Origin of the sequence: Pseudomonas sp. NPDC087817 (assembly GCF_044742875.1) — a bacterium.
GTDB lineage: Bacteria > Pseudomonadota > Gammaproteobacteria > Pseudomonadales > Pseudomonadaceae > Aquipseudomonas.
On the sequence record NZ_JBIUVJ010000007.1, the window covers coordinates 1 to 57,671 of the forward strand.

Sequence of the window (57,671 nt, forward strand, 5' to 3'; positions counted from 1 at the left end):
GGCGCCATGTCCCAGGCACAACGTACTACCGACCGTTACTTCCACGACGCCTCGGCCGGTGCCGAGAAACTCGTTCCGGAAGGCATCGAAGGCCGTGTGCCTTACAAAGGCACCCTGAGCGCGATCATTCACCAGTTGATGGGCGGTCTGCGTTCCTCGATGGGTTACACCGGCAGCGCCAACATCGAAGAGATGCGCACCAAGCCTGAATTCGTGCGGATCACCGGCGCCGGCATGGCCGAATCCCACGTGCACGACGTGCAGATCACCAAAGAAGCGCCAAACTACCGCGTAGGTTGAGCCTTCAAGCAACAAGCTAAGCAACCGGGGCTGTTTTATTCAGCCCCGAGTTGTTTCTGAATCACGACTGTTTCTGAATGACTTAGACGAGACTGAATCATGGCCCTCGATATTCACGCTCACCGCATCCTGATCCTCGACTTCGGCTCGCAATACACCCAACTGATCGCCCGCCGCGTGCGCGAGATCGGTGTGTACTGCGAACTGCACCCGTTCGACATGGACGAAGATGCGATCCGCGAATTCGCTCCAAAAGGCGTCATCCTCGCCGGCGGCCCAGAGTCCGTACACGAAGCCAACAGCCCGCGCTGCCCGCAGGCCGTGTTTGACCTGGGCGTTCCGGTCTTCGGTATCTGCTACGGCATGCAGACCATGGCCGAGCAACTGGGCGGCAAGGTTGAAGGTTCCGAACTGCGTGAGTTCGGTTACGCCCGCGTTGACGTGGTCGGCAAGAGCCGCCTGCTCGACGGCATCGAAGACCACATCGACGCCGATGGCCTGTTCGGCCTCGACGTGTGGATGAGCCACGGTGACAAAGTCACCAGGATGCCGGAAGACTTCCACATCCTCGCCAGCACCCCGAGCTGCCCGATCGCCGGCATGTTCAACGACGAGCGTGCTTACTACGGCGTGCAGTTCCACCCGGAAGTGACCCACACCAAACAGGGCGGTCGCATCCTGTCGCGTTTCGTTCTCGACATCTGCGGCTGTGAAGCCCTGTGGACTCCATCGAAAATCGCTGAAGACGCCATCGCCAACATCCGCGCCCAGGTCGGCACCGACAACGTGCTGCTGGGTCTGTCCGGCGGCGTTGACTCCTCGGTGGTTGCGGCGCTGCTGCACAAAGCCATTGGCGACCAACTGACCTGCGTCTTCGTCGACAACGGCCTGCTGCGTCTGCACGAAGGCGAGCAAGTGATGGCCATGTTCGCCGAGAACATGGGCGTCAAAGTCATTCGCGCCAATGCTGAAGATCAGTTCCTCAACAACCTGGCCGGCGAAGCCGATCCAGAGAAGAAGCGCAAGATCATCGGTCGCACCTTCATCGACGTATTCGATGCCCAGTCCAACAAACTGGAAAACATCAAGTACCTCGCTCAGGGCACCATCTACCCGGACGTGATCGAGTCGGCTGGCGCGAAAAGCGGCAAGGCTCACGTAATCAAGTCGCACCACAACGTGGGCGGTCTGCCGGAAGAGATGAACCTGAAACTGGTCGAGCCACTGCGCGAGCTGTTCAAGGACGAAGTCCGCCGTTTGGGCCTCGAACTCGGCCTGCCGTACGACATGGTCTACCGTCACCCGTTCCCGGGTCCGGGCCTGGGCGTACGTATCCTCGGTGAAGTGAAAAAGGAATACGCCGACCTGCTGCGTCGTGCCGACCACATCTTCATCGAAGAACTGCGCAAAGCCGACTGGTACCACAAAGTCAGCCAGGCCTTCGTGGTGTTCCAGCCAGTGAAATCGGTTGGCGTGGTGGGCGATGGCCGTCGTTACGCCTGGGTCGTGGCCCTGCGTGCCGTGGAAACCATCGACTTCATGACCGCACGTTGGGCACACCTGCCTTACGAACTGCTGGAAACCGTATCCGGCCGCATCATCAATGAAATCGAAGGTATCTCCCGCGTCACTTATGACGTGTCGAGCAAGCCGCCGGCGACCATTGAGTGGGAATAATGTCACCGGCCTGAGGGCCGATTGACTGAAATAAAAAACCGTCTGGCGTTCGCGTCAGGCGGTTTTTTTTTGAGTTCACCGTGTGCAATCGAAGTGGGTACTAGCACACCTGTACTATAGCTACGCGTATTTCATCGCCCTAAGCTACAGGCAACTTCTGTTGTGGGTTGGACCGCCATCGTTCGTGGCAAAACCACTAAAAACCAGATATCTCAGATGTTTGGCCCGCCGATGCAGGAACAGGCCGACTCGGACACCATGACTAACTGGACGTACGTCAAAAGCGAAGAAGGGCTGGAGAAGTACGTGAATCTTGCCCACCGATTCGTCTCGCCGGAAACCAGCGGTGCTATTGGTACAGCAACGTCACACGTGGCCAATGCGCAGGGCACGATGAATGAAGTGACCAGCGTAACCACCGGCAAGACCACCGCCCAAGGGATCAATTTGAGGATTTTTTTCGAGAACGATATCGTCCAGAATTATTCTGTTTCGCGTTGATTACGCCTACGGATCTTCGCCAATGCCAGTCAGTTTTACTGACTGGCATTTTTGTTTCCGGGCGCAAAGCACCTTGGCAAGACTCGTCGCGCTCAATTGATCGCGAAGACTGGAGTCGTTACTAAAAAAACTGCGATCGAATCACGTCTGTATCGAACGGCGTTGTCCCTTGATCAGGCGCAAAAACCATCTGTGCCTGCTGCGGCGAAGCCACGCGTTCCCCTCGTGCTCGTACATGTAAATCGAACAGAGTCTCCAGATCCGGCCGTGGCGTATGCACCAAAGCCCGCAGCATCAACGATACCCCGCTGAGATTGTTGCCGACGTTGTTCCACCGTGGAGATGAAGTGAGCCCCAGATCGGCCCAGATCATGCGTCGTTCCTGAAGGTCCATCACGAATGGCAGACAGATCACTGTGTCGGACGCGATATCGATACGGTCGAACACGGTTCGCGGCTCGTACACTTCACCCGACGCAGTGTCAGTGCGGGCCATCCAGCCAGCGAAGCATTCCGGGAGATCGCAGTACGGCTGCTGGGTGTATGAGTTGATGGACGTGACGACATAACGGATGCCCTGCTCGACGAGCACGTCGATGTCGAGATCGATAAATTCCGAAGCCCCGTCGGGCGCATCGACGATGTCGCCGCTGTGGTAACCGCCGTAACCCTTCAGGTTGTAGTACGCGACCGTATCCTTGAACACGAAGTCGGCATCGAAAAATGCGGCGGACAAGTCGATGTCCGTGCGTTCGCGGCCATTCTTCCACCACAGAAACAGGCGAATGAATCGTGTGTCAGGCACAGGCAACCGACTGCCCCGCACCAGTGTACGTAGTGACTTCGATGAAGCGCGCTGCGCCAGCGGCACCTTGTATTCACGTAATGCTGGATCAATGAAACAGCGACCTAATGGCGGCAGGGAGGCAAAACGCTGTACGAGTGCGTTCTCGCAGATACGGGCAGCACGCGCCAACGTTTCAGGTGTGAGAGGTTCGCGTCGATCCTTGATGGCAAAGACTTTGGCGAATGAACCTTTCGGGGTGAACGCCCGCAGGGGCAGAGGGCGCGGTGCACGTAACTGGGCCAGCAACTGCAGCAGAACGGGTGAGGAAACGTGTGCCGCAACAGCCTCGAACGCGTCGAGTACCGATTCGGTTTCCGTCGCGCGGCGCAGGGTTACGTCAAGCCGTCGTGCGAACTCGCCAGGACGGCTTTGTAGTATTGGCACAAGCGTGGCGATGTCACGCTGGGCCAGCATTGTTTCGACACGTGAATTAAATGTGGCGGGCGGTTCGTTACGACGCGCTGCCGTGATGGCGGCCAGCGCTCGTGGGTACTTCTCGGCGTAGTCGCCCGGATGCAGTACTTCAGCCAGGCGTTTCCAGCGCTCAGCATGGCGCATCACGTCTTCTACAGCGTCGGGAATGTTATCGAGCAGGCGCAAAAACAGGCGACGCATCGAGCGCTTCATCGCTTTGAAACGTGTCGAAGCGGTCGTCAGCGACACGTCTCCGCCACTCAACGCGACCGCCAGTCGTAGCACGTCAGTTGCCGTTTCGACGTTTCGCTGCAGAAATGTGTCGACCCGAGCATCGCTGGCGACATGCAGGATCAATGCCCCGCCAACCAGTGCACGGATCTCCCGGAAGGGGATGGTCTCGGGCAGCAGACGGAATACATCGCTTTTGTACTCGCGGATAAACCAGACGACATCGGCCGTCTCCTCTTCGGAGAGCGAGGTGCGCGATGAAACCAGTGGCTCAAGCAGTGACTCGAACTCAGAGACGCTTCCGGATTCGATCACCCAAGGTATGAAGTTGCCTTCAAGCAGGGGAGGTCGAGAGTGTTCAGTCGCTGGTAAACGCCGAAGCGTGAGGTAGTGCATGACGGCGTTCAGGTACAGCTCTGCATCTGAGGCCTGCAGAACCTGCTCTGGAAAGTCAGGATAAAACGGCCGGTGGTGCACATGAGCGCCAGCCCGGCGCCGAAGCATTCCGATAATGTCGCGCAGCCAGTGCTTGAGTTCTGCGGGTGACAGCCCGCCGATTTGCTCAATCAGAGACTCCGAGAGTACGCATCGGAACGCCGCGATTTCCTGGATGGCCGACGCGACATGAGCACGCGTGGCACCGCCAGTGCCCATCGGGACGTGAACTTTGCTGCGGCGACGCAGGAACAGCTCCTGATTCATCCTTGATTTTCTCCTTTGGTCGCCGTCGTGAACGAGCAGCAGCATTGTGTCTACAGCAGATATGAAAACGCCTGCAAGCAGCAGGCGCAGTGTGGAGAGCGAAACCCCTAGGTCATAGGAGGTTTAGAAGGAAGGTGTTCCATAGCCACGGACGCATTCTACGGGAGGTTGTCCCCGTTTGTCAGGTTGCTCTGCGCCCCGACACGAACGGGGGCTGAGGGCCTGACAAGCCACCAGCGGACCATTGAACGGCAATGATCGCGCTGAACTTGCCTGCTTGCTTCAAGTGGCTGAAACCCCCGGCCCAGGCCGGATTTGGGCATTTCAATCGCTTGCGAAAACCCTTCAGTCGGGTAGGCGACTTTGTAGTTTCAGGCCTATTTCTATCAGGCGCTGCGATAACGCTGAGATATCAGGAAACAATACGCCACTGATGCGTGGCATTGATTGAAGCCAGAGGTAGGCTTGGCCGTCCAGCGTCCGATTCACGGGTGTTCGCACAATGCTGCCTGTGCTGTTGCGACGCACGAGTGTGTAATTGCCTTGCGACTTCTCGATCAAGTACATGCCATTGCGATGCAGCAGGCGGTCCAGTGTTTCGTCAGTCCATGTCACCGGCGGTGCGTCGATTTGCAGGCGCAAGTCAGCGTGCAGGTAATCGAACGAGTCGCGCGTCGATGCCCCGTTGTCAAAGGGGCCGCGAGCGACTTTGATTCCCGGGTCGGTGCTGACGCCCGGATCTTCTCCGGGAAAGGCTTCTTCAATCCGCAAACCGATGCCGCCTTTGAGCTCGCTGATGCCCGGCAGATTTCTGAAGTTATTGGTGTTCTGCGCATCGACCAGGGCGATCCATTTGTCTGGGCGATTGAGGATTTCGTCGCCCCACATGATTTTGGACGTCATGCGAGCGCGCATCATCTGCTCTTCAATCGAGGTGAGCGGCACCTTCATTTTGTAACTCGCCGCACAATCGAGACTTTGAACCCGGACGCCATTTGCCTGGGCAGACTTGACCAGTTCGAGCATGTTGAACGATTCGTTCGGATCGGTTCCGAGGCTGGTCAGATAAATCCGCAGATCCTCTGACATCTGACCGGACGTGTGGAAGCTGTTCAGGTCTGACTGGGCGAAATCACTCAGCAAATCACGCACGTAGAGCGTCGTGGCGTGGCGCGCCAGCGCAGGCATGTTTTCGATCATGAAGCGCATGCTGGTGATGCGATCCAGGGTTTCTCCCACCACCAGACCTTTGGTTTTTTCAAAAATGCGATCAATCAATGCATCGGTCGTCATTGAGTGACTGACCTCGGGCAGAATCGGGCGTGCGGGCAGATTGGACCAGTTCAGTGCTGAGTAATACTCTCTGGCTTCGTTCAGGAGCAGTGTGCGTTGGTGGTCGAAATGCAGGGTATACAGATCGTTCACAGACAAATTGCGTCTGGCCTCGCGAACCGCATCGGCGGAATCGTCAGGCAAGTTCATCGCCCACTTTCTCAGCCTGGCCATGTCCAGCCCCAAAACATCATAGAGGGTGGTCACAAGGCGTAGCGGACGGGCGGTTGCCGGGACGGGTTCGACCAATGGCAGCTCCGGCGAAGGGGTTGATGGGGTGGGCGGGTGTGATGAAGTGATAGACGAGCTCGGTTCAAAGTACGGGTAGCACGCCGTACCCAGACATTGACCGCCGCCATTGAGTCGCAGCGCCAGCATGCGCTCCCACCGGCCGGCGGCACTATAGCGGACCGGCAATGAGCCGACGAACTGATTGGCGCGCTCAGGGTCGACGATAGCCCAGTGGCCACTGTCCTCGGAGGTGTCGAAATAACGTACGTAGTAGGGCTTGCCATCGAGATCAATGGCATAGGGCGGTTCGCCATCGAGGCGGTAAATGCCCTGAAATTTCCCTGACTGCGTTTCTGCGCTGTAGCGATCAAGCAACTCATTGCATAGATACCGGGCCGGAACCTTCGGTACCGATGGGGTTTGCGGCGCAGTGGGAGCGAGGACTACGGGCGAAGTGGGGGGTGTTTCGCTGGCAATGTCGTTTGCCATCTCGACAACATCTTTATCCGCCACCACAACCTGCGCCTGATCCTGGGTTGGCAGGAAAGGTTCGTCAGCCGAGGTGAACTCGATCAACCCGGCCATCTCTTGCGCTTCGGCAAATTCAACCTGTGGCCCCACTTCCAGATGCGCCCCGGTGCCGATCAGAAACGGCACGTTGAACAGCGCTTCTATGCCATTGAGCACCGCGCCAAGGGTACCGGCCCTGCGCTCGGCGGGCGTCCTGCCGTTGACCGCTCTGTCGATGTTCAGTCCCATGTTGGCAATGCCGGCGCCAATAACCGGCAGCGCCAACGGCCAGCCCACGGTGGCCATCGGGCCGAACACCTTGAGTCCGGCACTCAAATAGCCGATCCAGAGCTTTTTGCGCAGCTCAGCATTGGACGTCAGTAACAGACTGACTTCCTCGGACATCGAGTGGCGGGCGCAAATGCGTAGCCAGGTGAACGCATCACGACCAATTTCAAGGTTGGTCTTGTTGATCAGGTAATGATCGGAATGACCCCAGGTGCTGACCAGACGATTCATCAGGTCGGTGAAGTTCTGGTTGATGGCGTGACGGTCTGCGAAAGAGAAATGGTTGAGAAAAATCTTGCAGCGCGTCTCATCATTCAATTGTTCAAGCACCCACCAGTGCAGCGCCGCTTCGTTCTCCAGCACTTTAAAGGCCTGGGCTTCGCCTGGCAGATAAAGCGTTTGCCGCCCGCTATCTTCAACAAAGCGCAGGATATTGACGGCGATGTGACCGTCGATATCCAGCGCGCGCACCTCACTGCCGACAGGGTAAGAGGACTGCAGCATTTGCAGGGTGACGGGCCAGGTGACGGGACCGCACACCGAGTTGATCACGCGTTGAAAATCAGTGCCGTCGAGGTGACCTTTTTGCAGCGCGTTCACCGCCAGGCTGAGAAAACTGCACTTGGCCAGCGTGCGGAAATTGTCCGCTGAGTTCTGCCAGAACGTGGTCAGTTGATGGGTGTAGTGCGTGCTGAAATCGATGTTCCAGAACGCCTTCAGAACATCGCTGCCCAGCAGCTTCACTTCATTGCTCTGATTGAAGGATTCGGCCTGCGGCCCGTCCGTGTAAAAGCCGCCGTACAGGCCCAGCAGGTCTGCATTGTCCTGATCGGTGACACGAAAGCGATGGATCACCAATTGTGTGAGGGTCAACGATTCGTATGGTTTTTCCAGTGTGTGTTCCCAACCGGTAAATGTCAGAGCGCTGCTTTGCGCCGTCCTGAATCGGTGGAAATAGACATGGTCCGGATCGTTGCCCGAAAGTCCTTTGTCCGTCAGTAGCTCACTGGCGACTTCGCGGGCCGCGTCCAGCAGACTGGGACAGGTTTGTACGACGGTGGTAGCGATGGCCTTGAGGCTGGCCTTGTCTGCTGCGTTCGGCAGCAGACGGCGTTCGGGTGCGTTCATGCAGTTCTTCATCCATGAGGAAACGAAGATCGAGCATGTCCCATCGGCTCACGGGCCATGCACTATCCCTGTATTTTTCCTTTGCGGTGCGGATTCAGTCCGGCAGCCGGCTCTGCAACGTCAGCCCCATCTCGGTCAGACGATGAGACATGTCCTCGATGCTGGCAAAGCTGACATCGTTCACCAGCGGCCAAGCCGGCCGGTGCAGGGAAACCCGTCCATCGGCCAGACGCGTCACAGGTGTATGCGCGAGCATTCCTGACTTGCTGCGGTGCAGCACGGTGAAGCTATCGCCGACTTTCCTGAACAGGTACATGCCACGTCGGTGCAGCAGGTTTTCCAGCGTCTGCTCATTCCAGTTCACCGGTTCGCTCGGCATGCGCAGGCGTAAATCGGCGCGAAGCACATCGTCATTGCTCCGCGCGGCAGCCCCATTGGCAAACGGCCCCCGGTTCACGTCGATACCCGGATCGATGTCGATTTCCATGGCGTCCGCTGCGCCGACTTCCTCGATGCGCAAACCGATGCCGCCCTTTATCTCACTGAGGCCGGTCAGCCCCCTGAGGGTGTTGGTGTTCTGCGCGCCGGTCAGTACGATCCATTTTTTCGGGCTGTTGAGGTAGGTATCGCCGGTCATGATGTCGCTTGCCAGATACGTGCCGATCATTTGCTCGTCAAAGGGCGACAGTGGAGTCTTCATCTTGTAGCTCGCTGCACAGTCGATGCCCTGGACCCGAACGCCGTTTTCCCTGGCCACTTTGACCAGTTCCAGTGCATTGAAGCGTCCCGTCGGATCGGTGCCCAGGCTGGTCAGGTAGGTTTGCAGATCGGCCGACAGGTTGCCGGTTGTGAAATAGCGGTTCAGTTCCACCTGCGCGAAATCACTGAGGATGCCGCGCATGTACAGGGTTTTTGCGTGCCGAGCCAGTGCCGGCATGTTTTCAATCAGGAAGCGCATGCTGGCAATGCGATCCAGGGTTTCCCCCACGACCAGCCCGACAGCGGATTCAAAGAGGCGGTCGATAAGCTCGGAAAGGCTGATCTGCGCATTGATCGCGGGAATGGGGGCGCGAAACGGTGGAGTGATCCACGGCAGTGAACTGAAAAATCTTTTCGCGGCGGTTTGCAGCGCAATGCGCTTGTTGACGGCGTACAGCTCAAAAGGGTCAGTCATGCCGAAGGCACCGTCGGCGTCGGGCACCAGTTGAGCGTGGGTTTCGTTCAGATTCAGTGCCCAGGCTCTTATCGAACGGCGTACCGTCGGCTCGATGTCGAAGGCAGACGTCACAATGCGCACCGGACGTGATACCGGGCTGGGCAATTCGACCTCCGTTTGCGCGGGCGCTTCGGGGGCTGGCGGTTCCTGAGGGGCGAGCGCAAGGTCGGGCGCGCACGGTTTGCCCGCGCATTGGCCGCCGCCCCGCAAGCGCAGGGCCTGCATCCGCTCCCACTGGCCCTCGGCGTTCAGGCGAACAGGCAATGAGTGGACAAATTGATTGGGCCTGTCCGGATCAACGATGGCCCAGTAGCCGCCCTCGTCGGTGTCGCCGAAATAGCGCACGTAGTATGGGTTGTCATCCAGATGGATGGCGTAGGGCGGATCGCTATCCAGGCGAAAGATCCCCTGAAATTGCCCGGGCTCGCGTTGCACATCGAGCCCGTCGAGCAGCTCGTTGCACAGGTATTTGTCAGGTATGGGCGGTGGTGCAGCGCTCTCGGTCGGCGGCAACCAAGATGTTTTCAGCGGCGGCGCAATCACGTCTGGCTCGACCGCAACCTCGCTTTCCTGCGGTTCGACCAGCGGATTCGGCACCTCCACTGCTGCAGCCGGCTCGTTCAGTCCGGCCATTTCTACGGCCTCCACTGCATCCACCTCGACACCCACCTCCAGCATCGGGCCGGTGCCTTTGAGAAATGGAATGTTGAACAGTGCATCAATGCCGCTCAACACGGCACCCAGCACGCCGGCCTTGCGTTCGCTGGAGGTTTTGCCGTTGACCGCCTGATCAATGTTCAGCCCCATGCTGGCGATGCTGGCGCCAATCACCGGCAGCGCGAGCGGCCAGCCGACGGCGGCCATCGGGCCAAATACCTTGAGGCCGGCGCTCAAGTAACCGATCCACAGTTTTTTGCGCAGATCGCCATTGGACGTCAGCGTCAGGCTGGCTTCGGCAAACATGGCGCTGCGGGTCGAGTCGCACAGCCAACTGAAGGCGTCGCCGCTGATTACGGCGTTGGTTTTATTGATCAGATGATGATCGGAGTGTCCCCACGTGCTGACCAACCGATTCATCAGATCGGTGATGTTCGTCGTCATGTGCTGACGGTCGGCGAGTGCAAAGTGACTGAAGAAAGCCTGGCGCCGGGGCTCCAGGTTCATCTGCTCAAGCACCCACCCATGCATGTCCGCCGCGGTTTCCTGTACGACGAACGCCACCGTTTCACCCGGCAGATAGACCATCTCCCGGCCTGTGGTACTGACGATGCGCAGAAGGTTGGTCGCCATATGCCCGTCGATATCGAAGGCGCGCACGCCACTGTCTGGTGTGTGGGTTGATTGCAGCGTGGCCAGCGTCACTGGCCAGGTAACAGGCCCCATAACGGCGCTGACGATCCACTGGAAATCCGTGCCGCTCAATTGCTCGAGTTCAAGTGCCTGCACGGCACGGCTGAGGAAGTTGCACCTGGCCAACGTGCGGAAATCATCCGTGTGAGTGTTCCAGAACGTAGTCAGTGTGTCGTTGTAGCGCGAGCTGAAATCGATGTCCCAGAAGGCGTTGAGCACTTCGTTGCCATGCAGGCGAACTTCATTGCTGTGGTCGAAATCTTCGGTCTCGGGCCCGTCCGAATAGAACCCAGCGTAAAGATCCAGCAGGTCGGCGTTGTCGACGTCGGTGGCGCGAAAGCGATGGATCACCAATTGTGTGAGGGTCATCGATTCGTAGGGTTTTTCGCGGATATGTTCCCAGCCGGTAAACGACTGGCTGCTGCTCTGGGCCGCTTTGAATCGGTGGAAGTAAACCCGGTCCGGATCGGTGTCTGGCAGGCCTTTGAGCTCAAGCAGCTCGCGGGCGACTTGATAGGCCGCGTCGTGCAGGCTGGGGCAGGTTTGCACGACCGTCGCGGCGATGAGCTTGAGGGCGGCGTTGTCCGCTGCGTTCGGCAGAGGATGTGTTTCGGGGGCGTTCATGCTTTCTCCATCCTTGAGAAACGAAAGCCGAGCATGGCTGATTCGCCCCGGTAGAGTGCACTACATGGATACCGCACATCGGCGGTCGAAACGTGCCGGGGTCAGCGCCGGGCTACGTCGGAGAAGTAGAACTTGTCGAGGGTGTGGCGCGATTCGGTGTACTCGAACTGCCGGCCGTCCTGCAGAAACGTCTGGTTGCTGACCACGATCACATGGCTCTGCCCGTCGAGGTCCAGGTGCAGCAGGTCATCCTTGCTGCGTGGCACGGCTTCGATGGTGCGTTGGGCATAGGCGATCTGCAGCAGCAGGGTTTGTTCGATGTAGGCGTAGATCGACTGCTCGGCGATGTCGCGAGACAGGTCGGGAATCACCTCGGTGACGAAGTGGTTGATGTCGAGAATCACCCGTTTGCCGTCGATTCGTCGCACGCGCTTGACGCGGGTAATCAGGCTACCGGGCTCGGCATTAATGTGTTCGAGCAGGGTGCCTTCGAGCGGTATCTGGGCCAACTCGACGACTTCGGTGCTGACGTCATTGCCCAGCCGTGGATAGGTTTCCTGAAAACTGACGATGCCGCCGAGCTGGAATTCGATCGGGTTGGTCGAAAGAACGAACGTGCCTTTGCCATGAATCTTCTGCGCAAAACCACGCTCCTGAAGTAGCTCGATCGCCTTGCGCACGGTGCCCCGGCTGGCTTGATAGCTGTCCATCAGTTCGGTTTCGGACGGCAGTCGCGCGCCGCGTTCGAGGCGTTCAGTGGTGATACTGGCCAGCAGATCGCTATAGATCTGGTTGTATTTGCTCATGGATAGGCTCTGTGCCGGCTGTGCTCAAAGCCTCGAACCTTAAGGGCAGGGTAGGGCTTTGTCCATGTGGTGGATGGAAATCGCCTTAGGTTCGGGTAGGAAAATTCGCTGACGGTCTGGCGGCAATAGGCAAAAACAAACTCGTACAGACGAGTTATTGCATTAACTCGTCTGTACGAGTATTTTTCGCTTCGGCGTGCTGCCAATAACAACAATCCACAGTGGAAGAACAAGCATGAGCCACGACTATCCGAAGATCGCCAGCGAGCTGCTGCAAAGCCTCGGCGGCAGTGAAAATCTCGAACAGGCCGCCCATTGCGTCACTCGCTTGCGCCTGGCCCTGAAGAATCCCGGCCTGGTCGACAGCGCCACGCTCAACCAGATCGATCTGGTCAAAGGCTCGTTCTTCACCGGCGGTCTGTATCAGGTGGTGATCGGTCCGGGCGAGGTGGAAAAGGTCTACGCCGAACTGCGTCGCCAGACCGGTCTCGCCGCGTCGACCATCGCCGACGTCAAACAGAAAAGCGCCGAAAAGATCAACGCCATGCAGCGCCTGGTGCGGGTTTTTTCCGATGTGTTCATGCCCATCCTGCCGGCGCTGATCATTGCCGGCCTGTTGATGGGCATCAACAATCTGCTCGGTGCCAAGGGCATGTTCATCGAGGGCCAGACCCTGCTGGACGCCTACCCGAAACTCGACGGGCTCTGGAGCCTGATCAATCTGATGGCCAACACCTCCTTTGTGTTTCTGCCGGCACTGGTGGGCTGGTCGGCGGCCAAGCGTTTTGGCGGCAGCGAAATCCTTGGCATCGTGCTCGGCCTGATGCTGGTTCACCCGGATCTGCTCAACGCCTGGAACTACGGCAAGGCCGTGGCCGGGCTGGACGGGCAACACATGCCGTACTTCGACATCCTCGGCCTGTTTCAGGTGGAGAAAGTCGGTTATCAGGGGCAGATCCTGCCGATATTGCTGGCCGCGTACGTGATGAGCGTCATCGAGAAATGGCTGCGGGCGCGTGTGCCCAATGCGGTGCAATTGCTGGTGGTGCCGATCACCACCATCGTTGTCACGGGTGTGCTGGCACTGGCGGTGATCGGCCCGGTGACCCGTCATGTCGGCATCCTGATCACCGAAGGCGTGGTCATGCTGTTTGATCTGGCGCCGATGGTCGGCGGGGCGATTTTCGGACTGCTCTATGCACCGCTGGTGATCACCGGCATGCATCACATGTTTCTCGCGGTCGACCTGCAGTTGATCTCGACCCAGGGCGGCACATTCATCTGGCCGATGATTGTCATGTCCAACCTCGCCCAGGGCAGTGCAGCGCTGGCAGTGTTCTACATGACGCGCAATGCGCGGGACAAAAGCATGGCGTCGACTTCGGCGATTTCCGCATATTTCGGTATCACCGAGCCTGCGATGTTCGGGGTCAACCTGCGCTACAAATTTCCGTTCTATGCCGCGCTGACCGGTTCGGCACTGGGCTGCATCTTCCTGTCGATGAACAAGATCCAGGCTTCGGCGATCGGCGTCGGCGGCCTGCCCGGTTTCATCTCGATCATTCCGCAGTTCATTCCGATGTTCGTTATCGGAATGCTGATTGCCATGGTTGTGCCGTTTGTTCTGACCTGTGCGCTGAGCATGAAGATTGTCCGTCCCGGCTACCGGGTTGCCTGATTCCAGACCTGCAAAGGGCTACATATTCAAGAGGGAGATGCGCCATGCAAGACTGGCAGCGTTCGGTGATCTACCAGATCTACCCGAAGAGTTTTCACAGCCATGCCGGCAACCCGACCGGTGATCTGCTCGGGGTCGTAGCCAAACTCGACTATCTGCAATGGCTGGGTGTCGATTGCCTGTGGATCACGCCGTTCCTGCGTTCGCCGCAACGTGACAACGGCTACGACATCAGCGATTACTACGCGATCGACCCGAGTTACGGCAGCATGGCCGACTGCGAATTGCTGATCGCCGAAGCCGGCAAGCGCGGGATCAAGCTGATGCTCGACATCGTGGTCAACCACACTTCGATCGAACACGTCTGGTTCCAGCAGGCGCGCAGCAGTCTCGACAATCCATATCGCGACTTCTATATCTGGCGCGATCAGCCGAACAACTGGGAATCCAAGTTCGGCGGCTCGGCCTGGGAGTATGAAGCCCAGACCGGGCAATATTACCTGCACTTGTTTGACCACACCCAGGCCGATCTGAATTGGGACAATCCCAAGGTGCGCGCCGAAGTGTTCAAGATGATGTGCTTCTGGCGTGACAAGGGTGTGGGCGGTTTCCGTCTCGATGTGATCAATCTGATCTCCAAGCCTGCAGACTTTCCCGAGGACAGCAGTGACGGTCGACGTTTTTACACCGATGGCCCGAACGTCCATGAGTACTTGCAGCAGATGCACCGCGAAGTCTTCGCCGGGCATGACCTGATCAACGTCGGCGAAATGTCATCCACCAGCCTCGAACACTGCATTCGCTACTCGAATCCGCAGTCGCAAGAGCTGTCGATGACTTTCAACTTTCATCACCTGAAAGTCGATTATCCGAACCTGCAAAAGTGGGTTCGCGCCGATTTCGATTTCCTCCAGCTCAAGCGGATTCTCTCCGACTGGCAGACCGGCATGCAGGCCGGTGGTGGCTGGAATGCGCTGTTCTGGTGTAACCACGATCAGCCGCGGGTGGTCTCGCGTTTTGGCCATGACGGCGAATATCGGGAACTCTCGGCGAAGATGCTCGGCACTGCCCTGCACTTTTTACAGGGCACACCGTTCGTGTATCAGGGCGAAGAGCTGGGGATGACCAATCCGGGGTTTGAACACATCGATCAGTACCGCGATGTCGAAACCCTGAACATCTTCCGTCTCAAGCGCGAAGCGGGTAACAGCGACGCCGATAACATGGCGGCGATCATGCAGAAGTCCCGCGACAACGGACGTACGCCAATGCAGTGGAACGCTGAAGCGAACGCCGGCTTCAGCAGCGTTGAACCGTGGATCGGGGTGCCGGCGAATGCCGCGCAGATCAACGTCGACAACCAGCTCGACGATCCCGCATCGGTACTGCATCACTACCGTCGGCTGATCGCTTTGCGGCGCACCGAGACGTTGATGTCAGACGGCGTCTATCGGCAACTGTTGCCGGAGCACAAGCAAGTATGGGCTTACCTGCGCGAAGGCACGGGCGAGCGCCTGCTGGTGGTGAACAATTTCTACGGCACACCGTGCGAAGTCGAACTGCCCATGGAGATCGACGAGTCATTGAACCAGCGTTTGCTGATCAGCAACTACCCGGACTGTCCGCGACGCAATCGACAGGTGAGTTTGCGACCTTATGAGTCGTTCGTGCTGCACCTGATCGATCCCTGATTCCTAACTGGAAAACCAGCGTTTCAAAAAACACGCAGAGCCCTGCGCGGGGGAGTTTTGCGCCGAATTCACGCAAACACACAATAAAAATAATGGGGTGGCTTATGAAAACAACAATAAATCGCAGCCTTGCAGTAGCAGGTATATGCCTCGCGTTACCACAGTCGTCGCACGGGCTGGAGTTCGGTGGCTACTTGCGCAGTGGTGTTAGCAATTCGCTCAAGGGCGGTGGCCAATCGTGTTTCCAGTTGCCAGGGGCGCAAACCAAATATCGCTTGGGCAACGAGTGCGAGCAGTACGGCGAGCTTGAATTGCGCCAGGATCTGTACACCCTCGACGACGGCTCGGTACTCAGCGTCGACGGCATGGCCTCGCTGTACAACCGCTATAACCGCCGCCCGACGTTCAACGAAGACAACGGTTCGATTCGCCTGCCGCAGGCCTACGCCCAGTGGTCGGCGATGCCCGCGCTCAATGGCGGCTCACTCTGGGCCGGCCGCCGTTACTACAAACGTAACGACATCCATATTTCCGATTTCTACTACTGGAACCAGAGCGCCACCGGTGGCGGGATCGAGGACGTGCTGATCGGTGATCTGAAATACAGCTACGCGTTCTCGCGCAAGGACAACCTCTACCAGAAGGATTACATCAACCGGCACGACTTCAACGTCGCCGGTTTCAATACCAACCCCGGTGGTGAACTTGAGTTCGGCCTCAGCTACATCGATAAGCCCGACAGCCGCGATGCTCACCGTGGCTGGGCGATCACCACGCAACATGTGCAAAGGGATTTTCTTGGCGGCAAGAACAAACTTGCCCTGCAATACGGCGAAGGGCCGGGCACCGGGCTGGGCTACACCGGTAACGTCAAACTCGACGACAGCAACAAGAGTTACCGGATCGTGGAGTTTTTCGACTGGCAGGTGACGCCGCGTTTCGGCGGGCAAGTCGAGGCGGTGTATCAGAAGGACATTCGCCCGGACGGGGCTGACCAGAACTGGATTTCCCTGGGTGTGCGCCCGACCTATGCGCTCACCGAGCAGTTCAAACTGGTCACCGAACTGGGCCACGATCAAGTCGAAGCCCCGGGAGGGACGCGCAAGCTGAGCAAGTTCACTTTCGCCCCGACCTGGTCACCCAAGGGTCCGGAATTCTGGGCGCGCCCCGAGGTGCGGCTGTATTACACCTATGCCACCTGGAACGAGGCGGCCAAGCGTGCGGCCAACGAACTGGCCAAAGGCTCGGCACTGTCTGATACCGGCGCCTTCGGCACTGCGCGCCACGGTGCGAACGTCGGATTGCAGGTCGAATACTGGTGGAAATAAGCGATGCTGGTGGGGCGTCGCGCTCCACGGGCACTTCAGAGAACAAAACCGCAGGTGACGTCATGGCCACATCCCAACAATTGCAACTGCTGGCGCCTCTGTCCGGCGTGCTGATACCGCTGGATCAAGTGCCTGATCCGGTGTTTTCCAGGCGCGTGATCGGCGACGGTCTGTGCATCGACCCGACTTCGTCAACGCTGTGCGCGCCGCTGGCCGGGGTGGTCAGCAACGTGCAGGCCAGTGGGCATGCGATCAGTATCACTGCCGACACGGGCGTTCAGGTATTGATGCACATCGGTCTTGATACGGTGAACCTGGGGGGGCAGGGATTCACCCGGCAGGTTGAGGAAGGCCAGCGGGTTGAGGTCGGGCAGGCGCTGATCGAGTTCGATGCCGATTACGTCGCCCTGCACGCTCGCAGCCTGATGACCCTGATGCTGGTGGTCAGCGGTGAGCCATTCAGTTGGTGCGTCTCGCCAAGCGGTCTGGTCGAAACCGGCCAGGCACTGCTGAGCCTCGCCAGCACCACGGCGAGCAGCGAGGAAGCTGTGGTTGCAGAGGGCCAAAGGCTGTTTTCGCAATCGCTGAAACTGCCTAACCCGAATGGCCTGCATGCGCGTCCGGCGGCGGTGTTCGCGCAAGCGGCCAAGGCTTTTTCAGCAAAGATTTATCTGCACAAACAGCAATCTGAAGCCAACGCCAAGTCATTGGTGTCGATCATGGCGTTGCAGACCGCTTTCGGTGACAGCGTGCAGGTCAGTGCGCTGGGCGACGATGCTGAAGACGCGGTCAATACGCTCACCAGATTATTGGCCGAAGGCTGCGGCGAAGCGGTGACGGCAGTGGTTGCTGTGGCGCCAGTCGAGCGCGCCGAGGCAGAGGCCCTGACGGTTTTGCGTGGAGTCTGTGCGTCACCCGGTTCGGCATTGGGGCAGGTGGTGCAGATCACCGAGCCGACGCTTGAAGTGAAAGAGTTCGGTGCGGGTTTGCACATCGAACGCGAAACGTTGGCTAACGCGTTGATCGAGGCCGATATGGCCTTGCAGCATCTGCGCGACATCGCCATCAGTGAAGCTCAGGCGGAAATTTTCAAGGCGCATCAGGAACTGCTCGAAGATCCGAGTCTGCTGGATCAGGCTCAGGCGTTGATCGTTGAGGGTAAAAGCGCGGCGTTTGCCTGGCGTGCGGCTACCGAGTCGACAGCGACACTGTTCCAGCAACTGGGCAGTGCGTTGCTGGCCGAGAGGGCGGCGGATCTGGCTGACGTGGGCGCGCGCGTGCTGAAACTGATCCTCGGGGTTCGCGAGCGGGCGCTGGAACTGCCCGCCGGGACGATTCTGATCGCCGATCAACTGACGCCGTCGCAGACCGCCGGCCTCGACACCGGCAAAGTGCTGGGTTTCGCCACGGTCGGTGGCGGGGCGACCAGTCACGTTGCGATTCTGGCCCGAGCCTGTGGTTTGCCGGCGATCTGCGGGATGCCTGGGCAAATGCTCGCGCTGGCCAATGGCGCCCAGGTATTGCTCGACGCCGACCGGGGCGAGTTGCACTTGCATCCGGATCCGGAGGCGATCAGCCAGTGGCAAGCCAGGCACGAGCAGCAACGCCAGCGCCATCAACACGAGCAGGCGCAGGCGACGCAAGCAGCCTGCACCCGAGACGGGCATCACATCGAAGTCACGGCCAACGTTGCCTCGCTGAGCGAAACCGAACGGGCGATGGCCGTGGGCAGCGCAGGCGTGGGGCTTTTGCGTTCGGAGTTTCTTTATCTGGATCGCAATCATGCGCCCACCCGTGATGAACAGGTGTCGACCTACAGCGCCATCGCCCGGGCGGTGGGGCCGTCGCACAATCTGGTGGTGCGTACGCTGGATGTCGGTGGCGACAAACCGCTGGCTTACGTGCCGATGGACAGCGAAACCAATCCGTTCCTCGGGCTGCGCGGAATTCGCCTGTGTCTGGCGCGCCCGGACCTGTTGCGTGAGCAGTTCCGCGCGATCCTCGGCAGTGTCGGCCTGACGCGTCTGCACATCATGTTGCCGATGGTCACTCAACTGGCGGAATTGCGTCTGGCCCGACAGATGCTGGAGGAGGAAGCGCTGGCGCTGAATCTGGGTCAACTGCCGAAACTGGGGATCATGATCGAAGTGCCGGCGGCGGCATTGATGGCCGACGTGTTTGCCCCGCACGTGGACTTCTTCTCGATCGGCACCAACGATCTGACCCAATACACCCTGGCCATGGATCGCGATCATCCGCGTCTGGCCAGTCAGGCGGACAGCTTTCATCCATCGGTACTGCGCCTGATTGCGCTGACCGTGAACGCCGCGCACGCCCATGGCAAATGGGTCGGTGTCTGTGGGGCGATGGCCTCCGAACGTCTGGCGGTGCCGCTGTTGCTGGGGCTGGGCGTGGACGAGTTGTCGGTGAGTGTGCCGCAGATTCCGGCGATCAAAGCGGCGGTACGCGAGGTGGATCTGCTCGACTGCAAGGCCATTGCCGAGCAGGTGCAGGGCCTGGAAAGCGCTGAAGAAGTGCGTGAGGCGCTGCGCCTGTATCAAGAAGCGACCGTCGATACCTTACCGGCTCTGGAGAACTGAACATGTTCGATAAATTGCAGCAGGCATTCTGGAAAGCCCTGACCCCGGATCTGGTGGTGGATGCACCGCCCGCGCAGGCCGAGCCTGCCGATGGATTGAGTGCCGAGATCGTCGCCGCGCTGGGTGGTGCGGATAACCTCAAATCGCAGCAACCGGTCGCGTTGACCCGCGTGCGCGTGGCGTTGGGCGATGTGTCGCTGATGGATCGCCAGGCGCTCAGCGAGGCCGGTGTCGCGGGCGTCATGCCCCTGGAGGGCGGGGTGGTGCACCTGATTACCGGCCTGCAAAGCTGAGCGCGGAGGGGATGTGCGGCCTCAGGTCACCCTTACTGTTTCTCAACCGCAGGTGTATCGTATTCGCCTTTTACGGGCCTTCAGGGTCTGTCGCTGATACGTGAGGTAGTTGAGTTCATGTCCTTTACCCGTCGCCAAATCCTCGGTGGCCTGGCCGGTCTTGTTGTCGTTGGCGTTGGAGCGGGGGGCGCGTCGCGTTACTGGCTGGGCAAGATGGCCGACGCCGAGGCGGGTCACGACTACGAGCTGATCGCCGCGCCACTGGACGTGGAACTGGTGCCCGGGCACAAGACCGAGGCGTGGGCGTTCGGCCCGTCGGCGCCGGGTACTGAATTGCGCGTGCGTCAGGGTGAATGGCTGCGGGTGCGGTTCATCAACCATCTGCCGGTCGCGACCACCATCCACTGGCACGGCATTCGCCTGCCGCTGGAAATGGACGGTGTGCCGTACGTCTCGCAACTGCCAGTGCTGCCGGGCGAATACTTCGACTACAAATTCCGCGTGCCGGACGCCGGCAGCTATTGGTACCACCCGCACGTCAGCAGCAGCGAAGAACTCGGTCGCGGGCTGGTCGGGCCGCTGATCATCGAAGAGCGCGAGCCGACCGGTTTCAAGTATGAAAAGACCCTGAGCCTGAAAAACTGGCACATCGATGACGAAGGCAACTTCGTCGAATTCAGCATTCCGCGTGAAGCTGCGCGTGGCGGCACGGCGGGGCGTCTGTCGACCATCAACGGCGTACCGTTGCCAGTGATCGAATTGCCGGCCGGGCAGATCACCCGCGTGCGCTTGCTCAATCTCGATAACACCCTGACGTATCGCATCAACATTCCTGGCGTTGAGGCGAAGATCTACGCGCTGGATGGCAACCCGGTCGAACCTCGCCCGCTGGGCAAGGAATATTGGCTTGGTCCGGGCATGCGCATTTGTCTGGCGATCAAGGCGCCGGCCGAGGGTGAAGAACTCTCGCTGCGCAACGGCCCGGTCCGACTGGGTACCTTGCGTTCGGTGGCCAACACCGATGCGCCGACGGACTGGCCGAAAGCGCTGCCCGCCAATCCGGTGGCCGAGCCGGACCTGGCCAATGCCGAGAAACTCAACTTCAATTTCGAATGGGTCGGTTCGGTGTCGGTCAACGTCGACAACGGCAAGCCGCCAAGTCTGTGGCAGATCAACGGCAAGGCCTGGGACATCACCGACAAGACTTGTGCCGACCGGCCGATCGCCAGCCTGAAACTGGGTCAGAGCTATATTTTCGAACTGAAGAACATGACCCAGTATCAGCACCCGATCCACCTGCATGGCATGAGTTTCAAGGTGATTGCGTCGAACCGGCACAAGATCATTCCGTACTTCACCGACACCTATCTGCTGGGCAAGAACGAGCGCGCACAAGTGGCGCTGGTGGCGGATAACCCGGGGGTGTGGATGTTCCACTGTCATGTGATTGATCACATGGAAACCGGCCTGATGGCCGCCATCGAGGTGAAGTGATGCGCCAGATTCGCCCCGCGGCGATCATCGACCGCAGCCGTGATCGCGATTTCATGCGCGAAGCCCTGGCCCTTGCGGCGCAAGGCGCAGCCCTCGGCGAAGTGCCGGTCGGCGCGGTGCTGGTGCAGGATGGCGAGATCATCGGTCGCGGCTTCAATTGCCCGATTAGCGCCAGCGACCCCAGCGCCCACGCGGAAATGGTCGCGATCCGCGCCGCCGCGCAAGCCGTGAACAACTATCGCCTGCCGGGCAGCACGCTGTATGTGACGCTGGAACCGTGCAGCATGTGCGCCGGTTTGATCGTGCATTCGCGGGTGGCGCGGGTGGTGTATGGCGCGCTGGAACCGAAGGCCGGGATCGTGCAGAGCCAGGGACAGTTTTTTACCCAGGGCTTTTTGAATCATCGGGTGTTGTATGAGGGCGGGGTGTTGGCGGAGGAGTGCGGGGCGGTGTTGACCGAGTTCTTCCGCGCTCGTCGCGCTAAACCAGCTATCTAAAAGACAACACAAAACCCTGTGGGAGCTGGCTTGCCAGCGATAGCATTGGTTCAGCCAACATCAATGTTTGATGTGCCGACGCCATCGCTGGCAAGCCAGCTCCCACAGGTTTGTTTGGTGGTTGTAAACATTACTTCTTCGCGACAATCACCGCCCGCATCGGCGCCGGCAGTCCTTCAATCGTCTTGCTGTGATCCTCGGGATCAAGGAAGTCGCTCAGCGACTGATACTTCATCCACTCGGTACCACGTTGTTCCTCGACCGTCGTGGTGCTGACATCGACACAACGAATATCGGTAAACCCGGCACGCCGCAACCACAATTCCAGCGCCGGTACCGACGGCAGGAACCACACGTTACGCATCTGCGCATAGCGATCTTCCGGCACCAGCACTTGATGCTTGTCGCCCTCGACCACCAGCGTTTCCAGCACCAGTTCGCCGCCCTTGACCAGGCAATCCTTCAGCGCCAATAAATGCTCGATCGGCGAGCGACGGTGATAGAACACGCCCATGGAAAACACCGTGTCGAAACCTTCGAGGTTCGGCGGCAGGTCTTCGAACGGGAACGGCAGATGCCAGGCGTTCGGCTCGGACAGATAACGCTGCACCGCCTGGAACTGGCAGAAGAACAGCCAGTTCGGATCGACACCGATCACGCTGTCCGCGCCGGCGCCGAGCATGCGCCACATGTAGTAGCCGTTGCCGCAACCGACATCGAGGATGCGCTTGCCCTGCAGATTCAGATGCGGTGCAACCCGCGACCATTTCCAGTCCGAACGCCATTCGGTGTCGACGTGCACGCCAAACAGATCGAACGGCCCCTTGCGCCATGGCGACAGGCCCATCAGCGCGGTGCGCATTTGCGCACGGGTTGCATCGTCGCAATCGGTGTCGAGCTTCAAGCCGTTGAGCAGATCGATTTCACTCGGCTGGATCTTCGGCAAGGCATCCAGCGCACTTTGCCAGCGCTCCAGGTCGCCGTGACCTTTCTCCATTTTCTTGTCGAGTTGCGCTTGCAGGGTGTTGGCCCAGTCGGCCAGCGGGGTGCCAGCCAGACGGCGGGCGAGGGGGGACAGATCAATCATGGCAAGGCAATCAACGAGGCAAAGTTAAGACACTGGAACCACGGCACGACTTTCGAGAACCCGGCGGCCAACAGGCGTTCGCGGTGTTCTTCGAGGCTGTCGGGCTTCATGACGTTTTCGATGGCACTGCGCTTCTGGGCGATTTCCAGTTCGCTGTAACCGTTGGCGCGTTTGAACGCGACATGCAGATCGGTGAGCAACTCATGTTCTTCGGCATCGTTGAAGCGCAGCTTCTCCGAGAGAATCAAGGCGCCGCCAGGCAGCAACGATTGGCGGATGCGCGAAAGCAACGCGGTGCGTTGATCCGGGGCGATGAATTGCAGAGTGAAGTTCAGTGCCACCACCGACGCGGGTTTGAAGTCCAGCGCGAGGATATCGCCCTCGATCACTTCAACCGGCAGCAACTCCTGGAACATCGAATCCTGACCGTTGAGGTACTCGCGGCAACGCTCGACCATCGCCGCCGAGTTGTCCACCGCGATCACCCGGCAGCCGTCAGTGCGCACATGGCGACGCAATGCCTGAGTCACCGCACCCAGCGACGAGCCGAGATCGTAGAGCACGCTGTTTGGCTGGGCGAACTGCGCCGCGAGCACGCCAAGGTTCTCGACGATGGTCGGGTAACCCGGCACCGAGCGCTTGATCATGTCCGGGAACACCCGCACCACGTCTTCGTTGAAGGCGAAGTCAGGCACCTTGTCCAGGGGCTGGGCGAAAATGCGATCGGGTTCTTTGCTCACGGCGGTGTCCGGCGGTGTCGGTGGAAAAGGCCGGCATTTTAGCCAAACTGGCGCGGGGATGCTTGGGTTGTCCGACGTGGCGAGGGGATTTATCCCCGATGGGCTGCGCAGCAGCCCCAAAACCTGTGCCTGCGGTCTGTCTGACACACCTGATTGACCGGTTTCGGGGCCGCTGCGCAGCCCATCGGGGATGAATCCCCTCACCACAGGGTTAGCGTTTAGTCTGGGAAAAGGCAGAGGCCGCAATGCCCCACTGTCCCAGCCAGTAGCTGAGGATGATGACGTACGGCGCAGCCTGGAATGGGGATGCGAAACGATCGATACCGATCACGCTGTCCGAGAACACAAACGCCAGCGCACCGCCAGCCGCCAGCAGCGCCGAGCGCTTGGGGACGTCGGTGCCGAGACGAGCGAGGGCGCGCCAGAGCATGGCGCTTATAGCTGTGCCGTAGACAATCACTGGTACCAGCAATGGCCCAAGCCCGTTGGAAATCAGAATGCCCAACAGCGCCGCGCCGACCACGACTGCGAGCACCAGCGGCAACAGCGCCAGACGTTTGCAGTCACTCAGATAGGCCTTCAGATACGCCAGATGCGCAACCAGAAACGCACCCAGGCCAAACACGAACAAATCCCCCGGCCACGCCAGCAGCACATCGCCGAGCAGAGAGAAAATCAGACCCAGGCTGATCCAGCGCCGATAGTCGCTGGGCGGCGCATCATGCAGCCAGCCGAGCAACGCCAGCACCGGCAGCGGTTTGACCAACAGGCAGAGCAGCGCTGCATGTGTGCTTACACCGTAGAGAAACGTCACCGCGCCCATCAGCGCCAGAATCAGCCAACCCACGATCAGTTCACCGAAATCGCGCAGTCAAAGGTTTCCACCGGCAACACCTCGGGTGCCCACGGTTGTTGCGAGGTCAGGCGCAGACGTCCGGTGCCGGGGGCGAAGGCCTGGAAGCGCCAGGTCGAAAGCCCGGCAGCGCCAACCACGCCGGCATCTTCCGGATTGCTGTAAACCTCAGGGCTGAGCGCGCGCAACACGCCACCGGCCGAGTCCTGAATGGCCCAGCGATAACCCGTGGTCGGGTTGCTCGGCAGCATGATGATGAGGTTCTGCCCCGTGGTGAGCCGCACCGGGCATTCGCTTTGTTTTTCCACGGTCACGTTGTGTTTCGGCTGCGTGGCGCAAGCGGCCAGCAAGGCAAGGGCGAGGGGGAGAAACAGGCGAGTGGGGGACATAAGGTCAGCGGCTCCGGCGTTGGCGACGAACGGCGAGCATAACTGAAGATGAGACAAAGTGTGACAGTCGGGGCTGGCGTCGTCAGTCCGGGCGCCATCGCTGGCAAGCCAGCTCCCACAGGTTTCTCGGTTGAACACAGGATTTGTGATCACCAACGAACATTGTGGGAGCTGGCTTGCCAGCGATAGCGGTATATCAGGCACTACATGATTGTCAGAAGAGCACCTTTGCCACATCGTAAACCGCTTGGCAAAGTGCAGGCCCACAAGGTTATGGAAATTAACTCACCTCAAGGTCGAAGCTGCCGAGAATGTCGACCTTTTCTATTTCGTATTGGGCGACAACATGGAATGACATTTTGTAGCTTCTTTTGGTCTCATCGAAATTGAAGGTGAATGTTCCGCCTTCGGCTTCGTAGAATTTTTCTTTTTCGCCCTGCTTGTCGAGGTAGCCAAATTGGGCGACTTTAAAACCGCTCACGTCTTTTTTTACAATTATGTAAATCCCTCGATAGTTTTTAAGCGGGTGGGGATCACCTTCTGTGCCGTAAAAATGGAAATAGTCACTCCCTTCGGAGACGGTAAATCGGGTGGCCGCGAAGTCAGGCTGCTTTTCAATCTTGGCTGTAAATGTACCGGTGATGGTATTTGTTACGACAGTTTTAGCGTTCATCGTGAATGATTCCATGAAGGGGTGGAGTTTTATGGTCAGCTAATTGTGTAAGCGACGAAACTGTAATAGTTGACAGGTTGTAAGAACGATTTGGAATTAAGGGCGAGTGATATAGAACGTGATCGTATTAAATATCCGAATACGCTGCAAAGCCCTTCCATTCTAGAAAATACCTACGCCACATCCGCAACCCGTTTGGCGAAATGCACGGTAATGCCGTCCTTAAAGAAGTTCGGTAGTTCTTCGAATCATTACCCAATCAAAAAACCGAAAGTGCCGCTAGCGCTGATCTCTTCACCTACCTTGTTATTGAACCTGGCACTGAATGAACCTGAGTAAACGGTCTTTTGAGTATTTACAAAAATGTTCAAATCACCCGAGTGAGCGAAGTAAGTGAAATATTGATGCGTTGAGTGTTGCTGCGGGACATATTCGGTAAAGGCTATTTCGAGACCGGCAGTCAGCGGGTAGATTCCAGTTTCTATCTTGACGGGAAAGTAAAAGTCAAACGATCGATCTTCCGGGGTGTATTTTTCACCGGCCTTGAAAATAGCCATGATTTCCCGGGTGCCAGCGCTGGCGAAAATTTCTGTCGCCTCAAACTCATCATCGTTGACGTGTGCATTCAGGTATTCAGTCGCGGAATTCTTGCGAAAGACCAAGCCTATTGCGGGCACAGAGTGAAACGGTTTTCTACCGTCATGAATACTCAAGATACGAACTCCTTTTGCGCGGTAATGGGTTAACGCCACAGCGGTTAACCTATCGGCAAGTTCATGGAGAGGGAACTGTAAGAGTTGACAGGTAGGCTAGATTTTTTGGTTATAAGATTTTGCGAAAACGAAACTAATTAAGCGAAAAATGGCCAGCGAAGGAGCGCTGGCCATTTTAACTACTCTCGTATTAGTTGCTCAGAACAACACCTTCGCCACATCCGCAAAACGCTTGGCGAAATGCACGGTAATGCCTTCCTTCAGATAATCCGGCAGTTCCTCGAAGTTACCCCGATTCGGCTCCGGCAAAATCAGCTCGAAAATCTTCTGTCTTCTTGCCGCAATCACCTTCTCGCGCACCCCGCCAATCGGCAGTACATGCCCGGTCAGCGTCAGTTCGCCGGTCATCGCCACACCTTTTTTCGGCGCCTGATTACGGGCGAGGGAGAGCAGGGCGCTGGCCATGGTCACGCCGGCGCTTGGGCCGTCTTTTGGTGTGGCACCTTCCGGCACGTGCAGGTGGACGAAGGCTTCGTCGAAGAACTTCGGATCGCCGCCAAACGACTTCAGGTGCGAGCTGACGTAGCTGTAAGCGATCTCCGCCGACTCCTTCATTACGTCACCCAGTTGCCCGGTAAGTTTGAAACCGCGATTGAGTGTGTGAATTCGCGTGGCTTCGATCGGCAGGGTCGCGCCGCCCATGCTGGTCCAGGCCAGGCCGGTAATCACGCCGGTACCGGACAACACTTGCTCGTTGCGGAACACCGGATGACCCAGTGAGGCCTCAAGATCTTTCGGCCCGAGTTTGATCACCGCTTTCGGATCGTCGATCAGCTTCATCACCGCTTTGCGCACCAGTTTGCCCATTTGCTTTTCGAGCTGACGCACGCCGGCTTCACGGGCGTAACCGTCGATCAAGGCTTTGAGCGCGCTGTCGCTGATGCTCAGGCTGCCTTTCGACACGCCAGCCTTCTCCAGCAGTTTTGGCCACAGGTGACGCTTGGCGATGGCGACTTTTTCTTCGGTGATGTAGCCCGACAGGCGAATCACTTCCATCCGGTCGAGCAACGGGCCGGGGATCGAATCGAGGGTGTTGGCCGTGCAGACGAACAGCACTTTCGACAGGTCCATGCGCAGGTCTAGGTAGTGATCGAGGAATTCGACGTTCTGCTCAGGATCGAGGGTTTCCAGAAGCGCCGAGGCCGGGTCGCCCTGGTAGCTCTGGCCCATTTTGTCGATCTCGTCGAGCATGATCACCGGGTTCATCACTTCGACGTCTTTCAACGCCTGCACCAGTTTGCCCGGCTGCGCGCCGATGTAGGTGCGGCGGTGGCCCTTGATCTCGGCTTCGTCGCGCATGCCGCCGAGGCTGAAGCGGTAGAACGGCCTGCCGAGAGACTCGGCGATGGATTTGCCGACGCTGGTTTTACCCACGCCCGGAGGGCCGACCAGCAACACGATGGAGCCGCTGATCTCACCTTTATAGGCACCGACGGCGAGGAATTCGAGGATGCGGTCCTTGATGTCGTCGAGGCCGGCGTGGTGTTTGTCGAGCACCTTGCGCGCGTGCTTGAGGTCGAGTTTGTCCTCGCCGTACACGCCCCATGGCACTGACGTTGCCCAGTCGAGGTAATTGCGGGTGACCGCGTACTCCGGCGAACCGGTTTCAAGGATCGACAGTTTGTGCATTTCTTCTTCGAGGCGCTTCTGCACCTGCGCCGGCAGGACTTTGCCTTCCAGGCGTTGTTCGAACTGTTCGAGGTCGGCGCTGCGGTCGTCCTTGGTCAGGCCAAGCTCCTGCTGGATGACTTTCAGCTGTTCCTTGAGGAAGAACTCGCGCTGATGCTCGCCGATCTTGCGGTTAACTTCCGCCGAGATCTCTTTTTGCAGGCGCGCGACTTCGACTTCCTTGCGCAGCATCGGCAGAACTTTTTCCATGCGCTTAAGCATCGGCACGCAGTCGAGCACTTCTTGCAGCTCGGGGCCGGTGGCGGAGGTCAGGGCGGCGGCGAAGTCAGTCAGCGGCGATGGGTCGTTGGGGCTGAAGCGGTTGAGGTAGTTCTTCAGCTCTTCGCTGTACAGCGGGTTGAGCGGCAGCAGTTCCTTGATCGCGTTGATCAGCGCCATGCCGTAGGCCTTGACCTCGTCGGTCGGCTCGGTGGGCTGATGCGGGTATTCGACTTCGACCAGATACGGTGGGCGGTGGTGTTTCAGCCAGGTCTTGATGCGCACGCGGCTGAGGCCTTGGGCGACGAACTGCAGTTTGCCGTTTTCGCGGCTGGCGTGGTGGACTTTGACCAGGGTGCCGTATTGCGGCAGGGCGTCGGTGTTGAAGTGGCGCGGGTCTTCCTGGGGGGTGTCCATGAAGAACAGGGCCAGGGAGTGGTGATCGGATTTGCTGACCAGTTCGAGGGTTTCGGCCCAGGGTTCTTCGTTGACGATGACCGGCAGGACCTGGGCCGGGAAGAACGGGCGATTGTGGATCGGGATGATGTAGACCTTGTCCGGCAGGTTCTGGCCGGGCAGGGCGAGGCCTTTGCCGGAGGAGGTGTGTTCGATGTGTTCGGCTTCGGTTTCGGTGTAGTCGTCTGGGTTTTCCGGGAATTCTTGCTGGTCGCTCATGGGGCACCTGCGCAATGGAGTATGGGTCTTAGATGGGGCAGGCTGGTGGTGGTTTCAATGGTGGGGGTGTGTTTCTGTTTGTGTGTTCAGGGTTTTGACAGGGTTCGCGCTTTGGGCTTGGCGGCCTTTGGGCCGACCATGTTGTGGTGGTTTGGTGTGTATATCCGTTTTTTTGTGATGGCGGCTTAGGGTTCCGCCCTTACGGCGGGTCACTTTTTCCAGACGCCGAAAAAGTAACCAAAAAGGCTTGCTCCTGCGTGCGGCCCGCTCGCTGAGGCTCGGGGTTCCTTCGCTGCGGGATTGATCCGGGGGGCATCGCCTCCGGTTTGCTTCGCTGCACCTCCTCTCGATGTGTTTGGCTGCGCCAAACGGTCGCTACGCTCCCCCCCCGGATCAACCCCTCCACTCAGCCTTCCGACGTCGCCCGTGGATCAAGATCAAAAGCAGGCGAGCTGACACTCGGCCTAGTGGTTGACTCGGTCGCTGTGGGGGCCAGTCTGCTGAAGCTGGCGGGCTGACAGCCGACCATTCTCTTGCTGGATGCACTAAATCCTACTGTGGGAGCGAGCCTGCTCGCGAAAGCGGTGGGTCAGGCACCATAACTGCTGGATGGGCTGACGCCTTCGCGAGCAGGCTCGCTCCCACTAGGGGTTAGATGTGTGCAGGGGGTTCGGGGATTTCGTGGTTATCCAGCACGCGGTTCACCGCCAGTTCGGCGAGCATGATGATCTGCTGGATCGCCATAATCGTGCGCCGCTGCGGCAGGTCGATGTAGGCGGCGACGTCGCTACTCATGAGGCTGGCTTGTGCCAGTGATTCGCAGGCGTGGACCAGCAGGCTTTCGCTGTCCTGATCGGGCGCGATCTGGAACATGGTGCTGGGTTTGTGGAAGCGCAGGGTGAGCGCGTTCGGTTTGAGGTAGTGGTCGAGGGCGCGTTCGGCGGCTTCGTGGAATTTCTTGGATTCGGGGGATTCGTAGGGCGAGGTGTCGTTGGTTTCTGGGGGATTGGGTGTTGGCTTTTTCATATATGACTCCTTGGGAAGTAGTGGAGCCATCCCTCTAGTTGCCGCGACGCAATTCGAGGGTGGCAGCTATACGCGGGTTCGCGGACCGACTCCCAAGGCAATTCGGCATACCCGAAGGTATCCCGCGCACAGCCGCCATAAAACAGACTGACAGACACTTATGTGCTGCAGTCAGCGGGCGATTATGCCTTAAGAGGTCGGGCCGCGACGCCCGTTCGCTGAATTTGCAGCGACCCCCCGAGCCTATCCACCCGATTTCCGACGCACAACCGACACAACTTGTCGGAAATCTCCGCGCAATCACCAGTATCTGTAGGACAAGCAAAATTCCTACAACATGGTATTGCTCGCGGTCGTGCTGGCACAGCAGGCCGAGTTGCAGCCAACACAAATCGTGACTGATACCGACGCCTACGGTGATGGGGTGTTCGGGGTGTTCCGTCTGCTTGTTTATCACTTCTATCCACGTCTGGCCGATGTTGGCGGTACCAGGTTCTGGCACACACATCCGGACGCGGTTTACGGCAAGCTCAACGGACTTGCCCGCCAGACGGTCAAGTTCGAACTGATCGCTGAGCGGCCAGTGATTAATTCAGACGATGGCTGTGAGGATTACCAGGACGCAGTTTTGAAAAAGCCTTTATGGGTATTGAATGGATGTGAGTTCACTTTCGTGAAAATAACCACTTGATTTTCCGCTTAACCGGTAGTGAAAGTGAATGAATGAATATGCAAGAAAACGCAATCCAGCCAATGAATGGGTGTTCTGCAATTATTTCTGGTCTATGCCCTAAAAGCAGAAAGTCATTGTTTTCAATGATGTCTATATAAGGAACAACAAAGAGGCCGTTAAATATCAAACAGAAAAAAAACTTAATGCTATTTAAGTTGTTTCCCGAGAGGCGCACTTTTAGAAGATAGGCGAAAAAAACACCACAAGCAGCCAAGATAGGGAAAGTCCACACAATCATTTTGTGCTCTCTTGGTAGATCTGTTTTCCTGTTTGGAAATCAGTATGTATTTCAAGCCCCCATGCGCTAACGCCCATCCCTTTATAAGATCGTACATAGTCTGTCCTGACATATCTAAACAAACGCCAGGCATCGGGCTTTAATATGTATCGACTCAGGCCATAGACGGACAGGCCTAAGTCAGCGGTACTGTAGGCTAAATTCCCCTCACGCGCTTCATGTCCCACCGCCTTTGCTATGGTTTGATAACCCTTCCTGACAGGACCTTCTGTATCAGTTCGATCCTCTAAAAGATTGCGTCCGTTTTCATAAATGTTATTTGCTCCATGGGCCATCATTGGCAAACCTGCCACGATACACAGCGTACCTGCTGAGGCATAGCATATCCCACCGCCCGTTATAACCTGCATTGCACCCGCAATAGCGCCGGCGCCTTTTTTGGCTATTTCCCATGACTGATTAAGCAAGCTGCTTTGTTCGTTCTTCAGTTCCTGCAAACCCTGCTCAGCAGTTTTTTTGCCCTGAGCAACGTCATCTACAATGCTTTTGGCGTAATAAGCGATTTCGCGGTTGAACTGCAAGCGCAGCATGCCGTCTTTGATGTGTCTAGCACCTAAGGTACAGGCTTGGCTTCCAAGTTTTCCAGCTGCGGCACTGACCATCCAGTAGTCACAACTACCAGGCGTGCAACTCTCGCTCAGTGGTTTCATTCGTTATTCCCCCATGTGCCATATCCGCTGGTGCCAGCAGCATGGTGGGTCCAGGTTATATCTCGATAACGGATAGCTATATGTTCTTGCGGTTCGGCATCGTTTTGCAAAATAGAATGAGGCATTTCAAGTGTTAGGTCAGCAATAATCCCGCCATTGATCGAAACTGAATAGAATCTTTCCTGTATGCCGGAAGGAGAAACTCGATAAAAGCTAATTATGCAGTTTATTTGTTCTCTAGTTGAAAGTGCTTGGGCGAGGAGTGGCGAGGATTTATCAACGTTTTTGGTGATGATGATTGGATTATGTGTTGGCTTATTGATGTTTCCGATGTTGACCATGTTATGGGAGTAAGACAACACCATAATTTCGTCGGTATGCCCGGACTGACACTTATTGCCAATAGAATCTTGGGTTGAACAACCCGCCGAAATCAATCCTTGAGCCTTACCGGTGATGGTCATGTAACCATGGTTAGCCATAAGTGACACTCCTTGTAGTCAGGGAACATCCTATTACAAGGTTTTCAGGTGCGCTGTAGGGCGTTTCTGAAAAGCCATACGAAATAAATCCGAGCTTAATCTGGTGTGCCATTGCCCACCGGTGACGATGAAATGGGCATGCATGGCTTCCTATTTGCTGTCTGACCCACCGTTATCGCTGGCAAGTCGAATCGTCGCACCGCAGCGCCCACAGGTTTCTCCGGCAGGCTCAGAATCGCATGCACAAAAAAGGCGATGTCCCTTTCGGGACATCGCCTTTGTTTTACCGCCGCTAAATCTTATTCCGGCAGTTTGTACGCAATCACATAGTCACCCATCTTGGTGCCCAGCGAGCCGTGACCGCCGACAACCAGCAGCACGTATTGCTTGCCGTCCTTGCCGGTGTAGGTCATCGGGGTCGCTTGGCCACCTGCTGGCAGACGCGATTTCCACAACTCTTTACCAGAGTTCACGTCGTACGCGCGCAGGTACTGGTCGAGGGTGCCGCTGAGGAAGCCGACGCCGCCTGCAGTCACCATCGAGCCGCCCATGCTTGGCACGCCCAGGGTGAAGCCGATCGGGATTGGCGAGCTGTCGCGGCTGGTGCCGTTTTTGCGTTTCCACACGACTTTGCTGGTAGTCAGGTCGATACCGGCGACGTAGCCCCAGGCCGGGGCCTGGCACGGTACACCGAAGGGCGACATGAATGGGTGCATGATCACCGCGTATGGCGCGCCGGTGTTCGGTTGCACGCCAGCGGTTTCGCTTTCGCGTTTGCTGCCGGCGGCGACTTGCTCGCGTGGCACCATTTTCGAAACGAAGGCCATGTAGTTCGGGCTGGTGAACAGTATCTGGCGAACCGGATCGACCGAGACGCCGCCCCAGTTGAACACGCCGACGTTACCCGGGTAGATCAGGCTGCCCTGTTCCGAAGGAGGGGTGTACTGGCCTTCGTAACGCAGTTCCTTGAACTGGATGCGGCACAGCATCTGGTCGAACGGGCTGGCGCCCCACATGGCTTTTTCGGTCAGTTCCGGGGCCAGCAGGTTGAGGTCCGAACGGGCCTGGGTCGGTGCGGTGTGGTCGCCTTTCACGGCGCCTTGCGGGACCGGGATTTCCTTGATCGGGATGATCGGCGTGCCGTCACGACGGTCGAGGACGTACAGGCTGCCCTGTTTGGTCGGGGCGATCAGCGCAGGTTTCACGCCGTCGGCGGTTTTCATGTCGAGCAGGGTTGGCTGGCTGCCAACGTCCATGTCCCACAGGTCGTGGTGGGTGAACTGGTAGTTCCAGCGCACTTTACCGGTGGCCAGGTCCAGGGCTACAACACCGGCGCTGAATTTCTCGGCGCCCGGGGTGCGATCAGCGCCCCACTGGTCTGGGGTCTGGTTGCCCAGTGGCAGGTAAACCATGCCGAGTTTTTCGTCGACGCTGGCCAGCGACCACATGTTCGCAGAGTTGCGGCTGTAGGTTTCGCCCGGTGCCAAAGGCTCGGTGGCGTCTGGCTTGTCGCTGTCCCAGTTCCATACGAGGTGGCCGTCGCGCACGTCGAAGGCGCGGATCACGCCCGATGGCTCGTTGGTCGATTCGTTGTCGGTAACGTGACCGCCCATGATCACCAGATCACGGGTAATCGCCGCTGGCGAGGTGGAGTAGTAACCACCGGCAGTGAACGGGCCGATGCCTTGGGTCAGGTCGACCACACCGTTTTTGCCAAAGCCTTCGCAGATTTTGCCAGTGTCGGCGTTCAGTGCGATCAGACGGGCATCAGCGGTTGGCAGGTACAGACGACGCGGGCAAGCCTGAGCAACGGCTTTGCCGGCTTCCGAAATCACTGCGGAAGCAGCGTTTTCAGTTTTGGCGTACGCAGCTTCGTCGTAGTACGACACGCCACGGCAGGTCATGTGCGCGAAGCCTTTGAAGCCGACCGGGCTCTTGATCTGCGGGTCGAAGCGCCACAGTTCTTTGCCGGTGTCCGGGTCCAGGGCCAGCACTTTGCTGTGCGCGGTGCAGGCGTAGATCATGCCGTTGGCTTTGAGCGGGGTGTTTTCGTTGGTCAGCTCAACCGGGTCATCAGCGGTCGGCAGGTCGCCGGTCTGGATGCGCCAGGCTTCTTGCAGCTTGCCGACGTTGGCCGGGGTGATCTGCTTCAGCGGCGAGTAGCGGTCACCGAACTCGGTGCGGCCATAGGCCTGCCAGTCGCCATCCGGCATGGCTGGCGCGGTGCTGGTGGTGTCCGCAGTGTCGCGGCCCAGCTCGCCGAAGGTTTCGCCCGGGTGGGTGAACAGGCTGGCAAGTGCGGTGAGGCCGGCCAGGATCACGGCCACGGTCAAACCACCGGTGCCCATTGGCGCAGGGCCTGCGAGCAGCAGCGGACGACGGAACAACGGCAGCAACATCACGAAGCCGAGGACGAACCACAGGGCCAGACGTGGCACCAGTTGCCACCAGTCCAGGCCGACTTCCCACAGCGCCCAAACGGTGCTGGCAAACAAGACGATGGCGTACAGGCCCAGCGCCGCGCGACGGCGCATCAGCATCAGAATGCCGCTCAGCGCGATGCCGATACCGGCCAGCAGGTAGTACAGCGAGCCGCCGAGCATGCTCAGCTTGACCCCACCGGCCAACATGGCCAGGCCCATCAGTAGAAGCAGAATGCCGAGCAGGCTCGGTAGCAGACGGCCCCGACTCGAAGCACTTTCGGTGCTCATAGTGTGATTCTCCGTGACGTTTATGTAGTCCCGCGCTGTAGTCACTTTAGATGACGATTTGGCACAGGCATGGTTCAGATAAAAACTTGTGTAGCTAACGAATTTTCTTCGATCCCTGTGGGAGCTGCGGTGCGACGATTCGACTTGCCAGCGATGGCGGCGTGTCAGCCGACGAAGATGTCGACTGTGAAATCGCATCGCTGGCAAGCCAGCTCCCACAGGTTTTTGTGGTGTCGGTTAGAACGAGGACTGGATTTTCAGTCCTGCGATCAGCGCGTCGTCGACCTTGTCCACGCCACCGGGGTGGCGGATGTATTGCAGGTTCGGGCGCACGGTCAGCCAGTTCGTCACGTGCACGCCGTAATACAGTTCGGCGCTGTATTCGGTGTCTTGTGGCGGCAGGAACGAGGGATCGTCGTAGTCGTAAACGGCGTTGGCGCGGTTGCTTGCTTCGGCGTTTTTGCGGAAGGCCGGGTTGACGTGCACGCGGGCCAGGGCGAAACCGATGTCATCCTTGGCGCGAGCGTCGAACGGGCCTTTGTAGGTGATGCCGGCCTGCACGTAGTTGTCGATGGCGTTGGTTTTCTTGTCGTGCATCGTGCCGTTGGCGAATACGCTCAGGCCGCGCGAGTGGTCGCTGGCGACGCTGGTGATTTGCTGCTGAATGCCCAGCCACACGCCGTGTTTGCTCGACGCGCTGCGATAGGCTTCACCGCTCAACGCTGCCGGTTGGCCATTGTTGTCTTTATAGACGTCGCTGGCCTTGGCGTTGCTGTAGTAATAGCCGGCGCGGTATTCGCCCGGCAGGCCGTTGAGCTTCGGCGTCCACACCAGTTCGATTGGCAGGATTGCGCCTTGGGTGCCGCTGCCGCTGAGTTTGAAACCGTTGCCGCGATCAAGGTTCGACGGGTTCTGCTCATACGCGCCGACCTGGGCGTATAACTCCGGCGTCAGATGGTATTTGACGCGCATCGCCCACTGGCTGACGGGCCAGTTGTACCAGATGCCGCCGACCCAGTTGCCGACCTGCGAGCCGCAGAACGCCAGGTTCTGGAAGTCGCACGGGAAGCTGTTGAAGTCTTCGCCTTCGCCGAAGCGGCCGACCTTGATGTCGAGTTTCTGATCGAAGAATTTCTGCTGGTACCACATCTGCGTCAAGCGCGTGGTCTGGCCACGGCCCCAGACTTCCTGGGCCGAGGTGAAACCGCCGACGCGAGGATCGTTGATGCGGTCGTTGCTGATGTTGTTGCCGCTGCGTTTGGTAATGGTCAGTTGAAACTCGGCGTCGTCCCAGCCGAGGATCTTTTGCAGGTCCAGGTGCGTACCGAGGCCGAACTGATCGCTGTAGCGCGCGGTGCGATCGTGGTCATAGCCACCGTGCAGGTTGCTGCCCATTTCGCCGGTGTAATCGAGTTTGAAGTCGTAGCCTTTTTCCGAGAGTTGGGTGCGCGTGCCGTTCCAGTCACCGAGCATGTACGGTGATTCACTGTCGAACGCGGGAGCCGCTTGAACGCAGGTGGCGAGACCCAGAGCGGTGCAGCCGCCAAGGGTGCGCAGGGTCGAGATAGCGCTGTCTCGGGAGAAGGAAAAATCGGGCATGGAGAAGTCTTTTTTGGGTGTTTTCGGGGTGCGGACCGAGCGCTTCAAAATGTCGCAGGCAGTGAAGCGTTTCAGCCGAAGGGCGGCAGGATAATGATCTGTAACAAAAAGACAAAGGGGTTTTGCTGACATGCAGCCTTTCGGATTCGGTAACAGTGCGGCAAACGGGCGCATTGTCGGGCCGCGCGCAGGCTGCGATCTTCTCGGGTTGGCCTACATTTGAAGGAAGGCCTTCCACCCGACCACCCCCTCGGCTAAGGTGCGCGGCTTCTGCATTTTCACTTCGCCCAAAGGCCAGGCATGAACGAACAATCCCCCGATCCGCTGCACGGCGTGACCCTCGAACAGATCCTCACCGCGCTGGTGGCCCACTACGAATGGTCGGGGCTGGCCGAACGCATCGACATCCGTTGCTTCAAGAGCGATCCGAGCATCAAGTCGAGCCTGACGTTTTTGCGTAAAACCCCGTGGGCGCGGGAGAAGGTCGAACGTCTGTACGTGAAATTGATGCGCACCAAGCGCCCGGTCTGAAATGGACGCCGTGTGGCGCCGACGCCTGATCACTTGCGCAGCCGTACTGGGCTGGGCGGGGTTGGGTATTCAGCTTTACCTGATCTTCTTTGCGCGCTTGAGTGTTGGCGCCAGCCTGTTGGTCGGGGTGGTGAGCTTCTTCAGTTACTTCACGATTCTGACGAATACGCTGGTGGCGACGGTGTTGACCTGTGCCGTGACGGAGCGTGAATCAGCCGCCCGGCGCTGGTTTTTACAGCCGTGGGTGAGCAGTGGCATTGCCGTGAGCATTGTGGTGGTCGGCCTCGCCTACAGCATTTTGTTGCGGCACTTGTGGCATCCCCAAGGTTGGCAATTTATCGCCGATGAACTGCTGCACGATGTGATGCCGTTGCTGTTTCTGGGCTATTGGTGGTTTTGCGTGCCGAAAGGCACTTTGCGCCTGGGCCATCTGCCGTTGTGGCTGACTTATCCGTTGGTGTATTTCATCTATGCCTTGCTGCGCGGGCATTTGCTCGGCGCGTATGCGTATCCGTTCATTGATGTGGCGGTGCTCGGTTATCCGCAGGTGTTGATCAATGCCGGGGGGATATTGGTGGGGTTTGTGCTGATTGCGCTGGCGCTGATCGGCCTCGACCGATTGCGCGGATCGCAGTCCTGAATGCATGCAAACCTGTGGCGAGGGGATTTATCCCCGATGGGGCGCGGAGCGGCCCTGAAACCTGCCTCCGCGGATTACCCGGCTCACCGTGGTGCAGGTTCTGGGGCCGCTGCGCAGCCCATCGGGGATAAATCCCCTCGCCACAATTGAGTTCACCCCTCAAGTGGAGGGTGAATAGCAAAAAGTCACTCCTCTTCGGAAGTGCCCTCGGCGCGCCAGTAGCCAACGGCTTTGACAAGCTTTTCGTCGAGCCCGTGCTCATCCAGCAGCACCCGGCGAATCTGCCGTGAAACCTTGGTCTCGGTCGCCACCCACGCATACAGATTGCCTTTCGGTACCTGCAACTGCTTCACGGTGGTCAGCAGGTTGTCCTTGCCGCCCTCACGCAAGACCCAGATCACATTTACCTGCGCCGCGCTCTCCAGCACTTGTTGCTCGCGCCCGTTTTCCACTTCGATCACCACCAGCGCCTTGCGATTGGCGGCCAGGCCTTCGAGGCGGCGGGCGATGGCGGGGAGGGCGGTTTCGTCACCGATCAGCAGGTAGCTGTCGAAGATGTCCGGCACGATCATCGAACCGCGCGGCCCGCCGATGTGCAGGAATTGCCCGGGTTTGGCCTGTTCCGCCCAAGTCGAGGCAGGGCCGTCGCCGTGGAGGACGAAGTCGATGTCCAGTTCAAGCTTTTCGAGGTCGTAGCGACGCGGGGTGTAGTCGCGCATCTCGGGCATCGGGCCGTCGTTCTTGCCGCCGAGTACCATGGTTTCCAGGGCGGCGGTTTGTTCAGCGTTCTGCGGGAACAGCAATTTCACATGATCATCGGTGCCGAGGCTGATGAACCCGGCCAGCTCCGGCCCACCGAGGGTGATGCGACGCATGCGCGGGGTCAGGTCGACCACGCGCAGCACTTCGAGGCGACGGCGTTTGATTTCGTGCATCACGCGGTGAATGGTTTGGCTATCGACTGCAGTCATTCGGCTTTCTCCGGGGCAGGTTGAACGGCGGGGCCGTCGACGATGGCTTTGGCGGTGTCGTTGAGCAGGTCACGCACGCGCAGGATTTCTTCCGGGCTCCAGCGCCCGTGGTGCAGTTGCAGGGCATGGCGCAAGTTGTGCACCGCCTCGTGGATTTCCGGCGGCCGGTCATGGCCGCGCAACGAACGCTTGCTGACGTCGATGCGCATGCGCACGCCATCGAGGGCCACGGCCTGTTCACTCAAGGACAAACGGCCTGCTTCGGTGACGCTGTAGCGTTTTTTGCCGCCCTCGGCGTCGCCGCTGATCAGTTCGCTTTCTTCCAGGAAGGTCAGGGTCGGATAGATCACGCCGGGGCTCGGGCTGTAAGCGCCATCGAACATGCCTTCGATCTGTCGGATCAGGTCGTAGCCGTGGCACGGCTGTTCGGCGACCAGTGCCAGCAGTAGCAATTTCAGGTCACCGGGGGCGAATACTCGCGGGCCACGGCCGCCGCGCTCACGCCCGGGGCGCTTCTCGAAGCCGTCGCGGCCATCGCCGTGTTCGCGGTGGGGGGAATGATGGTCTCTCATTTCTGTCTTCTCTCGTCATGTTTAGATACAACTTAAGATATATCTTAAAGCTGGCGCAAGAGGTTTTTTCCCCATCCTCAGGGCCGCTGACGAGCGGCGACCTCCTGAGAAAATGCAACAGGTCAATTTTCGCGAAGGTGTCTTGATGGATAACCTTAAAGTTAAAGTCATCACTCTATTTAATCGAGCAAGTATTCTAAAGTTATAACTAAGTACTGCTATGTCTGGGCCAGGTTGCTGTATGGTTTTTTAACTGAATCTGTATGTAGGGCATAACTTACAGTCACTGTTTTGAATATCGTTTTTTTGTTCTTTTTTCTTGCGGGTCATGAGGTTGTTGAACTACGAGGTTATCGGAAGTTACTTGCTTACTTTCCAGAGACAACAGTCGATGATGCCCCGGCATTGAAAGTTCAAGTTGACCTGGCTCAACTCCCCTGAGGGTTTTCCTGAACTTTCAATTCTTCCTTCTCATCAAGAAAACAAGGTACTGAACGATGTTCAAGAAAATCGCAATCGCTGCTCCGTTGGCTCTTCTGGCACTGGGTTCCTCGGGAGCGTTCGCCGCTGGTGAAGCCGCTCACTCCATCAACATCGTCGCCCATGTGCCGACCAACGGCTTTTACGTGGTGCCGACCGATCCTGAACTGGTCAACAAGGATCAGGACATGAGCTTCCAGCCGGGCAGCGGCAAGATGCGTGAAGTCAACGGCTTCTTCGATGTGCGCAACAACAACGGTTCGGTTCATGCCAGCCTCGACAGCGCACCAAAACTCATTTCGGGTTCAAACAGCATCGACCTGAAAGTCGAGATCAATAACAAGACCCTGACCTTGACCCCACAGGAAGTTGTCGGTGAGGAGGAGTCGAACGTCAACTTCCGTGCGCCGCTGAAGATCAGCGTTATCGGTTCGACTTTCAACCCGGGTGATTACACCGGCGTTGTCGCCATGACGTTCGACGCTGTTCCGCCGGTCGGCACGCCTTGATCGGCTGATCAGGCATTACGCGCCCATTGTTCAACGGGCGCTGCCCGCCGGGACAGGCAGCCACTGCCTGGCTCGGCGGACTTCCATTGTTCGTAATCAGAGTAAGAGTTCATGTTCCCGATGACACCCATCGCGGCTGCGCTTGCGCTGTTGTTTTGTGCCAGCGCAGCCGTGGCTTCCAACTCCGCCGGCACCACGCCGCGAAGTCTGTTGGCCCAGGCCAAAGGCCTGCCGGCGGATTTCGAGGAGCATTTCTTTGATGTGCCTCTGGCGGTTCGGGTCGAGCTCGATCATCAGCCTCTGGGCGAGGCGCTGGTGGTGTTGTCCCGCGATGATCGCATCACCCTGCTCGAGTTCACCGACACCAGCGAAAACCGCTTCGGCCCCGCCGAACGGGAAAAGTGGGCGGCCTATCTGAAGCCGGGTGTGGCCTTGGGCAACTGCACCGGTTCCTGCCCGGATCAAGTGCTGGCGGTGCACTACAACCTGGAAAACTCACAGGTGTCGATCCTCACCGAAAACGCCGAACGCGACGTTGAAGCCAAGCGTTACTACGAACAGCCCGAAGGCGGCAGCAACGGCTTGATGGTGCGCAATCAGCTCAACCTCAACGGTGGTCAGGATCAGGACCTGGGTGGCCGTTTCGGCCTCGAAGCCAGCAGCAGTCTGGGTAACTGGAGTCAGACGCTCAACCTGCAACTGTCACGTCTCGGTGGCCCGGACGACAAGCTTTACCACGCGGTACATGAATTGCACACCCAGCGCGAACTGCAAGGCAGTTTTTTCCGCCTGGGCTATTTCACCCCCAATTCCGAAGGTCTGACCCGCCAGCCGCGCACGTTCGGCACCAGCCCCGACACGGCGGTCGGCGTGATGTACGGCAGTTCCGACAGCCTCGCGATCAATAACCCCAAGCCCAGCGTGTACCCGATCTACGTCACCGCCAATCGGCAGGGCTCGGTGGAGATTTACCGCGATGGCCTGTTGATCAACACCCAATCGGTGCCCGCCGGTCTGCAGACCCTCGATACTCGACCGTTACCCGGCGGCATCTATGAAGTGGAAGTGCGCCTGATCGAAGACGGCCAGATCACCTCGACCACTCAGGAGCTGGTCTACAAGCCGAACAACTGGCGCAACCTCGACGAGCGCTGGCGCTACAACGTGTTTGCCGGCGAAGAAAGCAAATTGCTGAGTAACTGGGACACGCAGTCCAGCGGCAGCCCCACGGCCGGTGCGTCGGTCAATTATTTGATGCACCCGCGCGTGATTCTCGGCCTGTCGGCGCGGCAGGTCCGCGAAAAACTGCAATACGGCACGTCCGTCGACTGGACGCTGGCCAATCACCTCAGCCTGTTCGCCAACGTCTACAAGACCGAGGATTACGGCACCGGCCTGGACCTGCAAAGTCTTTACAACTATGGATCCGGCAGCCTGGTGATCAGCCACAACCGCAGTTGGCTCGACACCACCAACACCTACGACACCTTGCCCGACGGCACGCGTATTCGCCCGCGCAACGTGTTTATCGGCCAGACCAGTAATTCGTCGCTGGCGCTCAACCACCGGCTCAGCAGCAAGAATTCGCTCAACGCCCGGGTGTCGCACAGCGAGGGCAACGTTGAAGGTGCCGGCCTGGATCTGGGCTGGACGCAGCGCACGGTGTTGTTCGGCGGTGATGCCAGTTGGCGCTTGTCGGTGTTTGATCGGCCGGGCAGTTACAGCACCGGCGATGCGCGCAATCGCGGGGTTGACCTGAGCGTCAATCTGGCGCTCGGTGCGCCCGGCCAGCAGATCACCGGCAGCATCGGCTCGCGCACGGCGCGCGATGGAAAACGCGACAACAACGGTTCGATCGGCTGGCGCAAGGATCTCAAGGATCATGTGCTGCAAAGCGTTTCGGTCACGGCGCTGACCGACACTTACGGCCTCGGCATGTCCAGCCTGGCGAACTTCCGTACCGATACGGTGAATGGCGACGGCTTCGTTCAGCGCTCCTCCTACAACGGTAATTTCACCGGTGGCCTCAACGTCGACAGCACCCTGGTAATCGGGGGCCAGCAGATGCTGCTGACCAGTCAGAACGAGATGCGCGGTGCCGGGTTGATTGTCGACGTCGAGTCGGACATCGAAAACATCGCCTTGCGTGCCGATGACTTCAGCGGTGGCAGCGCCGCTTTGAAACCGGGGCGCAATTTCATCCCGATCACCGCTTACCAGAACAGCTCGGTGAGTTTCGATTTCGAGGGTAACCACGTCCCGGCGGCGACCATTGCCCCGGCGCGTACCCGTTATCACTTGAACAAGGGCGGGGTCGAGTACCGCAAGATTCGCGTGATGAAAACCCTCACCGTGCTCGGTCGTCTGGTTGACGCGCAAGGCCGGCCGCTCAAGGGCCACCACGTGATCAACCACGCCAGCCGTGGCGTGACCGAGGTCGACGGCTTCTTCTCGATGGAAATGAACGCGGGCTCGCCGACCCTCGAAGTGCGCCGGGATAACCAGCTGCTCTGCCAGTTCCGCCTTGTGGAGAACCAGCACCGAAGTGAAAACAACGTGCTGATGATCGGCGATCTGCGCTGCACGCCAGATACCCTGGCCGATGTCACCTCCACCGAACAGAAGGCGGGCTGATCAGATGAAAAGATTCACATGTGGTCTTGGCCTGTGCCTGGTGATGGCCACGCCGGCAATCGAAGCCGCCAGTCGCGAGATTCGCGCGTTGTTTCAGCCGGATTCGTCGCAACCGAACAAGAACGTGTTCGTCAACCAGACGCCGAACAGCGGCTACTGTGCCAACTACCCGTCCGAGTGCAGGGACAACAATATGTTCAGCATCCAGTTGCCGGTGCGCTTCGATTCCTTGCGGGCGTTAATGCCCAACGACAGCATTGATGTGCGGGTACCGGCCAATTGGCGACCGTTGACCGTGACCAATGCCGAAACCGGGGAAGCTGAAACGGTGGAAGTGCGGATCATCGGCATCGGCTCCAATTTCGTCCTGAGTCATCCAGCGGCCAATTTGGTGGGCGTCACCGACATACTTGAAGGGCATCAGAAACTCTGGACCGGCAGCAGTTGGGTATATGCGCCTGCGCCATGTCAGTACAGCGGCGTCGGCGCCTTCAATCCGTCAGCTTATTGGTTTTTCTGGAAAGCGCCGGTTGAGGCGGCGTGTAGCAAAGTCGCCGCGTACACCATTCCATCGATGTACTTCGACACCCTCGATTTCGCCTATGAACTGCGCACGCCCAATCCGCTGGGCATGTCTTCCGGTCTGTACACCGGTTCGATGACATATTCCCTGGGACCCAGCGGTGACTTCAGTCTGGGCCCGTTGATGGTGCCCAATGACGGCGTTCTGAATCTGGATTTCGTGCTCGACGTGCAGCACACCCTCAAAGTCGATCTGCCGCCGGGCGGCGATCGCGTCACGCTGGAGCCCGAAGGCGGCTGGATGCGCTGGATCGCCAGCGGCCAGAAGCCGACCAAGATCTACCGTGACCAACCGTTCTACCTGTCTGCCTCGTCGCGTTTCAAGGTCATGATCCTGTGCAACTCGACCGGCGGTCCGCGCTGCAAGATGATCAGCCCGAAAGGCAACTCCACCGAAGTCATAACCCAACTCACGCTGCCCCCCGGAATCACCGGTCCGGGCGGTGGCGACGTGAAGTTGCTCCAGTTGCAATACAACCACTGGAGCGGTCCCTTCCAGCCAAGCATCTATGTAGACCGCAAGGTCGGTTCGCTGCGTTTCGAAATGCCCAAAGACGCGATCGACTTTGTTCTCCGCCCGGGGCTCAGCGACACGTTCACCGGCAATATCACGGTTATCTGGGATTCCGAAGTGTGACCGCTCCGGGCTGGACCTATTGATTTTTCATGGAGTTGAAGACGATGAAACGTGGTTTTTTGCTGGGCGTGCTCAGTGTGTTTGGCCTGACGGCGCAGGCTGGTCCGCAGATCAATGTGGGGACGGTGTACGACTATCTGGACGCCGATAAAAGTACGTATTTGAAACGGATATTCAACAGCGGTGACGCGACGGCGTTCGTCAAGGTCAATGTCCTCGAAATCGTCTATGGCGCCGATGGCACACCGCAGGAAATTGCCGTCGAGAACGCCGCTGACGGCGCCTCACGCAACGGCGTCATGGCCAGTCCGGCGCGGTTGATCGTGCCGTCCCAAGGCATGCAGGGCACGCGTTTGCTGTACATGGGTGAGCGTGATCGCGAGCGCTATTTCCGCGTGCGTTTCGTGCCGGTGGTGCCGGAAAAGGAAGACGAGTTTGCGGTTAACAACGAGGAGCGCGAGGACTATAAAAAGGCCCTGAGCGCCGGGGTTAACGTGATGACCGGGTTCGGCACGATCTTTTTCGTGCGGCCCCGGGATGCGCGTTTTGCCACCGCGATCAATGAAACCGACAGCCGCTACGAATTGCGCAACAACGGCAACACCGTGGTGATCATTGACGAGTTCAAAAGCTGCGCGTTGACCAATGAAGCCGACTGCGGCGCAACGACCAAACACCATGTATTGGCCGGCAAGTCCTTCGCCTTCGATAAAGAGAAGGGCCGTCAGTATCGCTTCTTTCTGATCGAGGGCGCCGAGAAGAAGGTCCTGAAGGTCAGCAGTCGCTAGACCTGTTCTCCATTGACGCAACGGGTAACCCACATGATCAAGCAATGCACCGTCGCCGCTGTGATGGTCGCGGCGGCCCTGACGGCCACCGCGACCTGGGCGGCCCGCGAAGAGCACACCTTCGAGGTCTCGCTGACCGTGCCCAGTCGGCCGTTTTACGTCATTCCGGCGGAGCCCGACTGGATTCACCGGCCACAGCGGCTCGACTGGAATTACGTCACCTCAAGCCTGGGCAGCGTGCACAAGAATTTCGACGTACGTCACGACACCAGTGCGATCGAAGCGCGCCTGGAAGCCGTGCCCTACCTGTCCAACGGCAGGGCTGGTGAGGATATCGAATTGCGCGTCGCCTTCAATGGCGTGCCATTGAGCGCAGAGATGCCGCCGCGCCAGGTGGTTTCCCAAGAGGAGGCGGCGGCGGGCAAACGCGTGCTGCTGGAAATCGATCCGGTCAAACCCGCCGGGGGTTATCGCCCCGGCGAGTACAGCGGCAATGTGCTGTTGTTGTTCAATGCCAGGGCGCCCGGTGCGTGAGTCGTATTTTTCAGCGCTTGTTGTCGCGCACTTTTCTGGAGAACCAACGTGAATTTCATAAGCATTCGCCGGCCATGGAGCGGCTTGCTGCTGATGCTGTTTGCCGGTGCTGCACCGGCTGAAGTGCATAACATCGAAGCGACCTTCGAACCGGACTTTGCCAACCCGCAAAGAAATCAGTTCACGAACCGCACGCCGTCGGAAGGTTTCTGTCGACAAGCGCCTTGGGCGTGTGAGCCGTCAGGTTTGTTCAGCCTGGTCGCACGGATTCCTTTCACGGCCAATGCGCCGATCCTGGCCAACCACAGCGATCCTCGCCAGGGCGGGATGGCCAGAATTCCCTCCGACTGGCGCGACGTTACCGTGACCCATGCGTCCGGCAATACGCAGATCCTCCAGTTGAGGATTGCCGGTATCGGTCATGAAACGCGATTGCCACAGACGATTGAAGAGTTGACCGGTGGTGGCGGCTGGGATGATTTGTGGGCGGGTGGTGCATGGATGTACGCTCCGCCGCCTTGTCAGGGCATCGGTACTTTTTCGGCTGGATCGTTCGGCTACAACAGCTTCTGGAAGGTGCCGACCGGGGCCGGCGCCTGCAGCAAACAGGCAAAGTTCGACATTCCGGCGTCCATGCGCTACGTATTTTTCGTCTACGCCTACGAATTGCGTACGCCCAATCCACTGCAAATGGATGCAGGCAACTACACCGGTTCAATCAGCTACACCGTTGGCCCCAACCAGGATTTCGACATGGGCGACGTGATGATTCCATCCGACTCGTTGCTGACTTTGAATTTCCTCCTCACGGTCACCCACACGCTGAAAGTCGACCTCCCCCCGGGTGGTAACCGTGTGGTGCTGGAACCCGTCGGTGGCTGGCATTCGTGGCTCGATCAGGGGCGCAAACCGGCACGGCTGATGCGTGATCAGACGTTTCACATTTCCGCTTCAAGCCGTTTCAAGATGAACCTGACGTGCGAGTACGCCAGCGACAACAATTGTGCACTGTGGGAACCCACCGCTGGCCACGCCGTGCCACTGGAAGTCAGTGTCACGCTGCCCACCGGGCTGACCGACGCAGCGGGACGTCCGGTAAATCGCCGCCGACTGTTGCGCGACGGCAGTGGCAGCGAAATGTTCCAGCCGGGTTTCTACCTCGACCGCAAGCCCGGGATCCTGCATTTCGAGGTGGCCCGGGATGCGGTAGATGAAATGCTGCAGGAAGGTTACGCGCGCAGCTACTCAGGCAACGTCACGGTTGTCTGGGATTCGGAGTTGGGCTAGACGGTTTGGGTTTCTCCTCAAGACCGGCAGTCTGCAGCGCCTTGTGGGTCAGTTGTCTGGCCAGGTCATTGCGGGTGTACGCCAGGTCGCTCAACAGCCGGCTGTAGTAGGCATCGCTCATGACTTCGCCGCTGAAGATTTCAGCTTCGCGTGCGTTCAACTGTCTGGCCAGAGCCTCCATGCGGCGGGCCAGTGGATTCAGTCGCGTGGGGTCTGTGGTGTTGACCCACTGTGTCTGTAATTCACGCAACTCTTCCAGTCGCCGATGCTGTTCTTCGAACACCTGGTCATTGGCTTCAAATTGCGTGGGATGGGTTCTGCGCAAATGGCGCTCCCAGAAGCCGTCGACATACAAGTCGAGCATGCCGTTGGCGAGCCCCTCGCCACGTTCGCGCTCGATGATCGTGTCGTAGGCCCGGTCGATCATGCCCTGGTCTACGCCTGACCGCAGCTGATACATCATGCCGTCGGACTGCCATGGCAGGCCCAGACGCTCGGCCAGTCCCGTTTCGAAGGCCAGGTGCACTTCAAATTGATCCGGTGGCAGATTGACTGAAGGGTTGATCAGGTTCCGTTGTTGCTGGCGGCTGACTTCTTCGCGGGCGATATCACCCACTCTTTCCAGGCGCGCAGCACTGCGGGCCAGCCGCACCAGGTTATCGTCCAGTGTTCTGGCCGAGGTCCGCTCGGCGTAGGCTTTGGACACCAGCACCTTCAGCCCCATGGAGTTGAACAGTTGAGCGTTGCCGTCCTGGCAGGTTTCCGGCGCACGGGCCTGTTCGAACAATTGTTCACGCAGGTCGGTGTCAAGGGCGGCGGCCTCGATCAGTTCCCAGACGCGTCGGGTGAGTCTCTTGCGTGATCGCTCGGAGCGGTAATCCTCGCTCTCTCTTTGTTCGCGGATAATCCTGAACAAATCCTCGGAGCCGGGCTCGGCCATCACGTCCTGCCAGGATTCTTCGCGCTGTCGCCTGAGCGACTGTGATGCGCTGAACGTCGTTGGCTCATCCGATGACAGCCAATGGCTGACTTCGTTTTCCACCGCTGGGGAATACGCTTGCTGGCGGCTGAACCCCGCCGACTCGCGATAGTTGCCGTAACGAATGCGGTCGGCATCAACCAGCCGCTGGGTATCGAAGCGTGCGCGGGAAAGGATGAACGCTTCATCGGAGCCGGGCGTGACCTCAGGGACGGTGGTGATCGGGGATCGGCGCATGTCCAAGGCAAAACTGCGCGGGCGATGGCGCGGTGCATTGGCGACCCGGAACAGACCGCGCGGCCAGTCGCGGATATCGCTGTTGGCCAGACTCAATTCATTCAAGCGATACATGCGCCCGACGTCCGGCGCCTGACCCAACGGGTTGCCGGTCAAGCGCAGCGATTGCAGGCGGGTGAGGCCGCTCAGACGTGCGGCCGATTCGTCATTGAGCCTGATGCGGTTATCGGTCAGGTCGAGGGTCTGCAGATCACGCATTTCGCCGATGGCTGATGGCACGTTGTTCAGGCCGCACTGGCGGGCGCTCAACTGGCGCAGTTGCGGCAGGTCATTGAGCAATTGGCTGTCCGGGGAGAAGCGTCCATTGTCGATTTTCAGTGCGGTGATCTGATCGAGGTATTTTTTCATGCCGGGTTGCCGGCGCATTTCGTTCCACCAACGGTCGTGATCCGGGCGGGAAAGGTCGGAGGATAAATCCAGCGTGTAGCCTTGATCTGGATGCTGATCGCGCTCGGCGAACGCCTCGTTCTTGCGTTCAAAGCAATCGAGCAGGCGCTCCTCCAGGTGCAGTCCGCCAGTGCGCAGGAACTCGGCCGAAACGCCATGAATCGGTTCGCCGGCACTGTCCAGTCCCACCGGCTGACTGTTGCGCCAGCGTGCCAGTGTGCTGCGCAGTTCCTTGAGTTGGTCCTTGAGTTGTTGCAGCGCCGCTTCGGGATCCGGTTTGGCGCGCAAGGCTTCGGCAAAGTTGTTCACCTGACGCTCGTTCAGCTTTGGAAACAACTGTTTGATGCGCTCCTCGAAGGTTTTTTCGCCGAACGGCCATGGCCAGCCACGCACCAGCTCGACGGTTTCAATGCTCGCCACCGGGCGCACGGGCGGCTCGGCGAGGAGTACCCGACGTTCGGCCGGTGCCGCGGTTTTGTCCATGATCCAGAGTTTGAGCAAGCGTCCCTGACCTTTCTGATAACCGATCTGCTGACGCTTGTCCTCCGGCAGGGCCTGCAGCAGCGCTTCGTAAAAGTCGGCGGGGGCCTGCAGGGTACGGTTGTCGCCGTCGAGCACTTCGTAGCGGCCGTGTTCATCGCGGATCAGGCGTCTGACGCTGGCAGGTTCGTCCGGACCGACGCTGCAACGCAACGGGCCGTCGTAAGTGCCGTCACGCACTTCCAGGCGCATCTCGCCAAAACTGTCGCTAAAAGTGCGCAGGGTGTTGAGCGCAAGCCGTTCGGTGTCCGGCACCACCCGTTCGTCATGGTAGAAACCGTCGTAGGCGCGGGCCGTGGTGGCTTCGAAGTTGGCCTCGCGGGCCTGCGTCTTGATGCGCAGGGGCAGGCGGTTTTCGCTGACAATCCGCTCCAGCTCGGCCGGTCGGGCCTGGGCCAGTGTTTTTTCGGCGAGGCTCAGAGGCATGTCCGGGAAGGTCTGGGTCATGACCCGTACGTCGGCCTTGTTGGAGCGTTCCTTACCCTGATAAATGCGCGAAGCCAAATCACCCTGAAGGTCATCTACCGCATCGGCGAGCAGATTGCGCATGGCCTGGGGACGCTGTGCTGCCGGGACTTCACGACCGGCCAAGGCGCGCATTTCGCTGTCGGTGAGAAACACCGCCGCTCGCTCGGGCAGTCGGCCGGCGGTCAGATCCGGCAGGCCGATGCTCAGGGTATCGGCCTCGGTGGCGGCCGGATTGCCGTACTGGCGCGAGTGGCCGCTGAGGTCAGCGTTTTCACACACGCGCAATGCCCGCTCGGTTGGCCAGCCGGGCAGTCGGGTGATGATCGGTTCAAACCACACCGATTGCGCGTCGATCGGCCGCCCGGCGCGAATATCGGCGATGGTGGTGTCTGCATCGTCATAGGCCTTGTAACGCTTGATCGTGTCGGCCAGTACCGGTGGCGGCGGGCTGTTGTCGATGTGCATGCGCCGCAACTCTTCAGCGTCGGTGCCGCTGGCGACGCGGATCTGCTCCAGCTCCAGCGGCGAGAAGCGTTCGACGCTGTGGCCGAGCCGGCGCATCAGGGTCGGGCCTGACCAATCCTCGGGGTTTTCCGCTTCGTGCAGCCAGGCGCCGTGATCGTTGTGTTCAAGGGTCGGCTGATAGGCGTTGGCGCGTGAGGGGTGTTCGATGCGGTGGGTCTTGTGCGCCGGTTCGGTCGTGGCTTTCTGCACCTTGTACAGCTTGCCGTCGAGCGGCAGCAGCAGGTCGTTGCCATGACGGTGCAGGCCCAGTCGGTCGGGTTTCGAAGCCACCGACAGCGCCAGATTCTTCTGTTCGTAAGGGCCAAGATCCGGATGCCAGAGGCTGGCTTTGCCACTGGGCAAACGCACGGGTTTCATGTCGTCGACCAACTTGGAAAACTTGACGCGCAAAGTCGAGCCGATGGCGGTTCCGGCACTGAAGGCCGCCAGCTGAATCACGTCGGTGACCACGCTGATCACATGCTCGGCGGCTTCCTGCCCCAGTCCCTCGGCCAGATCGACAATGCCTTCGATGACGTCGCTGGTCAGTTGGTACACGGTGTAGGCCATCATCAACTCGCCGAGAAAAGGCACGAACGGCGTGGCGATCAGCAGGGCGGCATTGAAGATGTCCGAGACGATTTTCTTGAAGTTGTCCCACCAGGCCCAGCGCGTGTTGCTGTCGGTATCGGCAGTGGACACGGCGATCTCGCGGCCATCGTTGAGGATCTTGTTGAGCTTTTGCTGGTAGACGTGTCGCCAGTAATCGGCGGGCAGCGCGACGGTATCGATTTGCAGGCGTGGTCGCGGCACCGGCTCTTTGCGCCATGTCGGGCGTTGATCCGTCGGATCCCCGGGCGGATGCCATTGCAGCTTGAACAGGCGTTGCTCGAGGCTGGCGAAAAAATGCCCGCGCTGTTGTTGATCGACAAACTGGCTGAAGAATTGTCGATAGGTCATTTGTGAGGATGCAGCGAGTTTATCCTCACGCAACTGCCGCGCCAGTTCTTCGATAAACGCATCGACCGAGGCGTACTCCTTGAGCGGGTGGTCGGGGCCGTGGGGCAGGTACACGATCAACCGATTGATGCCACGGGTGTCGGGTCTGGCGGGGATCAGCAGGGTGATGCCGGTCAGGCGGTTGTCCATCATCGACAGGTCGCAGCACTGCATTCTGCGGCCATTGAGCACCAGCCGGGGTTTGTCCTTGGTCAATTCCAGCATCAGTTTGTAGACGTCGTACTGAATGTCGCCGGTGATCAACGCCAACTGTGCCGCCACCGTGAGTGCGTCTTTCTGGCTCTCGACGACTTTGTGCTTGAGCACCGCATCGGCGACGGCGTCGCCGGACAAAAGATAGCTTTCCAGATGTTTTTTGTACTGCGCGCCAATGTCCAGTTCCCGGCACAGCGTCTGGAACTCGCTGATGCTCAGATTGGCCAGCGTAAGCACCTCGAAGTGGCCCAGCGCATCGGGTTTGCTGATGAAAGCCGAGGCGGCATCGACCTGTTCGTCTTTGGCGAAATTGTGCAGTGCGGCATCCAGCAACGACACCGTGCGGGCCGTGGCACCCCCCGAGATGTCGATGGCCCACCAGGGTTTGTCCTTGGGCATGTACAAACGCAGCCAGGTGGTTTTGACGTCGATGTCGACGCCGCAGCGCTCCTTGAGTTTCGCTTGCAACAGCGGAGCGGCAAACGTGTAGATATCGAGTTTGGCCAGCAGTACGTCGACCTTGTTCTGCGAAGCCCAGGCCTTGAGATTGGCGGCTTTGAGTTTGTCGTGCTGGAGGGTGTGCGAGGTGGCGTACCACGCTTCGGGTTTCAGCGTCGCGGCACTGAGTGCCAGTCCTCGGTTGAGGGTGGCGGACTTGAACGTGCCGTGGAGCGTGTTTTTGATGAATTCGTGGTGCCGACCCTTGTGCAGATCGTCGGCGGAGGAGGGGGACGCAGGCATGGCAATCATCCTTGAGTGCTTGGTAGGGATGATCACCTTATCGGTGAAGGCTCAAAACAAAAGACTAAAAACCCACGTGTTTAAACCGGGGTTTTCGCGGCCGACCGGTCGAAAATTCGAATCGAAAAAAATAACTCTGTACCACCCGGTGCGCCGGGTTATCTCAACCTTCCTGACGCCGAACGCTGTTCAAAGACGCTCGACGGCAGGTGCTGTGACCAGGGTGACCTGGGTATTTTCCGCAGGCCGGCATTGCGAGTCACTACCCGGTTGCAAGTACGGTGTGAGAATCGGTGCCATGCCCTTGAGCACCTGTACCGGCAGGGCTGAGGTGAATTTGAAGTTCTCCGCAGAACGCCCCGGAACGAACGCGGTGAGGGTGCCGAAATGGTGATCGCCGATGTAGAAAACGAAGGTCGCCGTGCGGTTGATCGACTTCGAGCTGAGGATCCTTCCGCCTGAGCCGATGGCCTCGATCCGGTTGTCGCCGGTACCGGTTTTGCCACCCATGGCCAGCGGGCTGCCATCAGCCAGTTTGAAACTGCCGGAAACACGTTTTGCCGTGCCTGCGTCCACCACCTGCGACAAGGCTTCACGCATGGCTGTCGCAACTTCCGACGGCATCACCCGTTTGCCGACATGCGGGTCATTGACCAGTCGGGTTTCATAGGGGGTTCCGGCGGCGAAGTGCAGGCTGTCGATGCGCAGGGTCGGCATGCGCACGCCGTCGTTGAGGATGGTGCCGATCAGCTCTGCCAGGGCGGCCGGGCGGTCGCCGGAGCTGCCGATGGCGGTTGCCAGCGACGGCACCAGATGATCGAACGGGTAACCGACTTTCTGCCAGCGCTGATGGATTTCCAGGAACGCTTCGATCTCGAGCATGGTGCGGATGCGGCTGTCGCGCGCGCCCTTGTGCTTGCTCTTGAACAGCCAGCTGTAGACTTCCTGACGCTCGAACTGGCTGGCCTTGACCATCTGGCTAAACGTCGCGTCGGGGTTGTTCAACAGGTAACCCATCAGCCACAGGTCGAGCGGGTGCACCTTGGCGATGAAGCCTTGATCCGGCAGGTCGTAACTGCCCGGGCCATAGGAATCGTAGAGCCTGATCAGGCGATCGTCGGTGAGTTTCTCGGTGAGCTTGGCGCCCTTGAGGTGCGAGCGCACGAAGCTGTTGAAATCTTCCTGACTGGCGTTCGGCAACAGGTAACGGTGCACGGCGGCCATGCGGATCGGGGTAGGGCGCATGCTGTCGAGGAAGGTGTCGAGGCGCGCCTGGGTGTCCTTGTTTTTGTACTTTTTCCAGAACTTGAGCAGGAACGAAGTGCCTTCGCGGTCGGCGAAATTGGCCAGGTATTCCTGACGTCGCGGGTCGCGGTCGTCCTTGAGCAGTTCGGCGCTGCTGTTGGGACCGGAGTAGGTGACGTAGCGCACCACATCGCGCATCAGGCGAATGAACGGCAGGTTGATCGACTCACGCAACGCATCACGCAGGGTCGGCATGCGCCCGTTGTCTTCCTTGCGAAAGTTGTGGAACACGTGCAGCCCGCCACCGGTGAAAAACGCCTCGCCGGGGCTGGCCGAGTATTTGCGATCGAGGGCGGCGCCGAGCATCTTCGACAGGTCGTGATCCTTGTTCTGGATCAGATAGTCGATGACCCATTGGCTGAGGCGATCCTGATCCGGCACTTCGACTTTCTTCAGTTCCGGCACGCTCATGGCGCCGTATTTGTCGTGCAACTCGGCGATGATTTGCAGGTAGGTGGTGAGCACGCGCATCTTCGCCGTCGAGCCGAGTTCGAGTTTGCTGCCCTCGTTGATGTCGAACGGCTGGTCGGTGCTGTCGGTCTGCACCCGCACCCGCGAGCCGTCCGGGGTCAGTTCGAACAGGGTGAAGCTGTAGCGCACTTGAGTGGTGCTGGTGGGGGTCAACAGGCGTTCGCCAAGCAGGCCGATTTCGCCGGCGTAGGCCGGGTCGGCGAGTTTCTTCAGATAAGCGGTGGCCTGGGTTTGCAGGTCGCCCTGCAGAGTGCTGGTGGCCGAGAGGTCGAGGCGGTCAAGGTCGTACAGCGGACGATTGAGCATGCTTGCCAAACGGCTGCGGGCAACGCTGATGCCTTTGTTGGTTTCAATCGGCTGAATGGTCGGCTGGGTCTGCCAGTCGCGGTAGCTGACGGTGCTGGCCAGTGCCGCGTCGGCGAGGGCGCTGTCGATCACGCCGCTCTGCTTGAGCAGGCGCAAGTGGCTGTCGGTAAGGTCGGCGAGTTCTTCGTGGCCCTTGGTCAGGTAATGCGACGGGCGCCGCTGGGCAATCATCAGCGAGAGCATTTCACGCAAGGCCAGGCCTTTTTCGGCCATGGTTTTCGGGTCGGTCGCAGGGCTGTTCAACTGTTCGTTGGCCTTGTTGAAATCCGTGCCGTACCAGACCCGCAGCCCTTCGGCCATGCCGTGCACCTCGCCGTGGCCGGGCACGGCGGACAGCGGCACGCTGTTGAGGTAGTCGCGAATGATGTTCTGCCGCGCGCCGAGGGTTTCCGGGCCGGGCTGATAGGCGCGCACGCTGGCGGAAATCATCTGGCGAATCTTCTCGGCGCCGGACACCGTCAGGCCATCGGGCGAATGCCGGTATTTCTCCAGTTGCGTTGCCAGGGTACTGCCCCCGGCAGATTGCCCGGGCAGGTGCAGCAACTTCGCCACCTGTGACCACGCGGCCATGCCGAACCGTGGCCAGTCCACAGCCGGGTTGGCCAAGGGTTGCTTGGGGTCGAGCAGGAAGCGGTTTTCAATGAACAGCAGACTGTTGACCACCACTGGTGGAATCGCTGCGAAGCTCGAATACAGTTGCTGCGGATAGTTGTACTTGTACAGCGGTGCGGCGCGGCAATCGGTGATCGACAGCCCGGCCTGGATTTTCTCGGAGTAGGGCACAAACAGGCCTTTGTCGGTGTAGCTCAGCAGCGCCGGTGAAAAACGCGTCTGCTCGGTGACGACATAGTTGCGCTTGAGCAGGCGCGGCAGAAATTCATCAAGGGAGCTGTAACCCAGCCGCAGGTCGAACGGACCGTTGCCCGGATAACGAATGGCTTCACTGGGGCCCGGCTCCAGTTTGTAGGTCAGCGAGGCGGCATATTGGCTGAGTTCCCGGGATTGAAAACGCGAGGTGCGCATTTCCTTGGAGGCAGCCAGCCCCACCACCACCGCGATAATCAGCAGCAACAACCAGAAAGCCTTCCACCCGTGCCGGCTGCGGCGGGGTTTTTCAGGGACAGGCGCTTGATCATCCACACGTTCAGTCGGAACCACGGCTTTACTCGAATCGGTCTGCCACAAAGCGCCCATAGTCGATTGATCCATTCACGCAGATTGATCGGACTTGTCTGAAGCTTAGACGGTGGTTTGCGCTGGTGAAAAAATTGTGAAGGGGTGGGGGGAGGGAATTTATTGGCTCAGCAGAATTACTGTGGCGAGGGGATTTAGCGAAACGTCGCACCGCCCCGATGGGCTGCGAAGCAGCCCCAAAACCAGCCCCCCCATATATACAGTTACACCTACACCGCATTCTCAGGGCTTGGGCCTGCTGCGCAGGCCATCGGGGATAAATCCCCTCGCCACATTCGGGTTCAGAGCCAGCAGGCATCCCAGAGTGGATAGTCGCCTATCTTTTCTACCAGTCCGGCCCGTAGTGGGTTGGCGATGATGTAGCGGGCGAACGGTTTCAGGTCTTCTCCATCGCGGATGGCGCGGTCGTGAAACCCGGTTTGCCATAACGGCCCGCGTCTCCCGGTTTTTTTGTTAACAGCGTGAGTACAGCGAGCCTTGATCCCGCCAATGACAGCGCCAAGATCGTCGCTCTTCAACTGCATCAGCCAATGAAAATGGTCGGGCATTACAACCCAGGCAATAGACTCAGCCTGGCCTTTGTCGTGTGCCTGACGAAGTTGGTCGACAAGTAGACGGCCTGTTTGCCAATCGGAAAATATGGGCTGACGATTGTGGACTACAGCGGTGATGAAATAGGCGCGACCGACCTCGGAGCTTCGGCCCAGGCGCAGACGACAGGAATTTGGATAGGCAGACACTTTCACTTCCTTGTGGTTGATCTTTTTAGGTTAGTGCCGGGTTAGCCGAGTCGGATCTGTAACGCCTGAGTGAATTTTCTGATTTCTGTGAAGGACGGAGAGAGCGATTTAATTGGAGAGGAGATTGGTGTGCAGAGGAGGTATCTGTGGTGAGGGGGGGTATCTGTGGCGAGGGGATTTATCCCCGATGGGCTGCGCAGCAGCCCCAAAACCAGCCCCCCCCATATATACAGACACACCGCATTTTCAGGGTTTGAGCCTGCTGCGCAGGCCATCGGGGATAAATCCCCTCGCCACGGATAAATTTCCTCGCCACAGATAAAGCTTTGCCAACAATTGTCTTGGAGATGAGCAGGCCAGAGCCTTTGAGGGGATCAATTCGACCTAAGCACAAGCATGACGATGCACCAATGCTGTGCAATACTCGGCGCCTTTTTCGGCGGTGAAAATTCCTACGTAATGCAGGTAATGCCTCTCCGTAAACCGGGCTTTTGCCGAGAGTTGTCGCTGAATGTTGTGTTTTATAGAGTGAAAATACCTGCCCAGCGCTTTTTATACTGCACGCCCCGCTGATCTTGCAGGTTTTGTCCTACAAGACGCGTTTGCCCACGAAGCAGGCGCGGTTTTCTACAAGCCAACGCCTATCGGTCGAGGCTTCGACACTCGGTGGTCCTATCCAATAACAAGACGAGGTTGCACCCCTATGCCAGTTGGCAATCACCTGCCCCACGGCGAAACCGCTCAGGGCGGTCCGCTCAAACGCGAACTCGGCGAACGGCATATTCGCCTGATGGCGCTCGGCGCCTGTATCGGCGTCGGCCTGTTTCTAGGTTCGGCCAAAGCCATCGAAATGGCCGGCCCGGCGATCATGCTTTCCTACATTCTTGGCGGTCTGGCGATCCTGGTGATCATGCGCGCCCTCGGCGAAATGGCCGTGCACAACCCGGTGGCCGGTTCGTTCAGCCGCTACGCGCAAGACTATCTCGGGCCTTTGGCGGGTTTCCTCACAGGCTGGAACTACTGGTTCCTGTGGCTGGTGACGTGCGTCGCGGAAATCACCGCCGTCGCCGTGTACATGGGCATCTGGTTCCCCGATGTGCCGCGCTGGATCTGGGCCCTCGCGGCGCTGGTCAGCATGGGCTCGATCAACCTGATCGCGGTGAAGGCCTTCGGTGAATTCGAATTCTGGTTCGCCCTGATCAAGATCGTCACCATCATCGCCATGGTGATCGGCGGCGTTGGCATCATCGCTTTCGGTTTCGGCAACGACGGCGTGGCCCTGGGAATTTCCAACCTGTGGGCGCACGGCGGTTTCATGCCTAACGGCGTGACCGGTGTGCTGATGTCGCTGCAAATGGTCATGTTCGCCTACCTCGGTGTCGAGATGATCGGCCTGACCGCCGGTGAAGCGAAGAACCCGCAGAAGACCATCCCTAACGCCATCGGCTCGGTGTTCTGGCGGATTCTGCTGTTCTACGTCGGTGCACTGTTCGTGATCCTGTCGATCTACCCATGGAATGAAATCGGCACGCAGGGCAGCCCGTTCGTGATGACCTTCGAACGTCTGGGCATCAAGACGGCGGCCGGCATCATCAACTTCGTGGTGATCACTGCGGCCCTGTCTTCCTGCAACGGCGGCATCTTCAGCACCGGGCGCATGCTCTACAGCCTGGCGCAGAACGGTCAGGCCCCGGCCGGTTTCGCCAAGACCTCCAACGGCGTGCCACGCCGGGCGTTGCTGCTGTCGATTTTTGCCTTGCTGATCGGCGTGTTGCTCAACTACCTGGTGCCGGAAAAAGTCTTCGTCTGGGTGACCTCGATTGCCACCTTCGGCGCGATCTGGACCTGGGTGATGATCCTGCTGGCGCAATTGAAATTCCGCAAAGGCCTGAGCGCCAGCGAGCGTGCCGGCCTGAAATACAAGATGTGGCTGTATCCGCTCAGTTCGTACTGTGCGCTGGCGTTTCTGGTGCTGGTGGTCGGCT

40 protein-coding genes and 1 pseudogene (1 of these 41 running past the window's edge) are annotated in these 57,671 nt (G+C 58.9%); 20 read left to right on the plus strand and 21 right to left on the minus strand.

Translation table 11 applies throughout. The features are described from left to right. From ACIONG_RS08965 to ACIONG_RS08975, 3 genes are all read left to right on the plus strand, one after another. A partial coding sequence (locus ACIONG_RS08965) for an IMP dehydrogenase (protein WP_401298348.1) occupies window positions 1–300 on the plus strand: 300 nt, incomplete at its 5' end. A 99-nt stretch (window positions 301–399) separates the two neighbouring features. Beyond that, window positions 400–1,977 carry a glutamine-hydrolyzing GMP synthase gene (gene guaA, locus ACIONG_RS08970; protein ID WP_213026511.1) on the plus strand — a complete coding sequence of 526 codons (1,578 nt, stop codon included), beginning with the start codon at window positions 400–402 and terminating at the stop codon, window positions 1,975–1,977. Window positions 1,978–2,139: 162 nt separating this feature from the next. Then, window positions 2,140–2,478: a hypothetical protein gene (locus tag ACIONG_RS08975; RefSeq protein WP_103304554.1), complete on the plus strand. Its 339-nt coding sequence runs from the start codon at window positions 2,140–2,142 to the stop codon at window positions 2,476–2,478. Window positions 2,479–2,599: 121 nt separating this feature from the next. Here the strand turns inward: ACIONG_RS08975 and ACIONG_RS08980 are convergent, their stop codons facing one another. The 4 genes from ACIONG_RS08980 to treR all read right to left on the minus strand — a co-directional run bounded on the left by ACIONG_RS08980 (window position 2,600) and on the right by treR (window position 12,157). Beyond that, window positions 2,600–4,672 (minus strand): TerD family protein, encoded by a 2,073-nt coding sequence (locus tag ACIONG_RS08980; RefSeq protein WP_401298353.1) that lies wholly within the window; start codon window positions 4,670–4,672, stop codon window positions 2,600–2,602. 345 nt (window positions 4,673–5,017) lie between these two features. After that, entirely contained in the window at window positions 5,018–8,161 is a 3,144-nt protein-coding gene (locus tag ACIONG_RS08985) for a membrane-targeted effector domain-containing toxin (RefSeq protein ID WP_401298355.1), read from the minus strand. 94 nt (window positions 8,162–8,255) lie between these two features. After that, window positions 8,256–11,351 (minus strand): membrane-targeted effector domain-containing toxin, encoded by a 3,096-nt coding sequence (locus tag ACIONG_RS08990; protein WP_401298358.1) that lies wholly within the window; start codon window positions 11,349–11,351, stop codon window positions 8,256–8,258. A 101-nt stretch (window positions 11,352–11,452) separates the two neighbouring features. Further along, entirely contained in the window at window positions 11,453–12,157 is a 705-nt protein-coding gene (treR, locus tag ACIONG_RS08995) for a trehalose operon repressor (protein WP_401298361.1), read from the minus strand. Window positions 12,158–12,392: 235 nt separating this feature from the next. Between treR and treP the strand changes: the two genes are divergently transcribed. The 7 genes from treP (at window position 12,393) to tadA (ending at window position 21,738) form a co-directional block, all read left to right on the plus strand. Next, entirely contained in the window at window positions 12,393–13,835 is a 1,443-nt protein-coding gene (gene treP / locus ACIONG_RS09000; protein ID WP_103304559.1) for a PTS system trehalose-specific EIIBC component, read from the plus strand. Window positions 13,836–13,879: 44 nt separating this feature from the next. Continuing rightward, on the plus strand, window positions 13,880–15,526 hold the full coding sequence (treC, locus tag ACIONG_RS09005) for an alpha,alpha-phosphotrehalase (protein ID WP_401298365.1): 1,647 nt from the start codon (window positions 13,880–13,882) through the stop codon (window positions 15,524–15,526). 104 nt (window positions 15,527–15,630) lie between these two features. Next, complete coding sequence (locus ACIONG_RS09010; RefSeq protein ID WP_401298368.1) at window positions 15,631–16,854, plus strand: maltoporin; 1,224 nt, start codon at window positions 15,631–15,633, stop codon at window positions 16,852–16,854. A 62-nt stretch (window positions 16,855–16,916) separates the two neighbouring features. Beyond that, the gene (gene ptsP / locus ACIONG_RS09015; protein WP_401298371.1) at window positions 16,917–19,454 is read left to right on the plus strand and encodes a phosphoenolpyruvate--protein phosphotransferase; all 2,538 of its coding nucleotides are present in this window, start codon (window positions 16,917–16,919) and stop codon (window positions 19,452–19,454) included. 2 nt (window positions 19,455–19,456) lie between these two features. Next, window positions 19,457–19,747, plus strand: a complete 291-nt coding sequence (locus ACIONG_RS09020) for a PTS transporter subunit EIIB (RefSeq protein WP_103304563.1) — start codon at window positions 19,457–19,459, stop codon at window positions 19,745–19,747. A gap of 117 nt (window positions 19,748–19,864) precedes the next feature. Beyond that, window positions 19,865–21,241 carry a multicopper oxidase family protein gene (locus ACIONG_RS09025; protein WP_103304564.1) on the plus strand — a complete coding sequence of 459 codons (1,377 nt, stop codon included), beginning with the start codon at window positions 19,865–19,867 and terminating at the stop codon, window positions 21,239–21,241. Beyond that, a complete protein-coding gene (gene tadA, locus ACIONG_RS09030) occupies window positions 21,241–21,738 on the plus strand; it encodes a tRNA adenosine(34) deaminase TadA (protein WP_213026500.1) in 498 nt (165 codons plus the stop codon). Before ACIONG_RS09025 ends, tadA begins: the two co-directional genes overlap by 1 nt. A 130-nt stretch (window positions 21,739–21,868) precedes the next feature. Here tadA and cmoB read toward each other — a convergent pair whose 3' ends face one another. The 8 genes from cmoB to ACIONG_RS09070 all read right to left on the minus strand — a co-directional run bounded on the left by cmoB (window position 21,869) and on the right by ACIONG_RS09070 (window position 29,841). After that, window positions 21,869–22,825, minus strand: coding sequence for a tRNA 5-methoxyuridine(34)/uridine 5-oxyacetic acid(34) synthase CmoB (gene cmoB / locus ACIONG_RS09035; protein WP_401298376.1), 957 nt, complete (start codon window positions 22,823–22,825; stop codon window positions 21,869–21,871). Beyond that, complete coding sequence (gene cmoA / locus ACIONG_RS09040; protein WP_103304567.1) at window positions 22,822–23,565, minus strand: carboxy-S-adenosyl-L-methionine synthase CmoA; 744 nt, start codon at window positions 23,563–23,565, stop codon at window positions 22,822–22,824. The genes cmoB and cmoA overlap by 4 nt, the downstream gene beginning before the upstream one ends. A 211-nt stretch (window positions 23,566–23,776) precedes the next feature. Continuing rightward, window positions 23,777–24,412: a lysoplasmalogenase gene (locus ACIONG_RS09045; protein ID WP_401298381.1), complete on the minus strand. Its 636-nt coding sequence runs from the start codon at window positions 24,410–24,412 to the stop codon at window positions 23,777–23,779. A 2-nt stretch (window positions 24,413–24,414) separates the two neighbouring features. Next, a complete protein-coding gene (locus ACIONG_RS09050; protein ID WP_103304570.1) occupies window positions 24,415–24,807 on the minus strand; it encodes a protease inhibitor I42 family protein in 393 nt (130 codons plus the stop codon). A 280-nt stretch (window positions 24,808–25,087) separates the two neighbouring features. Next, window positions 25,088–25,480: a hypothetical protein gene (locus ACIONG_RS09055; RefSeq protein ID WP_401298384.1), complete on the minus strand. Its 393-nt coding sequence runs from the start codon at window positions 25,478–25,480 to the stop codon at window positions 25,088–25,090. Between the two features lie 251 nt (window positions 25,481–25,731). Further along, window positions 25,732–26,193, minus strand: a complete 462-nt coding sequence (locus tag ACIONG_RS09060; protein ID WP_401298387.1) for a hypothetical protein — start codon at window positions 26,191–26,193, stop codon at window positions 25,732–25,734. Window positions 26,194–26,391: 198 nt separating this feature from the next. Continuing rightward, a complete protein-coding gene (lon, locus tag ACIONG_RS09065) occupies window positions 26,392–28,815 on the minus strand; it encodes an endopeptidase La (protein WP_103304572.1) in 2,424 nt (807 codons plus the stop codon). Window positions 28,816–29,466: 651 nt separating this feature from the next. Continuing rightward, a complete protein-coding gene (locus ACIONG_RS09070; RefSeq protein WP_401298391.1) occupies window positions 29,467–29,841 on the minus strand; it encodes a DUF6124 family protein in 375 nt (124 codons plus the stop codon). A gap of 334 nt (window positions 29,842–30,175) precedes the next feature. Here ACIONG_RS09070 and ACIONG_RS09075 point away from each other — a divergent pair. Beyond that, window positions 30,176–30,412 (plus strand): annotated as a pseudogene (locus tag ACIONG_RS09075) (Tn3 family transposase); the annotation flags it as partial. Window positions 30,413–30,808: 396 nt separating this feature from the next. On the opposite strand, the gene ACIONG_RS09080 reads toward ACIONG_RS09075, so the two are convergent. The 4 genes from ACIONG_RS09080 to ACIONG_RS09095 all read right to left on the minus strand — a co-directional run bounded on the left by ACIONG_RS09080 (window position 30,809) and on the right by ACIONG_RS09095 (window position 36,314). Continuing rightward, window positions 30,809–31,522 (minus strand): DUF4225 domain-containing protein, encoded by a 714-nt coding sequence (locus ACIONG_RS09080; protein ID WP_401298394.1) that lies wholly within the window; start codon window positions 31,520–31,522, stop codon window positions 30,809–30,811. Next, entirely contained in the window at window positions 31,519–32,004 is a 486-nt protein-coding gene (locus ACIONG_RS09085; RefSeq protein WP_401298397.1) for an Hcp family type VI secretion system effector, read from the minus strand. Before ACIONG_RS09085 ends, ACIONG_RS09080 begins: the two co-directional genes overlap by 4 nt. 299 nt (window positions 32,005–32,303) lie before the next feature. After that, the gene (locus ACIONG_RS09090) at window positions 32,304–34,715 is read right to left on the minus strand and encodes a glucose/quinate/shikimate family membrane-bound PQQ-dependent dehydrogenase (protein WP_401298400.1); all 2,412 of its coding nucleotides are present in this window, start codon (window positions 34,713–34,715) and stop codon (window positions 32,304–32,306) included. A gap of 237 nt (window positions 34,716–34,952) precedes the next feature. Then, window positions 34,953–36,314: a carbohydrate porin gene (locus tag ACIONG_RS09095; protein ID WP_103304577.1), complete on the minus strand. Its 1,362-nt coding sequence runs from the start codon at window positions 36,312–36,314 to the stop codon at window positions 34,953–34,955. Window positions 36,315–36,614: 300 nt separating this feature from the next. Here ACIONG_RS09095 and ACIONG_RS09100 point away from each other — a divergent pair, with 300 nt between their 5' ends. Together ACIONG_RS09100 and ACIONG_RS09105 are read left to right on the plus strand one after the other, a co-directional pair. Then, on the plus strand, window positions 36,615–36,845 hold the full coding sequence (locus ACIONG_RS09100; RefSeq protein WP_103304578.1) for a VF530 family DNA-binding protein: 231 nt from the start codon (window positions 36,615–36,617) through the stop codon (window positions 36,843–36,845). A 1-nt stretch (window position 36,846) separates the two neighbouring features. Further along, window positions 36,847–37,485 carry a Pr6Pr family membrane protein gene (locus ACIONG_RS09105; RefSeq protein ID WP_213026491.1) on the plus strand — a complete coding sequence of 213 codons (639 nt, stop codon included), beginning with the start codon at window positions 36,847–36,849 and terminating at the stop codon, window positions 37,483–37,485. 185 nt (window positions 37,486–37,670) lie between these two features. On the opposite strand, the gene ACIONG_RS09110 is transcribed toward ACIONG_RS09105, so the two are convergent. Both ACIONG_RS09110 and ACIONG_RS09115 read right to left on the minus strand, forming a co-directional pair. Then, window positions 37,671–38,456, minus strand: coding sequence for a siderophore-interacting protein (locus tag ACIONG_RS09110; protein WP_213026490.1), 786 nt, complete (start codon window positions 38,454–38,456; stop codon window positions 37,671–37,673). Further along, window positions 38,453–39,028 carry a PadR family transcriptional regulator gene (locus ACIONG_RS09115; protein WP_103304581.1) on the minus strand — a complete coding sequence of 192 codons (576 nt, stop codon included), beginning with the start codon at window positions 39,026–39,028 and terminating at the stop codon, window positions 38,453–38,455. Before ACIONG_RS09115 ends, ACIONG_RS09110 begins: the two co-directional genes overlap by 4 nt. Before the next feature lie 497 nt (window positions 39,029–39,525). Between ACIONG_RS09115 and ACIONG_RS09120 the strand changes: the two genes are divergently transcribed. The 6 genes from ACIONG_RS09120 (at window position 39,526) to ACIONG_RS09145 (ending at window position 46,479) form a co-directional block, all read left to right on the plus strand. Next, on the plus strand, window positions 39,526–40,017 hold the full coding sequence (locus ACIONG_RS09120; protein WP_103304582.1) for a CS1 type fimbrial major subunit: 492 nt from the start codon (window positions 39,526–39,528) through the stop codon (window positions 40,015–40,017). A 111-nt stretch (window positions 40,018–40,128) separates the two neighbouring features. Next, window positions 40,129–42,651, plus strand: a complete 2,523-nt coding sequence (locus ACIONG_RS09125) for a TcfC E-set like domain-containing protein (protein WP_401298407.1) — start codon at window positions 40,129–40,131, stop codon at window positions 42,649–42,651. A gap of 4 nt (window positions 42,652–42,655) precedes the next feature. Continuing rightward, window positions 42,656–43,870, plus strand: a complete 1,215-nt coding sequence (locus ACIONG_RS09130; protein WP_401298410.1) for a hypothetical protein — start codon at window positions 42,656–42,658, stop codon at window positions 43,868–43,870. Between the two features lie 44 nt (window positions 43,871–43,914). Continuing rightward, window positions 43,915–44,658 carry a pilus assembly protein gene (locus ACIONG_RS09135; protein WP_103304585.1) on the plus strand — a complete coding sequence of 248 codons (744 nt, stop codon included), beginning with the start codon at window positions 43,915–43,917 and terminating at the stop codon, window positions 44,656–44,658. Window positions 44,659–44,691: 33 nt separating this feature from the next. Then, window positions 44,692–45,192: a CS1 type fimbrial major subunit gene (locus tag ACIONG_RS09140; RefSeq protein ID WP_146041242.1), complete on the plus strand. Its 501-nt coding sequence runs from the start codon at window positions 44,692–44,694 to the stop codon at window positions 45,190–45,192. 93 nt (window positions 45,193–45,285) lie between these two features. After that, window positions 45,286–46,479, plus strand: a complete 1,194-nt coding sequence (locus ACIONG_RS09145) for a hypothetical protein (protein WP_249412165.1) — start codon at window positions 45,286–45,288, stop codon at window positions 46,477–46,479. On the opposite strand, the gene ACIONG_RS09150 is transcribed toward ACIONG_RS09145, so the two are convergent. The 3 genes from ACIONG_RS09150 to ACIONG_RS09160 all read right to left on the minus strand — a co-directional run bounded on the left by ACIONG_RS09150 (window position 46,448) and on the right by ACIONG_RS09160 (window position 55,686). Further along, window positions 46,448–51,610 carry an NEL-type E3 ubiquitin ligase domain-containing protein gene (locus tag ACIONG_RS09150; RefSeq protein ID WP_401298413.1) on the minus strand — a complete coding sequence of 1,721 codons (5,163 nt, stop codon included), beginning with the start codon at window positions 51,608–51,610 and terminating at the stop codon, window positions 46,448–46,450. The genes ACIONG_RS09145 and ACIONG_RS09150 overlap by 32 nt on opposite strands. Window positions 51,611–51,799: 189 nt before the next feature. After that, window positions 51,800–54,946 carry a transglycosylase domain-containing protein gene (locus ACIONG_RS09155; RefSeq protein ID WP_401298416.1) on the minus strand — a complete coding sequence of 1,049 codons (3,147 nt, stop codon included), beginning with the start codon at window positions 54,944–54,946 and terminating at the stop codon, window positions 51,800–51,802. Window positions 54,947–55,227: 281 nt separating this feature from the next. Continuing rightward, a complete protein-coding gene (locus ACIONG_RS09160; protein ID WP_401298419.1) occupies window positions 55,228–55,686 on the minus strand; it encodes an REP-associated tyrosine transposase in 459 nt (152 codons plus the stop codon). Between the two features lie 703 nt (window positions 55,687–56,389). Between ACIONG_RS09160 and ACIONG_RS09165 the strand changes: the two genes are divergently transcribed. Then, window positions 56,390–57,671, plus strand: partial view of an amino acid permease gene (locus ACIONG_RS09165; RefSeq protein ID WP_401298421.1) — the 5' portion only. 137 nt of this gene lie beyond the right edge of the window; the window shows 1,282 of its 1,419 coding nt (coding positions 1–1,282); its start codon is at window positions 56,390–56,392; its stop codon lies off the right edge, out of view.

Coding starts and splice junctions, on each gene's coding strand:
- guaA (WP_213026511.1), top strand. CDS start 400: ATGGCCCTCGATATTCACGCTCACCGCATCCTGATCCTCGACTTCGGC.
- ACIONG_RS08980 (WP_401298353.1), bottom strand. CDS start 4,672: ATGAATCAGGAGCTGTTCCTGCGTCGCCGCAGCAAAGTTCACGTCCCG.
- ACIONG_RS08985 (WP_401298355.1), bottom strand. CDS start 8,161: ATGAACGCACCCGAACGCCGTCTGCTGCCGAACGCAGCAGACAAGGCC.
- ACIONG_RS08990 (WP_401298358.1), bottom strand. CDS start 11,351: ATGAACGCCCCCGAAACACATCCTCTGCCGAACGCAGCGGACAACGCC.
- treR (WP_401298361.1), bottom strand. CDS start 12,157: ATGAGCAAATACAACCAGATCTATAGCGATCTGCTGGCCAGTATCACC.
- treP (WP_103304559.1), top strand. CDS start 12,393: ATGAGCCACGACTATCCGAAGATCGCCAGCGAGCTGCTGCAAAGCCTC.
- treC (WP_401298365.1), top strand. CDS start 13,880: ATGCAAGACTGGCAGCGTTCGGTGATCTACCAGATCTACCCGAAGAGT.
- ACIONG_RS09010 (WP_401298368.1), top strand. CDS start 15,631: ATGAAAACAACAATAAATCGCAGCCTTGCAGTAGCAGGTATATGCCTC.
- ptsP (WP_401298371.1), top strand. CDS start 16,917: ATGGCCACATCCCAACAATTGCAACTGCTGGCGCCTCTGTCCGGCGTG.
- ACIONG_RS09020 (WP_103304563.1), top strand. CDS start 19,457: ATGTTCGATAAATTGCAGCAGGCATTCTGGAAAGCCCTGACCCCGGAT.
- ACIONG_RS09025 (WP_103304564.1), top strand. CDS start 19,865: ATGTCCTTTACCCGTCGCCAAATCCTCGGTGGCCTGGCCGGTCTTGTT.
- tadA (WP_213026500.1), top strand. CDS start 21,241: ATGCGCCAGATTCGCCCCGCGGCGATCATCGACCGCAGCCGTGATCGC.
- cmoB (WP_401298376.1), bottom strand. CDS start 22,825: ATGATTGATCTGTCCCCCCTCGCCCGCCGTCTGGCTGGCACCCCGCTG.
- ACIONG_RS09050 (WP_103304570.1), bottom strand. CDS start 24,807: ATGTCCCCCACTCGCCTGTTTCTCCCCCTCGCCCTTGCCTTGCTGGCC.
- ACIONG_RS09055 (WP_401298384.1), bottom strand. CDS start 25,480: ATGAACGCTAAAACTGTCGTAACAAATACCATCACCGGTACATTTACA.
- lon (WP_103304572.1), bottom strand. CDS start 28,815: ATGAGCGACCAGCAAGAATTCCCGGAAAACCCAGACGACTACACCGAA.
- ACIONG_RS09070 (WP_401298391.1), bottom strand. CDS start 29,841: ATGAAAAAGCCAACACCCAATCCCCCAGAAACCAACGACACCTCGCCC.
- ACIONG_RS09080 (WP_401298394.1), bottom strand. CDS start 31,522: ATGAAACCACTGAGCGAGAGTTGCACGCCTGGTAGTTGTGACTACTGG.
- ACIONG_RS09085 (WP_401298397.1), bottom strand. CDS start 32,004: ATGGCTAACCATGGTTACATGACCATCACCGGTAAGGCTCAAGGATTG.
- ACIONG_RS09090 (WP_401298400.1), bottom strand. CDS start 34,715: ATGAGCACCGAAAGTGCTTCGAGTCGGGGCCGTCTGCTACCGAGCCTG.
- ACIONG_RS09095 (WP_103304577.1), bottom strand. CDS start 36,314: ATGCCCGATTTTTCCTTCTCCCGAGACAGCGCTATCTCGACCCTGCGC.
- ACIONG_RS09100 (WP_103304578.1), top strand. CDS start 36,615: ATGAACGAACAATCCCCCGATCCGCTGCACGGCGTGACCCTCGAACAG.
- ACIONG_RS09105 (WP_213026491.1), top strand. CDS start 36,847: ATGGACGCCGTGTGGCGCCGACGCCTGATCACTTGCGCAGCCGTACTG.
- ACIONG_RS09110 (WP_213026490.1), bottom strand. CDS start 38,456: ATGACTGCAGTCGATAGCCAAACCATTCACCGCGTGATGCACGAAATC.
- ACIONG_RS09115 (WP_103304581.1), bottom strand. CDS start 39,028: ATGAGAGACCATCATTCCCCCCACCGCGAACACGGCGATGGCCGCGAC.
- ACIONG_RS09120 (WP_103304582.1), top strand. CDS start 39,526: ATGTTCAAGAAAATCGCAATCGCTGCTCCGTTGGCTCTTCTGGCACTG.
- ACIONG_RS09125 (WP_401298407.1), top strand. CDS start 40,129: ATGTTCCCGATGACACCCATCGCGGCTGCGCTTGCGCTGTTGTTTTGT.
- ACIONG_RS09130 (WP_401298410.1), top strand. CDS start 42,656: ATGAAAAGATTCACATGTGGTCTTGGCCTGTGCCTGGTGATGGCCACG.
- ACIONG_RS09135 (WP_103304585.1), top strand. CDS start 43,915: ATGAAACGTGGTTTTTTGCTGGGCGTGCTCAGTGTGTTTGGCCTGACG.
- ACIONG_RS09140 (WP_146041242.1), top strand. CDS start 44,692: ATGATCAAGCAATGCACCGTCGCCGCTGTGATGGTCGCGGCGGCCCTG.
- ACIONG_RS09145 (WP_249412165.1), top strand. CDS start 45,286: ATGCTGTTTGCCGGTGCTGCACCGGCTGAAGTGCATAACATCGAAGCG.
- ACIONG_RS09150 (WP_401298413.1), bottom strand. CDS start 51,610: ATGCCTGCGTCCCCCTCCTCCGCCGACGATCTGCACAAGGGTCGGCAC.
- ACIONG_RS09155 (WP_401298416.1), bottom strand. CDS start 54,946: ATGGGCGCTTTGTGGCAGACCGATTCGAGTAAAGCCGTGGTTCCGACT.